Origin of the sequence: Laspinema olomoucense D3b (genome assembly GCF_025370785.1) — a bacterium.
GTDB lineage: Bacteria > Cyanobacteriota > Cyanobacteriia > Cyanobacteriales > Laspinemataceae > Laspinema > Laspinema olomoucense.
Window position 1 is genome coordinate 216,414 of the sequence record NZ_JAMXFA010000002.1, and the last position, 57,671, is coordinate 274,084.

A 57,671-nucleotide genomic window follows, 5' to 3' on the forward strand; every position below is an offset into this window, starting at 1 on the left:
GGACCAAGGACCAAGGACCAAGGACCAAGGACCAAGGACCAAGGACCAAGGACCAAGGACCAAGGACCAAGGACCAAGGACCAACAACCAAGGACCAACAACCAAGGACCAAGAACCAACAACCAAGGACCAAGGACCAAGGACCAATGACCAATGACCAATGACCTAATTTTCCATCCTTAACGAGCGTTATGAACCATCAAAAACTGCCACAAAAACAGGGACTCTATGACCCTCAGTTTGAACACGATGCCTGCGGTGTTGGCTTTATTGTTCATCAAAAAGGTCAAAAATCGCACTCTATCGTTGAACAGGCCCTGACCATTCTCCTCAATCTGGACCACCGGGGTGCTTGTGGTTGCGAAAATAATACCGGGGATGGTGCCGGAATCTTACTCCAAGTCCCTGATGCGTTTCTGAAAAAAGTTGCAGCAGCAGAAAACATCGGACTGCCGGATGCCGGTGAATATGGCGTGGGCAACATTTTTTGCTCTCAGGACCCTGCTATTCGCCAGCAAGGTAGGCAGCTATTTGAAAAAATTGTCGCGGAGGAAGGGCAGAAGGTTTTAGGATGGCGGGATGTGCCAACGGATAACTCCTCTTTGGGGAATACGGCAAAATCCAGCGAACCCTTTATTTCCCAAGTGTTCATCCAACGTAGTGCTAATATCGCCGATGATTTGGCGTTCGATCGCAAGCTGTATGTTATCCGCAAACGGGCAGAACGGGAAATCCACGCCAGTGAACTAGACTCGTTCTGGTATGTTTGTAGTCTCTCCTGCCGCACCCTGGTTTATAAAGGGATGTTAATGCCGGTACAGGTGGGAGACTATTTCCCTGAGCTCCATGATGAGACAATGGTAAGTGCTTTGGCCCTGGTGCATTCCCGCTTCAGTACCAACACGTTTCCCAGTTGGGAACGGTCTCACCCCTATCGCTACATTGCCCATAATGGGGAAATCAATACCTTGCGCGGCAATATCAACTGGATGCACGCCCGGGAGTCCCTGTTTGAGTCGGAACTGTTTGGGGAGGACCTCAAAAAGCTGTATCCCGTGATTGACTTAGAAGGCAGCGATTCGGCGATTTTCGATAATGCTTTGGAAATGCTGTTCCTGTCTGGGCGTTCCTTGCCTCATGCGGTGATGATGATGATTCCCGAACCCTGGACCGCCCATGAGTCCATGAGTCCGGAGAAAAAGGCGTTCTACAAGTACCATTCTTGCTTAATGGAACCCTGGGACGGTCCGGCCTCGATCGCCTTTACTGATGGCACAATGATGGGGGCAGTGCTCGATCGCAATGGTTTACGTCCCTCTCGCTATTACGTCACTAAGGATGATTTAGTGATTATGGCCTCGGAAGCTGGGGTTTTACCGATTGAACCGGAACGCGTTGCTTATAAAGGTCGCCTGCAACCGGGTCGGATGTTCCTCGTAGATATGAAACAGGGTCGGATTATTTCTGATGAAGAAATCAAAACCCAAATTGTCAGTGAACATCCCTATCAACAGTGGATTGATGAGAATTTAGTTGCCCTTTCTCAACTGAAAGATGGTCCTGAATGGGGAGAAATTGACCCGGTGCCGTTGATTCAACGACAAATGGCGTTCGGGTACACTTTTGAGGAATTGCGCCTGTTGATGACGCCAATGGCGACCAATGGGGTGGAGGCAGTCGGGTCAATGGGAACGGATACGCCGTTGGCGGTGTTAAGCGATCGCCCGAAATTGCTGTATGACTATTTCCAACAACTGTTTGCACAAGTTACAAATCCCCCGATTGACTCGATTCGGGAGGAAATTGTTACTTCGGCAGAAACCACCATTGGTTCGGAACGAAATCTCCTCAAACCTACGCCGAAAAGCTGCAATTTAATTGAGTTAAAAACTCCAGTTCTCACCGATGAAGACTTGGCAAAACTCAAGGCAGTAATGGGCGAGTTTAAATCTACAACCATCCCGATGTTATTTGACCCGACTACTGGGGTGAAGGGATTGGAAGCGGCCCTGGAAGCAATTTTTGCTCAGGCAAGTGAGGCAGTCACCTCGGGTACCACTATCCTCATTCTCAGCGATCGCGGGATGAACAAGGACAAGACAGCAATTCCCGCATTATTAGCAGTTGCCGGACTGCATCACCATCTGATTCGCCAAGGCACTCGCACCCAGGTGGGATTAGTCCTGGAATCTGGCGAACCTCGGGAAGTTCATCACTTCGCCGCCTTGATTGGGTATGGTTGTGGGGCGATTAATCCTTATCTCGCCTTTGAAACCATTGATGACATGATTCGCGAGAAATTACTCGTGAATGTGGAGTATAAAACCGCTGTCAAAAATTACATCAAAGCGGTGACGAAAGGGGTGGTGAAAATTGCCTCGAAGATTGGGATTTCGACGATTCAAAGCTATCGCGGTGCCCAGATTTTTGAGGCGATCGGGTTGAATCAGTCGGTGATTAGTCGGTATTTTACCTGGACTGCTTCCCGAATTGAAGGGGTGGATTTAGAGGCGATCGCCAATGAAACCATCATGCGTCATTCTCACGCCTTCCCCGATCGCGATGCCAATGGTCACACCCTGGATGTGGGCGGTGAATACCAGTGGCGCAAAGACGGTGAAGCGCACTTACTGAGTCCGGAAATCATTCATGCCTTGCAACAAGCAGTGCGTGAGGGCAATTACGAACTCTACAAGAAATATGCGGCGAAAGTGAATGAACAAAATCAGAAGTTCTTCACCTTACGCGGATTGCTGGAGTTTAAAGCACAAAACCCAATTCCTTTAGAAGAAGTAGAACCGATTGAGAACATCATGAAACGGTTCAAAACCGGCGCGATGAGTTATGGTTCAATTTCTAAAGAGGCCCATGAAGCATTGGCGATCGCCATGAACCGAGTCGGTGGCAAATCCAACACCGGCGAAGGTGGGGAAGACCCGGACCGTTATACTTGGACCAACGAACGGGGCGACTCCAAAAATAGTGCGATTAAGCAGGTTGCTTCCGGACGGTTTGGCGTCACCAGCTTATACCTGTCTCAGGCGAAGGAAATCCAAATCAAAATGGCACAAGGTGCTAAACCCGGGGAAGGGGGACAATTACCGGGACTGAAAGTCTATCCCTGGATTGCCAAAGTGCGCCACTCCACCCCGGGAGTCGGGTTGATTTCGCCCCCGCCTCACCATGATATCTACTCCATCGAAGACTTGGCGGAGTTGATTCATGACCTCAAAAATGCCAACCGCAACGCCCGAGTTAACGTGAAGTTAGTCTCGGAAGTCGGTGTGGGAACCATCGCGGCAGGGGTTGCCAAAGCACACGCCGATGTGGTGCTTGTCTCCGGATTTGATGGCGGTACAGGTGCATCCCCCCAAACCTCCATTAAACACGCCGGTTTACCCTGGGAGTTAGGGTTGGCGGAAACCCATCAAACCCTGGTTTTAAACAATCTGCGGAGTCGGATTGTGGTAGAAACCGATGGACAGATGAAGACAGGACGAGACGTGGCGATCGCTGCCTTACTTGGTGCCGAAGAATACGGATTTTCCACCGCACCTTTGGTCACCTTGGGCTGTATTATGATGCGCGTCTGCCATAAAAACACCTGTCCCGTGGGGATTGCCACCCAAGATCCACAACTGCGCGCCAAATTCATGGGAGACCCAGAATATGCGGTCAATTTCATGAAATTTATCGCCCAAGAATTGCGGGAAATCATGGCCCAGCTTGGGTTTCGGACCCTGAATGAAATGGTGGGACGGACGGACTTACTGGAACCGAAAAAGGCCGTAGATCACTGGAAAGCGAAAGGAATTGACCTTTCTAACATTCTATATCAACCGCAAGTCGGTCCGGAAGTGGGTCGGTATTGCCAGATGGCACAGGACCACGGATTAGAGAAATCCCTGGATATGACAGTGTTGCTGGATCTGTGCAAAGATGCGATCGACAAGGGCGAAAAAGTCAAAGCAACCCTGCCGATTACCAATATTAACCGAGTCGTTGGCACAATTCTCGGCAACGAAATCACCAAGAAACATTGGGATGGATTGCCAGATGGCACAATTCACCTGCATTTCCAAGGAAGTGCGGGACAAAGTTTCGGGGCCTTTGTACCCAAAGGAGTCACCCTAGAACTGGAAGGCGACGGCAACGATTACATCGGCAAAGGACTCAGTGGCGGTAAAATTATCGTCTATCCGTCCAAGAAATCGACCTTAGTCCCCCATGAGAACATTATCGCCGGAAACGTAGCACTTTATGGTGCAACCAGTGGGGAACTGTATCTGTCGGGGATTGCCGGGGAACGATTCGCCGTCCGCAACTCCGGGGTTCATGCCGTTGTCGAAGGCGTCGGGGACCACGGATGTGAGTATATGACTGGCGGTAAAGTCGTCGTCATCGGACCTGCCGGACGGAACTTTGCAGCAGGGATGAGTGGCGGAGTTGCCTACATCCTGGATGAAGCAGGAGATTTCGCCACCCGGTGTAATACCCAGATGGCGGATATGGAGAAGTTGGAAGAACCGAGTGAAATTGCGATCGTCCGGGAGATGATCCAGAAACACGCGGATTATACCAACAGTCCCAAAGCGGCAGCAGTGTTGGCAAACTGGGAGGAAATGGTGCCCAAGTTTGTCAAGGTAATGCCACGGGATTACAAGCGGGTGTTGCAAGCGCTGGAAAGTGCATTAGCGTCGGGTTTAAGCGGCGATGATGCCTTGGATGCGGCTTTTGAACAGAATGCCCGAGATGTTGCCCGGATTGGGGGTAGTTAGGAGATAATTGGAGGGTGGGCAGTTGCCTGCCCTCTTTTGATTTGGGGAGGGATGAACCACGGATTACACAGATTTTCACGGAGAGATGAATTGAGGGATTTTATTGGAGTTGCTCTTATGTAATCGTAAAACTGATATGCCTCAACTTGATATCATTCATAACGCTGTCAAAAATTCTCTGATTAAAGCGGGTTGGACGATTACGGATGATCCCTATATTATCCAATATCGGAGTACCAAACTTTATGCGGACCTGGGCGCTGAAAGACCGATCGCCGCAGAACGCGAGCAGGAAAAAATCGTTGTAGAAGTAAAAAGTTTTGTGAGTGCGTCCCAGTTCCAGGATTTAAAGGAGGCGTTGGGTCAGTACGATATCTATCGGTATCTTTTAGAAGAAAGTAAAATAGACAGAAAACTTTATGTGGCTATCAGCGCCCTAATTTACAAGACGTTCTTTCAACGAGATGTGATTCAGTTGATTATCAAGAAGCATCAACTTCCTATGATTATCGTAGATACGGAATTAGAGGAAATACTGCAATGGATAGAATGAGTGAATATCCCCAATTAATTGAGGGGATTTTAACGGAATATATTGAGTTATGCAATCGCAGCCCAAACCCCAGTTTTGAAAGTTTTTTAATTGCAGATAAAGTCAATCATCATTATATCTGGATGAATCTGGGGTGGGAAAAAGGCGATCGCATTAATGAAATGACGGTTTATATTAGAATTCGCGACGGTAAATTTTGGATTGAAGAGGACTGGACTGAAGAGGGAATTGCTAATGAATTAATTCGTTTGGGAGTCCCGAAACAAGATATCGTGTTGGCGTTCCAAGAACCTAAAATGCGGCAGCATACAGAGTTTGCTTGGACCTAAATTTCCTCGTTTCCAGGCTCTGCCTGGGAATGCCAAATTGGAGGCTCTGCCTCCTCTTCTCATCCAGAATTTTATTCAAAAAAAACAGATTATTGGTCAAAAATGGCAACACTATACAGTAAAATAAAGGAGACCTTACATTCAAGCTGGAGAGGACAGGTCAATGCTGTTTGCCTCCGGTGACAATATTAATTATAGGAACTTCTTAAATGAGTAAAAACATCCGGCTGTTTTCTAACTATATCCAACGGGAAAACCAGACGACAAACTACTGTTTGCTGATTCTGAAGCTGCTTTACGAAGAAAATCCTAAATTTTTATCTGAAGTTTTGAGCACATTGTTGGGTGAACGCTTATCGGGAGCAGTTGGGGTCAAGTTTAGCCAACAAAACCGAGGTACAAAAAGCGTTCCCGATGGCACAATTAGTCAAGAGGCTTTTTCAATTGTTATCGAAACTAAACGGGATAATCGGTTTAATTTAGAGCAGTTAAGCCGCCATCTTGAGTCTATGAAAGAACAGCCGGGAATTAAGGTATTGATGGCTTTGGGTAACTTTGAATGGGAAGAACCCAACCCAGAAGCGTTTCAGGATATCGATCGCCTTGCAGAAGAAATGGGGGTGGCATTTGCACCAGTTAGCTTTGAGCAGTTCCTGCAAGCGTTGAAACTCAGCTATTTACCCAAAAATCTGGTGGATGCGATCGCAGATTTGGAAGAATATATGAATGAAGAAAATCTACTCCCCTCTTGGAAATATCATCTGGATGTCGTAAATTGTCGCGTCTCCTTCGATGATGTCCTTCAGCATCAAATTTACGTTTGTCCCGCCACTGACGGGAGTTACAATCATCGCCGCAGTCTTTACTTTGGGATGTACCGCAACAAGAGAGTTGAGCAAATTGGCAAGATTGAGGCGGTTGTGGATTTAGAGTCTGAAGAGACTTCTTCGATTAAATGGAAAAAAAATATCGATAAACCTGATTTAGAGTTAGTGGAAACAGCAAGAAGTCGTCGCAGTCAAATCGATAACTCCTGGTATCCGGCACGAGTGTTTATTTTGGCAGATTTACATTCCACTGATTTTGTGAAAACAAGTCCAGGGGGAATGCAAAGTAGTAAACAATACTTCGATATTAGTCACTTAAATGTCATGAATGCGGAGGATTTAGCTCGTAAATTGATGGGGAAAACTTGGGAGAATTATTGATGATTTGATACAATGGATGTGCTGCTGTTATGATGGGGAGTGGTTGATTAGGAGGCAGAGCCTCCAATTTGGCATTCCCAGGCAGAGCCTGGGAACGAGTAAAGGAGTAAATTAGAGGCAGGATGGACGACAGGCGATCGCCTTAAAAAGGATGTGGGGAGATCGGCCCTTGGTCAAGATAAACTGAGGGTCTGAGGTTAAGCTAAAATAATGATTTACGACCCAATTTTAAGTCAACATGATCCATTATATTGGAGAAAACTATGCAAGTTAAACTGAAACAAATCAAAGTTTCACCGGGTGGACAACTCCTGATGACTGATGTTAGTTGGCCCATGTACGAACAACTGTTAGAGGAGTATGCTGGAAAACCCGGTGTGCGGATTAATTATAGTCAGGGGTTTTTAGAAATTATGGTGCCATTGCCGGAACATGAGGCCAATAAAGGGATGATTGGCGATTTAGTTAAAATTTTGATGGAGGAACAAGATTTAGATTTTTGGAGTTTAGGCTCTACGACATTTAAAAATGAGGTGATGCAACAAGGGGTAGAAGCCGATGACTGCTTCTACATTGAAAATGAGGCAGCTATTCGGGTTAAAAAGCGGATTGATTTAACGGTAGACCCGCCGCCAGATTTAGCGATTGAAATTGATATTACTGCTCGGACTCGGTTTAATAATTATGAAGCATTAGGGGTGGGAGAACTTTGGCGGTTTGACGGCACGAAGCTGGAAATTAATGTATTGCAAGGAGGGCAATATGTTCAGGTGAGTGAAAGTCCTCATTTCCCTGGGTTGCCTTTGAGTGAGGTGGTTCCTCACTATTTAGAGCAAAGTAAAGTTGAAGGGAGAAATAAAGCAATTAAGGCGTTTCGCGCTTGGGTGAGGGAGAGAATTGAGGGAAGCTAGGAAGGAAGAAATAAGTTATACTAAGATTTTGAATTGGGGAGACTCATGAACTGGATTAGAAGAGTTCAACTGCGATCGCCCCCCTGCCTCAAAGCTCAGAATTTGGCGATAAACCCAATCCATCTGCGCCTCAACCCTGTTGGATGATGCCCTCGGGAGGGGCAGAATGTTGGAAAATGATAACATTTGGAATCCCGGGAGAGTTGCAGGGGGGAAGGGGAGAGAATCCGCTTGGGATGAGGATTGGCTGGATTTTTCCCCGGGGAATCTATAGGGCCTTGCTTAACAATTCGATATTCACTTTCAATAACGGCAATGATAAAATACGGCAAACCTGTAGAATCAAACGGCTTGTCAGCGATCGCTGCTCCAGTTTTGACCGTCTGCATTATCCCGCCATTTCACCCGAACCCTGACCGAATCTTGAACAGAGGACACGAACAATGGGAAAACCCACTGGCTTTCTTGAATTCCTGCGCGAATTACCGTCTGAACTAAACCCGCTCGATCGCATCGGCAACTGGGATGAGTTCCACCTACACATGGAGGAGGACAAGCTACGCACCCAGGCGGCGCGGTGTATGGATTGCGGGACCCCCTTCTGTCATACCGGCACTTTAATTAGTGGGATGGCAAGCGGTTGTCCGGTGAATAACCTGATCCCGGAATGGAATGACCTGGTGTATCGGGGTCTGTGGCATGAAGCGCTCGATCGCCTCCATAAAACGAACAATTTCCCAGAATTTACGGGTCGAGTCTGTCCCGCGCCTTGTGAAGGGTCCTGCGTCCTGGGCATCACGAACCCCCCGGTGACGATTAAAAATATTGAAAATACCATCGCCGATAAGGGATGGGATGAGGGGTGGATTACCCCGGAACCCCCGGAAAAACGCACGGGTAAAAAAGTGGCTGTCATCGGTTCGGGTCCTGCGGGATTGGCGGCAGCAGCGCAGTTGAACCGCGTGGGACATGAGGTTGCCGTGTATGAGAGGGCCGATCGCCCCGGTGGGTTGCTCATGTATGGCATTCCTAACATGAAGCTGGATAAGGAACAAGTTGTCTTACGCCGGATTAAACTCCTGGAAGATGAAGGGGTAAAATTTGTCTGTAATACAGAAGTGGGCAAAGATATCACTGCCCAACAACTGATGCAGGAGTATGATGCGGTGATTCTCTGTACCGGCGCAACCAAACCCCGGGATTTACCCATTGAAGGGCGCGATTTACAGGGGATTTACTTCGCGATGGACTTCCTCACCGGCAATACTAAAGCGGTTTTAGACCGACACAAAAACGGCAGTTTTATTTCCGCTGAAGGCAAAGATGTGGTAATTATCGGTGGCGGTGACACGGGGACCGACTGTGTGGGAACCTCGGTGCGTCATGGATGCAACAGTGTGGTGCAGTTGGAAATTCTGCCGAAACCCCCCGAAACTCGGGCATCTAACAATCCTTGGCCCGAATGGCCGAAGGTGTATAAGTTAGATTATGGTCAGGAAGAGGCAGCCGCAAAATTTGGGGCTGACCCTCGGGTTTATACCACGACGGCGACGAAGTTTGAGGGCGATGATAAAGGCCGGGTGAAGGCGGTACATACGGTGGTGGTAGAATGGCTCAAGGATGAGCAAGGTCGCTATACACCGAAGCCAGTTCCGGGTACGGAAAAGGTAGTTCCCACCCAGTTGGTGCTGTTGGCGATGGGATTCTTGGGCCCAGAACAGCCGCTGTTGGATTCCTTGGGATTGGAACGGGATGCGCGCAGCAATGTCAAGGCGGAACATGAGAACTATACAACCAGTCTTCCCGGGGTGTTTGCGGCAGGAGATTGCCGCAGGGGTCAGAGTCTGGTGGTTTGGGCGATTAATGAAGGTCGCGGGGTGGCACGGGAGTGCGATCGCTACCTGATGGGAAATACGGATTTACCCTAAGTCGGGAACACCTTGTGCCGCCGAACCGAACTGCGATCGCCAGTTCAGTATCGGCGGCATCCCCACCCGGATTTGGGGGGGAGAAGTGAGGGCAGTCGCCTCTAATCTGCTAAATTTGCCTTAGTAACTATCCTCGCCGGGAACTTCGTCTTCGGTCTCAACGGCTTTAGTTGTGGCCAGATCCAACGAGGCATCGTGAATCGCTTGCCATAAAGAAATTAACTCAGTCCCGCTGAGGTCGCTATTTTTATACTCCTTTACCGCCTCTTCTACTTCCTTTTGAGTATGCAGATGTGGCACGGTTTGGTTATCAGATGACATAAAACAACCTCTACTGATCAAACGGACGACATTGGATTGAGGGATGGGTTGTGAATCAATGAGTAATTCTTCACAGCTCATCGGCAATCCGGTTTCAAGGAAAGGTGCATAGGCATGAACGCCTAAAATCCCTAAATCCTAGCACCCCATTCCAACTGGAATACCCCTCAATTACAGGGATAAAGTTAGGCGTGAATGGAGACTGACTGATTTGACTTTATTGTAATCACATTTCCTGTAAAAAAGGATTAACTGTTACATTTTTTCGCAATGGGGGATAAAAATTACATAAAAGTTTAAGAATTACAAACCCCGAACTTTAACTTTTAATGCTGCGATCGCCCAGGCAATCTCTTGAGCTATCCTCAACCGTTGCCGGTAATTTATAGCACAGATGCACTTGGGCGATCGCTTCGTGCCAATGGTCTTCAAATCAATAGCTGAGTAAAAAACCAGCCTGTTTTCCCACTTCTTGTCCTTTAGCTAAATTAGCCCAAATCGCCCCGCGCTGTCCAGGGGCCAACAGGGGATAGAGAATCTGAGCGCAAGTGAGGCCAACTTGGAGAGGGGGCTGACATTAAAGGGGTTGAGCCGATTTTTTGTGAGATGGGTGACCTACTCGCGCCGGAAAGTGCCGGGAGGATACTGTAACAATTGTTCCACCTTAATCTCGGGATAGTATCCCGTTACCCCAGCAAAGGTGGGAGCCCGATTCCCATTAGCTTTGGCACCCAAAGCATCCGCCTGGAATAGAGCCAAATCACCTAATTTCCCAGATTTCTGGTAGAGTTGAAAGGCGCGATCGAGCGGTTTAACGTGAATGCCCAGAGCGGGAAAACATCGAGATAGACTGCCGCCATTCTAATTCAGATTAGCCAGGGACTGCCACCGCTGTTCAGCGGGAAATCCCCAAAAGACGAAGCGACGGAAATTATACTTTTTGTAAAGTGGAGCAAAAGCGCGGTCACCCCTGGAGTAAAATTGGTCTCAAACAAAACCACCGGCCCTATATCCAGACCACTCGCATGAGGAGAAGCTGAACCCGGAATCCCATGAGATAGCAACTGATACAAATCCTCAGAGTCATGAAAATAATTCTAGTTGAAGATGATGAACCCGCCAGTGCCGCGCTTTCCGTTGCCTTGAGAAAGCAAAACTATAGCGTAGAAGCGGCAGCCGATGGGGAAACGGCCCTGGAACTGGCAACGATGTTGGAATGCGACCTAATTTTACTCGACTTAGTAATTCCCAAACTGGATGGAATCAGCTTGTGCCGGAAACTGCGGGAACAAGGCTATCAAAAACCCATCCTGCTGCTGACGGCGAAGGATTCTCCCCAGGATATTGTCACCGGGTTGGATGCGGGGGCGGATGATTATGTAGTCAAACCCTATAATCTCTCGGAACTGATGGCGCGGATTCGGGCCTTGCTACGCCGGGGGGCGGCCCCAGTGACCGAGACCCTAACTTGGTTAGACTTGTGCTTGAACCCAGTCTCTGGGGAAGTCACCTGGAATGGGCAATCTTTGGGGGTGACAGCGACGGAATATAAGCTCTTGGAACTATTTTTGAGAAATCCGCAACGGGTGTTTAGTCGCAGCGCCATTATCGATCGCCTCTGGTCCTTTGATGATTCCCCCACGGAAAATGCGGTTACCGTTCATATTAAAGACCTGCGGCAGAAATTCAAAGCGATCGGCCTTGACAAAGATCCCATTGAAACCGTGTACGGGCTCGGGTATCGACTCAAACCCGCCACGGAGCAAAATCCCGAGACCCCCGAAGGTGAAACAGCCCGAAAGCAGAAGACTCCTACCCCGGCCAAAAAATTACAAGCGATCGCCTCCATCGGCCAAATTCTGGAAAAATATCGACCCCGGTTAAACGAACAAATTGCCCTATTAAGGCAAGCCTACAACGCTCTAGCTGCGGGAAAACTCACCGATAAACTCCAGCAACAAGCCATCCAGGAAGCCCATAAACTGGCCGGGTCCTTGGGTCCCTTCGGATATTTAGAAGGCTCCAACCTGGCGCGGAAAATTGAATACCTGCTGATGTCATCAACCCCCCTAGGGACTTCCGAAACGGACCAGTTAGAGCAACTAACCCGAGGGTTAAGCGAAGAACTGACCAAACCCCCCACCGAGAGCAGCCTAGAAGTCCCCTCCCCGGCCAAAGCACGGACCCTGCTGGTCGTTGATCCCGATCGCGCGATCGCCACTGCCCTCAACGCCCAAGCTGCTAACTTAGGAATAGGGGTAGAAAGCGCCTTCACCCTCACCTCCGCGCGTCAAGCGATCGCCCGGACAACCCCGGACCTGATTCTCCTGGATATCGCCTGTCCCGAAACCAGCACCTCCCCCGGGGAAAAAGCCGGACTGCGATGGTTGCAGGAAGTCGCCCACCAATTTCCCACCCTACCGATTCTAGTTTTTAGCACCCTGGATAACCTCGCCGATCGCGTCGCCGTTTCGCGCTGTGGAGGACGGGGATTTTTGCTCAAACCTGCCTCCAGCGACCAAATTTTAAAAGCGATCGCCCAAGTCCTGCCGCCCACAGCCACCCCAGAAGCCAAGGTCCTGATCGTCGATGACGACGGAGCAGCCCTCGCCGTGATGAAAGAACTCCTGCAACCCTGGGGACTCGAAGTCACCACCCTAGACAATCCTGAAAAATTTTGGGAGATTTTGACCGCTGTTGCCCCACACCTGCTGATTTTGGATCTAGAAATGCCAAAATTTAATGGCATTGACCTCTGTCAAGTCGTTCGACAAGATCCAAACTGGGGGGACCTGCCGATTTTAGTCGTCACCGCTCACACCGATGCTCAATCCCTGCGCCAGGTATTTGCCGTAGGGGCCGATGATTTTATTGGCAAACCGATTGTAGGGCCCGAATTAGTCACGCGCATTACCAGCCGGATCGAACGCGATCGCTTTCGGCAACAACTGGAAGCTCTCAAACACAAAACAAAAGAACAGCAGCCATGAAGGGCATTTCCGACTGGGATAAAAGCCAAGCACAACTGATTGCCGAACTCCAAGAACTTCGCCAGGAAGTTCATCGCCTGGGCGGGGAGACCCTCATGCCGCAGGAATCCCTAGCCTCAATCCCCTTATCGGCTCATGAAAATCGGGTTCGGAATATCCTAAATCTCGCCCCCCTTCCCCTGATGATCCATACCCAAAATGGGGAAATCATCCAAATCAACAAAGCCTGGACCGATCTCACCGGATATCATCATAGTGATATTCCCACCATCGCCGACTGGGCTCGGCAAGCTCATCCCGACTGCTCCCAAGAAGTGCAAACTGCCATTGCCGAGCTCTACGATTTGCAGGAACAGATCATCTGCACTGCAGAATACACCATCACCACCAAAACTGGGCAACACCGGACCTGGCAGTTTACCTGTGCCACCCTGGGAACCCTCGCCGATGGGCGGCGAGTTGCCATTAGTATGGCAACGGATATTACCGATCGCAAACAAACCGAAGCTTTGCTGCAACAAACCAATCTGGAACTCGAAACCCGAGTCGCCGAACGGACCGCACAACTCAGGGCCCTCACCGATCGCCTGCAACAGGAACTGAGCGAACGTCAGCAGACTGAGCAACTCCTGCAACAACAAGCCCAGTTGTTAGAGTTAGCTCACGATACCATCCTTACCCGAGACCTCAACGGTCGAATCACCTTCTGGAACCGGGGTGCAGAACGAATGTATGCCATTTCCAAATCCGAGGCGATCGGGCAAATGTATGACCAAATCCTCGCCTCCCAATTTCCCCAACCCCGGGCTGAAATCGAAGCCGAACTCCTGAGTGTGGGATACTGGGAAGGGGAAATTACCCATACCCCACCCCACGGCACCCCCTTGATCGTGGCTTCGCGCTGGGTCTTGCAGTATAATGAATTTCAAGAACCCCTGCAAGTTCTGGAAATTAACAACAATATTACCCGTCGCCAACAAGCCGAAGCGGACCTGCGCGAAAGTGAGTTTCGCTTCCGTCAGTTGGCGGAAAATATCCGAGAGATCTTCTGGAGTGCAGATCTCAAGCGCCAAGAATTGCTCTATATCAATCCAGCTTATGAGACAATGTGGGGTCGCAGTTGTGAAACACTGTATCACAATCCCTACGACTGGCTGGATGCAATTCATCCCGAAGACCGTCCCCGCGTCGAACAGGGGATGAGTCAAAAATATTTAAACGGGGAATATGACCAAGAGTATCGGATCTTGCGCCCCGATGGTTCCCTGCGCTGGATTCACTCTCGCGCTTTTCCCATTCGGGATCAGGCCGGAAAATTAGTGAAAGTGGCGGGACTGGCAACGGATATCACCGATCGCAAAACCGCAGAACGAGCGCTCCAAGCTTCCCAAGCGCGATTAGCTGGGCTGGTGGAAATTGCCCCAGATGGCATCATTTCCGTGGATGCTCACCAACGAATTACTTTATTTAATCAAGGTGCCGAACGCATTTTTGGCTATGATGCAGCCCAGGTTCTAGGTCAACCCCTGGACCTGCTAATGCCGAGGGACAATGAATGCAATCACCGTTTCTTCGTGGAGTATTTTAGCAAAACCTCGGGTCAAACTTCCTCCAGGGGAGACCGGACTGAAATCATTGCCCTTCGTTCTGATGGGACGGAGTTTCCCGCCGAAGCTTCGATTTCTAAGTTGGAGATTGATGGGGAACAAATTTTTACGGCAATTTTGCGAGATATTAGCGATCGCAAACGCACCGAAGCGGCTTTATCGCAACTGGCGGCGATCGTTGAGGATTCTGAGGATGCAATTTTGAGCAAAACCCTGGAGGGGATAGTGGTGAGTTGGAATGCCAGTGCCCAAAGGTTATTTGGCTACTCTCCAGCCGAGGCGATCGGTCAGTCGATCTTCTCCCTGATCGTACCACCCGATCGCCACCAAGAGGAAACCACTCTGCTGCAGAAAATTGCCGAGGGTGAATCGGTGCAACAGTTTGAAACTGTGCGGATGCGAAAGAATGATACTCCGATTCATGTGGCCTTGACGATTTCTCCGGTGAAAGATGGCCAGGGAAAGATTATCGGGATTTCCACGATCACCCGGGACATTAGCGATCGCCATCAAATTGAGCGGATGAAAAATGAATTTATCTCAATTGTTTCTCACGAAATTCGCACACCTCTCACTTCGATTCGCGGGGCGATCGGCCTTTTGGCCAGTGGGATTTATCAAAATAAGCCTGATCGCGTCCAGCGAATGCTAGAAATTGCCCTCACCGACAGCGATCGCTTGGTGCGTCTGGTTAATGATATCCTGGATTTAGAACGTCTGGAGTCCGGTCGTCTGGAATTAGTGAAGAACCGCTGTGATGCGGCCAAGGCGATCGCCCAAGCGGTAGAAGGTGTTCAGGCGATCGCCGACAAGGAAGGAGTCCGCTTCTCCTTACCCCCCGTTACCGCCACCGTCTGGGCCTCTCCCGATGCCCTTCAGCAAGTTTTGACTAATTTGCTCAGTAATGCCATTAAATTTTCTCCCCCTCAAAGTATCATTACCCTCACCGTTCAACCCCAATGGCAAGGGGTTCTATTCGCCGTCCGAGATTCCGGTCGAGGAATTCCACCGGATAAACTAGAGATGATTTTTAACCCCTTCCAGCAGGTAGATGCCTCCGACTCCCGGCAAAAAGGGGGAACAGGTTTAGGATTGACCATTTGTCAGCGCATCATCCATCAACATGGAGGCCGCTTATGGGTCGAAAGTACCCTCGGTCAGGGAAGTACCTTTTACTTTACCCTACCCGATCCTCCCAGTTGAAGGGAGAATCCGGTCTGACCCGTCCAAGTTTTTGACCTGAAGTTTCTTTATCGTTTCTTCATGTTGATGGGATAATTTAAACATTAATAGACAACGCTTAGGTTGATTGAAAGCACTTGAGGCCCACAATCTTTGTCTATGAAATTCTTAACTTCAATGCTCATCCTCTATTCCCAAAACCTTATTTATATCCGGTTTGCTCGCTCCCCTACACTGACCTAACCTCCTTTCCCCCCAAACCACCTCTCCGAATGCCCTCTCCTAAAAGGAGAGGGAGAATAATCCATTTTTTTAGGGCTGTACGGGGGAGAAGAGGAAGAAAGAAATTTTTAGGGTAATCCAACCGAGTTGATATTAAATAGACCTCTTGCAAAAAAAAGGATTGATCCCCCTTTCCCCCCCTTTAAAATGCCAATCGGCTTTAAAGAATTTTGCCAGAAGTCTAATAATTGAATTTAAAGCAAGGCGGTTAAAATCGATCGCAATATTGGCCGGTTTTGAGCGGTTAGAAAGGGACCCGGGGAAGGACTGGGATAGAGGGCGTAGAACCCGGGTTTTTTGACCAAATTTCTGCACTCTTTGCCCTTCTGTCACCGATCTGAATTCCTTTGAGCGAGGGCCGACTCCGAGGAGGTCCCGTCACAGCAGGTAGGGTGATTGATAAATTCCCCTTAACAGGGTGATTTAAAACGCTTATACTCACCGGCTCAACGGTGAATGAATTCCGGGGAGGGGCGATCCTCTGCGCTTTAAGAACCTGGGTTTTTGTCTACAAATGATGACTTTCAAAGGGCAAACCCGGATTAAACTCAGGGTTAGTGATCCCGGCATCAACTTAGGTTGATAAAATTCAGTCATTGACAAATTCTCCAGGATCATAGAGAATCTTTCCGGGAAGGGGGAAGGCACTCTAGTCCATTCCCTAGGCTGCATTAGGATTAGGATATAATACCCAAAGAAAATGTTTCAGGGGTAACACAGTAAATAGAAAAGAATGGGGAAAACCCAAAGGGTTTTATCCAATTCCATCCAGTTGGAAAATGTCGCCCCTCGTCGCCCCGTTTAAACCCGGTTGAGTGCCATTTCCCTAATGTTTATGTGACTTAGAGGTGGCTATGAATGATAAACTAATCTTAGTGGTGGATGATGAAATTACCGTTCGAGAGGTAGTGCAAATCTGCTTAGAAGACCTCGGGGGATGGCGAGTGTTATTAGCGCCCTCGGCTCAACATGGCTTAAAGCTGGCTGCCACGGAGCAACCCGATGCGATCGTGCTGGATATTTCTATGCCAGGAATGGATGGCTTTGCTTTTCTGGAGCGCCTCAAAGGAAACCCCTTATCCAGGTCAATTCCGGTCGTTTTATTGACAGCCAAAGCACTTTGGTTTACACAGCATCAGCTTGAGCAGTTAAAAGTCGCCGGTGCTATTTCTAAACCCTTCAATTCTCTCACCCTATCCCAGACGATCTCTACCATGCTGGGCTGGGAATAGGCGGATCAGGGTGATCTTCTTCTGGGGAGTTACCAAGACGGTCTTTATAATTTCTTTACTTTTTTGGGATAGCCTCTTCAGTTGTCTCTTCCCGAGGGTAACCCTTCAGAGGGTTACAGAGTCCTGACCTGCTAAAACTCCCCGGGTCCTGACCTCATCTGCACAAACTTCAGCGGGTTATTTACTCATAGGCCGCAAATCCAGAGTTTTGTAGGGGCTTTGTTGCCCGTTAGGGGAAGTCAGGTTGGGCAACTTCTTTTATTCAGGAAGGAACACTCATGGTTATAATTAAGATACCCATATTATGCTTCATCTGTGTAAGCAAACCCCAGGTAACTTATGACCAACAAAAAATTATACGTTTAGAATCTTACTCTGTCAAGAACAAGATATCCAGCCCAATCGGTGCGGATTTCTAAGCCGATTCCGTTGCTAACTCAATTCAGGGAGGCAGTCGCCTTCATTGTTTCACCCCATGCCCTCGGGGAAGAAACAATGCAGGGGATAGTAATAACTCCGTCGGGAAACAGGAGGCTTGACTTTCCTGTAGAGAGGCGGAATTTATCCCTGGGGACCGTTGTATGATATTTCCTCCGGTTAATATACCCGTGATTCATCCAGGGACTTGAATGAATCAGGGGAGAGTTGCTTAAGAACTTGTGCAAGCCAACTTCGTAAAGGACTGGGGCTTTTCATGGGGAAATAACCCTATCTGTGGGTGGGGTAGTAGATGAAAAGTACCTTCTATCCCTACTTTAGTTAAGGGCGCAGTCCAGTTTCAGAACAAGGCTCCACGGTGGAGGGAACATTAAACGGCCCTAACTCCGAGTCAATGCTCGGGGGGGGAACCCGATTAGCTCAGTGCGATCGCCCAAATTGTTGGATCAGTACAGTATGAGATTTTATAGCCCAAAAACCGGGTTTGACCGTCCCCCTGTCTGGAGTCTGAATGACTAAAGCAGGGGTCAAGAAACCCCAGGGTCTTCCTTCTACTGTACCGACCTCATCCAAGCGATCGCCGGTGGAATTTGCTCAGAACTCAATCAATTTTTTTTGCTGGACATCGAGGTTTAATGATTACCCTTTCAGACGTTCGTTTAACCCAAAAACTTTACGAAAGCAGTAATTCTGAAGTCTATCGCGGCTATCTTACAGCTTCGGGACAAGCCGTGATTTTGAAAATGCTGAGAAAGGCTTATTTTTCCCCAGAACGATTGGGGTGGTTTTGGCGGGAATATGAAGTAACGCGATCGCTCAATTTAGCCGGAATCCCACGAGTTTATGAGTTCAGCAGCGAGGGAAGTAGCCCCTTTTTTCTCATAGAAGATTTTGGGGCTGAATCCTTAAATCGGTTAAAAATTGCCGGAAAACTGGAACTGAAAGATTTTTTTAACTTGGCCATTGCCATCACTGAAATTCTCTCACAAATTCACGAGCATAACATCATTCATAAAGACATTAACCCCAGTAACATTGTCTTAAATCCCCAGACTGGACAAGTCAAAATTATTGATTTTGGGATTTCAGCAGTGTTATCCCAGGAAAATCCGAGTTTTCAAAATGCCAATCGTCTCGAAGGCACTTTATCCTATATGTCCCCGGAACAAACCGGGCGCATGAATCGCTGCATTGACTATCGCACCGATTTTTATTCCCTGGGGGTCACCTTTTACTATCTCTTAAGCGGCATCTTACCTTTCCAGAGTGAGGATCCGATGGAATGGGTTCATAGTCATATTGCCAAACCGCCGATTTCTCTGAAGACTATTCTACCCCAAATACCCGCCACTGTGTCCAACTTAATTGCCAAATTAATGGCCAAAAATGCTGAAGATCGCTATCAATCGGGAGGGGGATTGAAGGCGGATTTAGAAGAATGTCTGCGCCAGCTTCAGACTAACAAAACGATTAAAACCTTTTCCCTGGGACAGCAGGACCGTTCAAACCGATTTCAATTACCCCAACAGTTGTATGGGCGGGAAGCTCAAATTCAGACCTTATTGGAAGCCTTTGAGCGCACTGCCGAGGGGAATCGGGAACTGATTCTTGTGGCGGGATATGCGGGGGTTGGTAAATCCGCTTTAGTTCGAGAAGTTCATAAACCGATCGCCGGTAAACGGGGTAACTTTATTGCGGGAAAATTTGACCAATACCAAAGAAATATTCCTTATTTAGGGCTGATTCAAGCCTTCAATGAGTTTTGTAATTTTATTTTAGGGGAACCGGAAGCTGTCTTTGAACAATGGCGCAGTCGCATTTTAGCCGCCCTAGGTCATACAGGGCAGGTTTTAATTGAGATGATTCCGAATTTAGAAAAAATTATCGGACCTCAACCTCCTGTGGGGGATTTGGGGGGACAAGAAGCCCAAAATCGGCTGCATTGGGTGGTTCAAAACTTTTTAAAAGCCCTGTGCGATCGCGAACATCCACTGGTGATTTTTCTCGATGATCTCCAGTGGTCAGATCTGGCTTCTTTAACCCTGTTGGAGGCGATTTTAAGCGATCGCGATTTGCAATTTTTGTTGGTGATTGGGGCCTATCGGGATAACGAAGTCGATGGAACTCATCCTTTGATGATGACGAAGGCACATTTGGAAACAGAATTCCCCAACTTAATTACAATCGCCCTGGACAATCTGACTTCTTCTGATGTGGCGGACTTAATAGCAGCCACATTGCATTCCCCTCAATCCTTGGTGCAACCCTTAGCCGAGTTAGTCTCTGAAAAAACTGGGGGTAATGCATTTTTTACCTTAGAATTTTTGAATTCCCTTTATCAGGAAAGGTTGATTTTTTTAAGCAGCGATCGCCAAAATTGGACCTGGAATTTAGCCGAAATAGAAGCCCGAGAGATTACGGATAATGTAGTAGTTTTAATGGCGAGTCAACTGGTTAAATTTAGCCCGGAAACCCAAACCATCTTACAGCTTGCCGCTTGTATTGGCAGTCCCTTTGATTTGGAAACCTTAAGCCGAATTGCGCGATCGCAGCCGGAAGTCGTATTAAACCAGTTATTTGCAGCCCTGCAAAGTGGATTGGTGATTCCCTTAAATGAAAATTATAAACTGTTGCCGTTGCTTCCCAAAATTGACAGCGAGAAAATTAAGTTTAAATTTTTGCATGACCGGGTTCAACAAGCGGCCTACTCTTTAATTCCCGAAGCCCAACGGCCCGCGAGACACTTAGAAATAGGTCGCTTGCTACAGGATAACGTGAATCCGTTGCAACTCTCCCTGGATGACCCATCCGCTTCCTTACCGGAAACCCTATTTATTAGGGTTAATCATCTCAATCAGGGCAGCGAGTTGATGACGGACAAAACGGAGAGAATAGACCTAGCTTACCTCAATTTATGGGCCGGTAAAAAAGCCAAATTAGGCAGCGCTTATAGTCTGGCTACCCAGTATTTCAAGTCCGGTTTGAGCCTATTACCGCCCCAGAGTTGGCAGACCCATTATGACCTGACCCTCCAGCTTCATCTGGAAGCCGTAGAAGCGGAATATTTAACCACTCATTATCCTGAAGTTGAAGCCCTGGCAGCGGTGGTCCTCAACCAGGGCCGAACTCTTTTAGAACGGGTCAAGGTTTATCAAATTTTGATTCAACTGTATAGTGCAATTAACCAGCTTCAAAAAGCCGTTGATACCAGTTTAATAGTTTTGCAAATGTTGGGGGTTCCCCTGGCTGAATCCGGATCAATTCAGTGGGATCTGGCGGAATTATCCCGTCTTCCTTTGATGGAAGAACCGGATAAATTAGCGGCGATGCAGATTTTAATGAGCGTCTGGGGGACGGCTATCATTGTGACGCCGGAATGGGTCTCCAGAATGGCCTTGACGATGGTTAAGCTTTCCCTGGAATATGGAAATTCGCCCTTGGCTGCCTTTGCTTATGCCTATTATGGGTTTAATCTTTGTGGTACAGGAGAGATAGAACGAGGGTATCAGTTAGGGCAGATTGCTTTGGAATTATTAAAGCAGTTTGAGAGTGCGGAAAGTCGCTGTAAAGTTCATCATATTTTTAATGGTTTTATCCGACATTGGAAAGAACCCCTCCCAGCGGCGATCGCCGGTTTAAGGGCTACAGTGCGTCTCGGTTTGGAAACTGGGGATTTAGAATATACCTGTTATGCAACCATGCAATATAGTTGTTATTCATTGCTGAGTGGGGAACCCTTAGAAAAGGTCATCCAAAAACACCAAGAATCTTTGCAAATTATCGAAAAGCACCGGCAGGATATTCAACGCTACTATACTAAAATTTGGTTGCAGTTGGCGTTAAATCTCCAGGGAAATGCCGGGGAAGTGGGGCGTTTAAATGGGGAAGTTTTTGATGATAACCAAGACTTGCAATTTTTAAGGCAAAATAATAGTGATACGTCTTTATTTTGCTTCCATCTGGCCCAAGGGATGCTCAGTTATTATTTAAAAGACGGGCCAAAAGCGGTGGAGAGTCTGACTATCGCCGCCCAATATGAAGCGGCGATCGCCTCCTTGATGCCCTTGGGTCAACTGCCCTTTTATGATTCCCTGGCCCGATTAGCATTATATTCGTCCCTGGAAGAACCTCAGCAACAGGACTTCCTTCGCCGAGTGGAAACCCATCAAATTCGCCTCCTAGAATGGGCGAACTCGGGACCGATGACCTATCAACATAAATATGATTTAGTCGAAGCCGAAAAAGCCCGGATTCTCGGTCAGAATTGGCAAGCGGCGGAATTATATGAGCGGGCCATTGTCGGGGCTAGGGAGCATCATTTTATCCAGGAAGAAGCTTTAGCTTATGAGTTGGCCGGGGAGTTCTATTATCACCGGGGAATGAGCCAAATTGCTGAACTGTACATCCAACAAGCTTATGCCCTTTATCAACAATGGCAAGGAGGCGCAAAAGTTCAACAATTAAGCGTTCAATATTCCCAATGGTTGGACAAACCCCAAAAGGAGAGGGGATCAGAGAATCTGGCGGAAACTCAGTCAGAAACTATTCACTCCACCAGCAGTAAAGCCGAAGTGGTGTTGGATTTAGTCAGTGTTTTAAAATCCTCAGCTGCCCTGACGCGGGAAATAGAAATCGAAAAGCTGCTGGGGGCATTAATGAAAATTCTGATTGAAAATGCCGGGGCACAAAAAGGCTATTTAATCGGAGAAGAAAACGGGGAATGGATTGTTCAAGCTGCCATTGATGAAAAACTGGTAACGAGTCAACCGGGAATCCCCTTGAAGGCGGTAGGAGAGGGTACGGAGGATCAGGACTGGCTATCCGCTGCGATCGTCCGCTATGTGATCCGCACGCGGGAGACTGTGGCTCTAAACGATGCTACAGTGGAGGGGCCATTTCAAGGAGATCGCTATATTCGCGCCCAGCAACCCAAGTCCATCCTCTGTATGCCCATTTTAGACCGGGCTAAACTCAGTGGGATTATCTATCTGGAGAATAATCTCATTTCCGGAGCATTTCCCCGCGATCGCCTGGAAGTTTTAAAATTTTTATCGGTCCAGGCGGCAATCTCTTTGGAAAATGCCAAACTCTATACTTCCCTGCGCCAAAGTGAAAGCAAATTTAATCAATTTTTAGAAGCGCTTCCCATTGGAATTGCGGCCCTAGATCCCGCCGGAAAATATCATTATATGAATCGGGCGGGACAGCAATTGCTAGGACCAATCCCGCCGCCCCTCTCCCTAGAAGAACTCTCCACGGTTTATCAGGTTTATCTCTCCGGTAGCGATCGCCTGTATCCCCAGGAAGAACTCCCGGGCATCCGGGCGCTGCAAGGGGAAGCGGTGATGGCAGAAGATTTAGAAATTGAACGCGCAGGGGGAAGGATTCCGATCCAGGTGTATTCCACGCCTATTTTTGATGAAAGCGGCCAGGTTATTTATGCGATTAATGCCTTTACCGATATTAGCGATCGCAAACAAGCCGAGAAACTCAGAGCCGACTATAACCACAGCTTAGAATTGCAAGTAGCGGAACGCACTGAGGCATTACGCGAAAGCGAAGAACGGTTTAGAAACTCCTTTGAAAGTGCGGCAGTAGGAATGTGTTTGGTTGCTTTGAATGGGCAGTTATTAGATGTCAATACCGCCGTTTGTCAAATGTTAGGGTATTCTAAATCAGAATTATTAACCCTCACCATTCAAGATATTACCTATGTCGAAGACCTCGAAAGTGACTTGAGTCACCTGGAGGAACTGGTACAAGGGGAAATTTATTATTACCATCTGGAAAAACGCTACCAGCATAAAACTGGGAAAATTATCTGGGGATTATTGAGCGTTTCCCTCGTGCGCGATCGCGACAAACAGCCCCTTTATACCATCAAGCAAATTCAAAATATTACCCTGAGAAAACAACTGGAACTCAACCTCCAGCAAAAAACGGAAGAAATTGATCGCTTCTTTACCCTGGCCTTAGATTTACTCTGCATTGGTGATGTGGAAGGCTACTTACGTCGAGTGAGTTTGGGCTGGGAAAAAGCCCTCGGCTACACCGTCGCCGAATTAGAAAAAATGCGAATTTATGAGTTAATCCATCCCGATGACCTCAACCAAACCGACACCGAGATGAATAAACTTTTGGATGGACAAGATGTGATCAACTTTGTCAATCGCTATCGCCATAAAAACGGCTCTTATCGATGGATAGAATGGCGCTCATTTCCCGTGGGTCATCTCATTTATGCAACCGCCCGAGATATCACCGAATCCAGAGAAGCGCAAGAGAAACTGCGCCACAGCGAAGCCAATTTAGCCAAAGCTCAGGAAATTGCTCATATTGGCAGCTGGGAATTTGATCCGGTGAATCAAAGCACCCTGTGGTCTGAAGAACTCTATCGGATTTATGGATTAGAACCTAGTCCGATCCCACCCTCCCTCGAACCTATTCACCCCCGGATTCATCCCCAAACTCCCTGGTTGGAACAGCGGGAAATTCAAGACAAATTGAGGTGCGGTGAATCCTGGGAATTGAACCAGCAGGTTGAGCGCCCCACTGGGGAAATTCGAGAAATAGAAGTGCGCGGCGAACCCGTTTTTGATAGGGCAGGAACATTGGTAAAGTGGATTGGCACCGTCCATGATATTACCGATCGCCAGCGAATTGAAGCCAAACTCCGTCAGAGTGAGGCGGCATTGCGCGAAGCACAACGAATCGCCCATATTGGCAGATGGGAACTGGACCTCAAGAGCGAGCAACTCACGGCCTCAGAGGAATGGTTCCAGATGTTTGGGGTCGATCCAGCTTACCCGGAATCGGCCTATCAGGCGCATTTTAATGCCATTCATCCCGAGGATCGAGTCCAACTGCAAGAGAATCTCAAGGAGGCTGTACTTAAGGGAATTTCCTATAAAATCGACCTGCGGATTATCCAGGGCGATCGCATCTGCCGATACTTAGAAGCGCGAGGGGAAGCGGTTCGAGATGACAGGGGACAGGTTATCCACCTGCGGGGAACCGTACTCGATATTACCGAAGGTAAGCGCACGGTCCTGGCCCTGAGCGAAAGTGAAGAACGATTTCGCACTGCCTTTGACTATGCCGGGATTGGTATGGCGATCGTCGGACTCGATGGCCGATGGTTGAAAGTTAACCGGGCAGTCTGTGAGATTATCGGCTATGGCGAGGATGAACTGTTAAACCTAAACTTTCAAGCCATTACCCATCCCAAGGATTTAGATTTGGACTTGAACTATGCAACCCAACTGCTGCGGGGTGAAATCCGGTCTTATCAATTAGAAAAACGCTACATTCACAAACAGGGGCATTTTGTCTGGGTACTGCTGACGGGTTCCTTGGTTCGCACCACTGAGGGGGAACCGTTACATTTTATCGCCCAAATCCAGGATGTGAGCCTCCAGAAGCAGGCGGAACAAATTCTGCGATCGCAGATGCAACGAGAGCAGGTATTGAGCCAATTTGTACAAAGTATTCGCAATTCTTTGGACTTGACCACGATCTCATTTAGTGCAGCCCATGAAAGCGGACGGCTATTAGGGGCCGATATGGTGAAAATTCTGCAATATTTCCCCGATGAGGCGTTGTGGCGGAATATGGCGGAATATCGTCCCTTTGATACCCTCCCCAGTACCCTGGATCTGGATATTCCTGATGTCGGAAACCCTTTCACCGAGACCCTTAAAGCCTTAAAACCCGTGGCTTTATCCGGCTGGGAACCGCATCCCAATGATCCCCGGGTGGAGTTGCTCGGCAGCTTTGGCGGTCACTGGCTGATTTTACCCTTACAAATGGGTGCGGGGGTCTGGGGAGCCTTATGTTTGGCGCGGAATTTAAGGGAATCGCCTTGGGATAGTACGGAGATGGAATTGTTAGGAGCAATTGCCAATCAACTGGCGATCGCCATCAACCAAGCGGAACTGTACCAACAGGTGGAAAAAGCCCGCGAAGCTGCTGATCGGGCTAATCAAGCCAAAAGTGCTTTCCTAGCGAGTATGAGTCATGAATTGCGATCGCCTCTGAATGCCATTCTCGGGTTTGCTCAACTGCTCCTGTCCAATGCATCTTTATCGCCGGATCTCAAAGAAAATGTGGCAATTATTCACCGCAGTGGGGAGCATTTGCTAACGTTAATTAATGATATTTTGGATTTGGCAAAAATTGAGGCCGGACGGACTACAATTGTAGAAACTAATTTTAATCTTTCTCACCTCCTTACCGATTTACAATCCATGTTTAAGCTCAAAGCCCATAGCAAAGGATTGGACTTCGTTGTCGAACGATCCCCGGAGGTCCCGGAATACATCCAGGCCGATGAGATTAAATTGCGGCAAGTGCTGATTAACCTAATCGGGAATGCGATTAAGTTTACCCAGACGGGTCGGATCGGTGTCACCATGCGGGGGGTAACCGGGGAAGGGCCATCGAGTTGCCCCAACCCCGATACCGGGGAACATCAAACCCTGAACCTCCGGTGTGAAGTGTCGGATACCGGACCGGGGATCGCTCCGGACGAGTTAGACCATCTGTTTCAAGCTTTTGTGCAAACGAGAACGGGACTGGAAGCCCGAGAGGGAACCGGCTTAGGGTTATCGATTTCTCGCAAGTTTGTGGAGTTGATGGGCGGCTCTATTCAGGTGCGATCGCAGGTTGGGGAAGGGAGCACTTTTAGCTTTGAGATCCCTGCCACGGTGGCAGCCCCGAGTGAGTCCAAACCGATCGCCCCGCCACGTCGGGCCGTGGCCCTAGAACCGAACCAACTCCAATACCGGATTTTGATCGCCGACGATCGCCGGGATAATCGCACCTTTGTGATTAAATGCCTGAAGCCTCTGGGATTTGACCTCTTAGAGAGTAGCAACGGTCAGGAGACGGTTGCCCTTTGGGAAGAATGGGAACCCCACTTAATTTTTATGGATCTAAGAATGCCGGTGATGGATGGCTATGAGGCCACTCAACAGATTAAAGGGTCTATGAAAGGCCAAGCCACGGTGATCGTGGCTTTAACCGCCAGCTATCGTGAGCAGGAAAATGCCGTTGGGCTTTCCTCGGGATTTGATGCATTTATCCGCAAACCATTTCGGGATACGGAACTGTTTGACTGCTTGACTCAACAGTTAGGGGTGCGGTTTGTGTATGAAGACCCGGGCGAATCAGCGGCCCAAACAGTGGCCCTTCCCCCAGTCCCTTTAACCGAAAGTGATTGGAGTGACGTTCCCCGGGATTGGTTGAATTCTTTCAACCTTGCCACGAAATCCTGTGATGTAGAATTAATGGTGTCCCTGTTGGATGACATTCGCGATCGCCATGAATCTTTTGCGAATACCTTAACCAACTGGACCCAAAATTTTGAGTTTGACCAAATCTTAACGGTGATCAAATCGGTGTTAGAGTAAACCTCTTGCCCCATTCTCTCAAGCCCCATTCCTCTGGCCTCCCCCTTCTTAAGGGGCACTGTAGGAGGAACCCAGGGGGACTGGCCGGGGAACCCACGCCATCAATGGGAGGGAGATCCCAGGGCGAGGGGAAGGGATCTCAAGGGAGCGAAAGGGGGATCGAGCTAGATTTTTACAAGAGGTTGAGTGAGCCTAAAGACTGAGGGCAAAGGATTCTCAACCCTAAAGAAGTAGTTTGGGGAGGGGTTAGTAGAAAGGGCCTACTGTAGCTGATCCGGTCCGGATAGAGGACACAGCGGATTCAGGATATCTGCGATCGCTATCAATCCTCCCGGACTTCTCGAACTGCCTAGACCCGGGATTTCGAGTTTCCACCCATTTTCCATCTTGATTGTATCGGCGAGGTATTGACGAATGAAAACAGAGGGAGAGCGGTCTTATAAAGGCGAAGTCTTGGTTGTTGATGACACGGTTGCTAACTTAAAACTGTTAGTGGATTTGCTGTCAGGTCATGGGTATAAAGTCCGCGCCGCACCGAATGGAATTTTAGCACTTCAGGCGGTGGATGTCAATACTCCAGACCTCATTTTACTGGACATCATGATGCCGGAACTGAATGGGTATGATGTCTGTAAAAAGCTCAAATCTCAAGAGCAAACCCGCCATATTCCGATTATTTTTATCAGTGCCTTATATGAAACTTTTGATAAAGTTAGAGGATTCGCCGTGGGCGGGTCGGATTACATTACTAAACCGTTTCAGGAAGCGGAAATCTTAGCCCGGATTGAGCATCAAGTGAAACTGCAAAAATTAGAGGGGGAATTAAGGGAACGCAACTTTCAACTGAGCTGGGAAATTCAGCAACGCAATGCAGCGGAACGGGAAAAAGACAGATTAATTATTTCCTTACAAAAAAGTCAAAGATCATTAGCCACCGCCCAACGAGTTGCCGGGGTTGGGAACTGGGAATTGAACTGGGTGACCCGACATTTAGTGCTTTCCGATGAAATGTTTCGGATTCTGGGGGTCAAATATAAAGTGAAACCCAGCTACGGTGAAGTATTAAAGATGATTCATCCTCGGGACCGCCGCCGGTTTTCCCAAACCTTAAAGCAGGCGATCGCCTCGGGGAGTTCCTATCAAATTGAAGGCCGAATCCAGCGACCGGATGGGGAAATTCGCTATATAGAGGCCAAAGGAGAAGTGATTAGGGACCTGGAGGGCAAACCGAGTCAAATTTTTGGCACGATTTTAGATATTACCACTCGCAAACAGGTCAAAATTCAGTTAGAAAAACAATTAGTCCGCAGCGAACTGCTGCGAGGCATCACGGAAAAAATCCGCTCGGAATTACAGCTAGAGAAACTGCTAGATACTGCCGCCCAAGAAATTAGAGATGCCTTTGGGGTGAGTTGCTGTGAAATTCATACTTACCTGGAATCCCGAATTCCCCCCTTGCAAATTGCTGCTTTCGCCCTTGCTCAGGGGTGCCAATGGAGTCCAGAGTTAGAAATACCCCTGGATAAAACTCCCTACACTGAACAATTTTTAGAAAGCGATCGCTCCGTCGCCATCAATGACCTAGAAACAGACCCCTTATTTCAGCCCCTTTTGGCTCAATACCCACAGTTTCAGGTCAAATCCATGCTGTTAGTGCGAACCTCCTATAAAGGACAACCGAATGGGGCCTTGCTCTTGCATCACTGCGCTTGCCCCCGGGAATGGAGTGGGGGAGAAATCGAGCTGATTGAAACCATTGCCGCTCAAGTGGGCATTGCGATCGCCCAAGCCAATTTTCTGAAGCGGGAAAAACAAGCGCGCGCCAAACTCAACCAAAAAAACCAGCAACTTCAACAAGAAATTAACGCCAGAATTCTCACCGAAACTGCCCTAAAAACCAGTGAAAGCAAATATCGCAACCTGGTAGAAACCTCCCAAGACTTAATTTGGACCATCGATACCAAAGGACGGATTACCTTTGTGAATGCGGCAGTTCGAGATATTTATGGATATAGCCCCTCGGAGGCGCTCGGGCGATCGTTTACGGAGTTGATTCATCCGAGTCGATGGGCTCAGGATCAGCAATTTTTCCGCCAAATCCTCCTAGAAGAACAAGAAATTTCTCAATATGAGACCACTCATATCACCCAAGCCGGAACTCCGATTTACATGATGCTCAATGCGATTCCCTTGCGGGATGAAGGGGGTTTTGTAATCGGGATTACGGGTACTGCCAGCAACATTACTCAGCTTAAACAGACCCAAGCCAAACTCATTGAAACCAACCGGCTGCAACAAGCTATTCTCAACAGTGCCGAACATACCATTATTGCCACAGACCCCCAAGGTACAATTCTCACCTTCAATGCCGCTGCTGAACGATTACTGGGGTATAACGCGCAAGAAGTCACTGCCCAGGCAAATGTGGTGATCCTCCACACTCGGGAAGAACTTCAGGAACGCGCCGACACCTTAACCGCTGAGTTGGGGTATCCCATCGCCCCCGGATTTGATGCGATCGTTGCTAATGCTCGTCATGGGGTCCCGGATATCCGCGAATGGACCTACCTCCGCAAGGATGGTTCTCGCTTCCCCGTATGGCTTTCGATCACCGCCTTACAAGATACGATGGGTCAGATTACCGGATTTCTAGGTATCGGCAGTGATATCACCGATCGCAAACAAGGCGAAGAAGCCCTCAAACAAGCGGCGATCGCAGCCGAAATGGCTAACCATGCCAAAAGTGAATTTCTCGCGAATATGAGCCATGAATTGAGAACCCCACTCAATGCGATCCTCGGCTTTGCTCAGGTGATGGCTGGGGACCCTTCCCTCCAACCGGAACACCAACAACAAATTGAAATTATCAATCGGGCTGGTTCTCACTTACTAGAACTAATTAATGACATTTTAGAAATGTCAAAAATTGAAGCCGGGAGAACAAGTTTAAAATTAGAACCCTTTGATCTGGGGCAGATGCTGCGAGATTTAGAAGATATGTTGCGGTTTAAAGCTCATGAAAAAAATCTCCTCCTCATCACCGAAGTTGCCTCGGATGTTCCCCTCTACATTCGCGCCGATCAACCCAAATTGCGCCAAGTTTTAATTAACATTTTGGGGAACGCAATTAAATTTACCCAAACGGGTTCCATCACCTTGCGCGTTCATCACGGCAGTGGAGATTGTGAATCGCTGAATCAGCGGGATTCCTGTCCCTGCTTTCTCGGGTTTGAAGTCGAAGATACGGGTTCGGGAATTGCACCGGAAGACATGAACCTGATTTTTGAAAGTTTTGGTCAAACAGAAATGGGACGCAAATCCGGTCAAGGAACGGGATTGGGTTTACCCATTAGTCGTCAATTTGTGCGAATGATGGGGGGTGAAATTCAAGTGAGCAGCATCCTGGGAGTGGGTAGTAATTTTACCTTTGCTATTCAGGTTGAACCTGTGCATCCGAGTGAAGTCCCTCAGACTCAATCTAAGGGGTCGGTGATTGGGTTAGCTCCGGATCAACCGACTAAACGCATACTCGTTGTGGACGATATGTTAGAAAGTCGGTTGTTGCTCGTCAAACTCCTCGGTAGTATTGGATTTGAAGTCCACGAAGCTGAAAATGGACAAGAGGCGATCGCTCAATGGTTACAGTGGCAGCCGCATTTAATCTTAATGGATATCCGAATGCCTGTCATGGATGGCTATGAAGCCACCAAACAGATTAAATCCACTCCCCGAAGTCATACAACCGCCATTTTAGCCCTAACTGCCAGTGTGTTTGAGGAGGACCGTTCGGCAGTATTTGCCGCTGGATGCGATGACTTCCTTCGCAAACCTTTAGAAAAAGATGAACTGTTAGAAAAAATCGGATACCATTTGAAGGTGGACTATATTTATGCCGATGAGCTTCACCCCTTTAAAAAACTAAAACAAGAGACTGAAACCGAGGAAATTTCACCGGATTTACTTAAATCTTATTTAGAACAAATGCCAACTCACTGGATAGAACAAATTTATGAGGCTGCTGCTCAATGCAGCGATGACATGATTTTAAGTTTAATCGAAGAAATGCCTCCGGATTTTGAACCAGTAGGTCGGGCCTTAAGTAAATTAGCAGAAAATTTTCAATTTCATCAAATTATGAATTTAACCTACTCGGAGGAGTTATGATTTCCTTTACAGATGACTTTAATAAACCCGTGATTTTAATTGTTGACGACCAACCGGATAATTTACGAGTTTTGTCCTCGATGCTGGTCATCAAAGGGTATAACGTCCGCAAAGCATTAAACGGACAAATGGCTTTATCAACTTGCAAAAAATTTGTCCCGGATTTAATTTTATTAGATATCATGATGCCCGATTTAAGCGGGTATGAAGTGTGTGAATCCCTCCAGGCAAACCCTCTTACCTGCCAAGTTCCGGTCATTTTCCTCAGCGCACTTGATGATATCACCGCAAAAGTTAAAGCCTTTAGTTCCGGAGGAGCGGACTACATCACCAAGCCTTTTCAAACTGAAGAAGTCCTAGCGCGAATCCATAAACAACTGACCATCGAGCGTCTGCAACGCCAACTGAACCAAAAAAATCAGGAGTTACAAACCCTGAATGAGGAATTAAAAAGATCCAACACGGAATTAGAGCAATTTGCCGGGGTCGCTTCCCATGATTTACAATCTCCCTTACAACTAATTATGGGCTATGCAGATATGTTACTCTGGAAATATGATAGCTTACTCGATGAAAAGGGCGAACATTATCTGAGTGAAATTTCTAAAGCCAGTCAGCGGATGAATCAACTGATTCAGGATTTATTGTCCTATTCTCGGGTCCGAGTGGGTAATGTTGAACTTGAACCCATTGATTGCGAAATCGTTTTATCCGAAGCCTTAGCCAATTTACAAGACGATATCAACGGCAGTGGCGCTTGTATCACCCACGAGCCCCTCCCCATCGTCCTTGGCGATCGCACCCAACTGATCCAGCTTTTTCAAAATATCCTGAGTAATGCCATTAAGTTTCGCCGTCCCCTTTTGACTCCGGAAATTAACATTTCTTTCACCGTCAAACCTGATAATTTTGCGGAATTTAAAATCCAGGATAATGGCATTGGCATTGCTGAAGAAGATTATCCTCTAGTTTTTGAAATCTTCAAACGAATCCATGCTTATAATAAATATCCCGGTACCGGAATCGGCATGAGTCTGTGCAAAAAGATTGTAGAAGGACATGGGGGAAAAATCTGGCTAGACTCTCAACTCAATAGGGGGACCACTTTTTTCTTTACCCTCATCCTCCCGAGTCGGAATCAACCCTAAAACGTCAAATCTTTATCAAAGTTCGTCATAACCAATTCAGGGGTTATCCCGGATTGTTCGTCATAACAAACTCAGTGGTTCTCTTTCCCTCCCTCTAAGTTTTCCATCTCTACCCTCAACAGGGAAGCCCCACCGGATAGTTCAACCCGTTGCCGAACATCCTCCTTATACTTACCCAATAGAATGCGCCATAACATTCGACCCAAACAGAAAGATGCACGCCAGGAGAACACTGCATCCCGGAGTTGTATCTCACTGCGTTCAAACCAAAAATGACCCATTAATCCTGTCAACTGAGTGAGGGGTAACCCCAACAAAATCCAGGAATTCTGAAACCATACCGCCGCAAAGAGTATCCCGTAAAAAATCAAAATTCCTACAACGTGCAATGCCACATTCATGGGATGCTGATGTTTGAGCAGAAAAATATCCCAATACTCCGTAAAGGGAACATTGTCCAGGCGATCGCCCCTATACTCTCTCACCTTTTGTCCCTGAGTCCCATTCATCTGATCCATCACTCCCTTCCTGCCACCGACGGAAACAACACCGTCCCCAGGGGTTCAGAACCCAGACGAGAACTCACTTGACCCTGAGACACCACGGGAACGCCCTTGATATAGACTGAGTGGATAATCTGATCCGAACCCCGCTTCACCATCCGAGGTTCCCCATCTAAAATCGGGTCTAATATTTCCACTTGAGGGGCGATCGCCTCCTGCAACCCCAGAGGATTCAGTAACACCAAATCCGCTTTCGCACCCACCTTCAACACCCCCGCATCCAGGCGAAACCACTGCGCCGGTTCTCCCGTCACCCGATGAATCGCCGCTTCTGGAGTCATAAAATTCGTCGTTACCGCTTGTTTCAACAACGATAAAGCCCCATCATAATAGCCCAAATTCCGAACATGAGCACCAGCATCGGTAAACCCGGGCAAAATATCCGGATGTTTCATCATTGCTAACCGGGGTTCGAGGCGATCGTTTGCACCCGTCGCCACCCAGCGCAAATCCGTATCATAACGCTGCAACAAATCCATAAATAAATCCACCGGGTCCTGCTGCATTTTCTCCGCGATCGCTGCAAAACTCAACCCCTGCCAACTCGGTTCAGGACAGCTCAAAATTTCCATCAATTTCAAGTCTCGATGAAAGGATTTGCGCCATCCATTCAACCAGTCTTTACGAAACTGATTCCGAAAGGTTTCTGATGCCCATAATTCCTGTCGTTCCTCTCGGGAATCACAACTATTCAGTTGTGCCCCCGTAGAGAATTCTTCAAATAAAGGAGTCACCGGACCATCAGAATAAATCGTAAACGGTTCCGTCAGAGTTTGAAAGCGCACATTCCCGCGCAATAGGCGATTCCAAATCCATAAAAGGGGAGAAAAAACCCGCCACAAATTGCGATTATGTACCGCATCCAATGCTGAAAGAACCGTCAACCGTAAAGGAGGTTGACCAATGCCCGAACCCAGGGCAATAATATCCAAAAAAGAAGCCAAGCGCTGTAAATTGGGAGTGACTTGAAATACCCTGTCCCGTTGCCGACACAGATTAGCCAAGCAAGCATATTCCGGTAGTTTAGCGTGTTGAGAGGGGATAGTACAACCCCGCCATTCTCCACTCATACGATGCCAGGGAAACATATCAATAGAAATACCAATAAATCCCGCTTCTAAAGCAGATTCAGCGATTAGTTCCATCTGGTTGAGTTCCCCTGGCGTAGGGTCAACCGTCAGACTCCGTTCCAATCCCATCACATGAGCGCGAACCGCACTATGTCCTAACATCGGCGCAACATTAGGACCGAGGGGTAACTGTTGTAAATGGTGCAGATATTCCCCGGGAGTTTGCCAAGAAACCGACTGGTTTAACCATTTAGCAATCAATCGATGGGAGAGGGTTTCCACGCGCTGAAAAATATCCGCCAACATTTGCGCTTCCCCTACGGCAACAGATAAACTGCAATTGCCAATCACCACACTGGTGACCCCATGCCGAACCGATTCACTCAATCCCGGGGCAATTTCTAGCTCTAAATCGTAGTGGGTATGAATGTCAATAAATCCCGGTGTGACCCAGAACCCCGAAGCATCCACAACCTGAGCCGCTTCTAGCGAGAGATGAGGAGAAATTGCGACAATTTGACCTTGTTTGATGCCAATATCTCCCGTAAATGCAGGGGAACCTAAGCCATCAAAAATTAATCCATTTTTAATTAAAAAATTTAGCATATTTTTAGAATAATTGTAATAAAAAATGCCTCATTTTGAGAAACAAATAAAGAGCTTAGTGACCTGAAATTAGGAGGAGCAGTTTTGAGGAATAATCTAGTTTGTTGCCCACTCTATATCCCTCTAAATCCCCCTTCTTAAAGTTAGGGCTGTTTCATTCTAAAATTTTCCTGGCACCGTAAGTGTTCTAGCCAAAGGGTTTTCGGCCTTATTTCTTGCTTTTAGGTTAAAAGTTAGGAAATAACGTCTGTATCACCCGCCCGATAAAGCTTACGAATAAGCAAAAAAATAATTTGGCCTTGAGAATGAAACAGCCCTACTCCAGAGGAGGGGAATAAGCTCCAAAATTCCCCTCCCTTGGAGGGGTGCCCCGCAGGGGCCGGGTGGTAAATTCTAGCTAGTAATCAAGTATTGAGCTATGCACCCTACTCAAAAGTATATGTCTCTTCCCAATCAAGAAACCACCCCGTCCCTTCGGGACACCCCTCCAAGGGAGGGGAATAAGGCTGTATCCCCGGCCAGATAAAGCGATTGAACAATGCAAAAATGAATTGGGCTGGGAGAATGAAACAGCCCTACCATCTTAAGGGGGACTGGGGGGATTTCCACAAGTCTCAGCCTTTCCCAATATTTATGCTCTTAAAGAGAGGGATTCAGATTCTATTATCTCATGTACCGTCGTAACAGAAACATTAACAACGCCCCCACCAAAACACCGGCCACCGATGTTCCCACTGCTATCAAATTTCCCCGTTTTTCGGTATAATTTAAAACGGGATTATCTAAGAAATTAGCCGAAAAATGAAGGGATTGAATCGTCCAGGTATTCTGCACTTTTTGGAGTACAGCAGTCCATCGCAGGGGCATGGTTTCTTCATTTCCATCTCGGAAATAGAATGTAGAGAGGGCCTCTCCGGAAGCGACTTCTATTTCGGGAGATAAAAAAGTTCGGATGGTTTCCCCCTCCAAACTCATGTTCAGCCTTTCAATGGGTCCGTTAAATTGTTCATTCCAATAGGTTTCAAATTCTCTCACGGTATGGAATACCTGGTTATCCACCGTGGTAATGGTGAAAGACGGATGTAAATAGGGTTCAATGCTTGTAAAATCCCGGTTATTTAAGGCATCCAGAGCAATCTGTCGGGTTTGGAGAATCCTTTGGAGTTCCTGTTCATTCACTTGTTGTCCCCAGGCTGATTCAGGCATTGTGAAGGCGATGGAAAGGGCCAGTAATGCAGTCCAAAAAAGCAGGCTAACTCGGAATTTGCGTGGCTGTTGTGGGGTTTTCATTGGGTTTTGTATTTTAAGTGAGTAATGGTTATCTTGGGTGGTCCAGTCAAGGGTAGAGGTGCACCTAGGGAATTGAAATTTGATATAAATTAACACAAAAAAAAGACAATGAGAATGAAGATAATCAGGAAGTTTACTCGTCCTGATTGTCTTCATTCTCAATGGCTACAGAAAATCTGGTTGGGTGGGATTAGCTAGAGACTAGACATGACCTCATGGGCGATCGCTAAGGTGCGATCGATATCTTCATCGGTATGAGCTAAAGAGGTAAATCCGGCCTCAAATTGAGAAGGCGCTAAATAAACTCCCCGTTCTAACATTCCGCGATGGAAGCGGGCAAATTTGCTCAAGTCGGATTTTTTGGCATCTTCATAATTATGCACAGGTCCGGGATTGAAAAATAGGCCAAACATGGCGCTAATTTGACCGCCACAGGCTTCATGTCCCGTTTCTTTGGCAATTTTCAGCAATCCCTGACTCAACTTTTGGGTAATCTTATCCAGATACTCATAAGTTCCGGGTTTGTTGAGCAATTCCAGGGTTTTAATTCCTGCCGTCATGGCTAAGGGATTCCCTGAAAGGGTCCCGGCTTGATACATCGGACCAGCGGGGGCTACCATTTCCATGATGTCGCGGCGTCCACCATAAGCCCCTACCGGCAATCCACCGCCAATCACTTTACCCAAGGTGGTTAAGTCGGGGGTGACGCCGAATTTTTCCTGTGCGCCGCCATAGGCAATCCGGAACCCCGTCATGACTTCATCAAACACCAGTAACGCGCCATGTTCTTGGGTGAGGACCCGCAATCCTTCCAGGAATCCACCATCCGGGGGAATAAATCCCGCATTGCCGACAACGGGTTCTAAAATCACCCCAGCAATCTCCCCAGGATTTTGCTCAAATAAAGCTTTAACAGCTTCCAAGTCGTTGTAGGGTGCGGTGAGGGTATTGGCCGTGGTAGATTTAGGAACACCGGGAGAGTCCGGCAGTCCCAAGGTAGCAACGCCGGAACCGGCTTTCACCAGAAACATATCGGCGTGTCCGTGATAACAGCCTTCAAATTTGATTAATTTCTCCCGTCCGGTGAAGGCACGCATCAGGCGCAAAACCGCCATACAAGCTTCGGTTCCGGAGTTGACAAATCTCACCATTTCTATGCAGGGAACGGCATCAATTACCATTTCGGCGAGGACATTCTCTTGGTAACAGGGTGCACCAAAGCTGGTACCTTTATTTAAGGCATCATGGAGGGCCGCAATCACTTCGGGGTGAGCGTGTCCACAGATGGCGGGTCCCCAAGTTCCCACATAGTCGATGTAGTGGTTTCCGTCTACGTCCCAAACATACGCGCCTTCGACTCTATCAAAAACGATGGGTTGTCCCCCGACGGATTTGAAGGCACGCACGGGAGAACTGACCCCTCCGGGCATCAGTTTTTGGGCGGCTGCGAAAATTTCTTCGGATTTTGTGGTATTGAAGGTGGTTGTAACCAAAGGGTCTCCTTTGCCAGAGGCTTAACGGTTGACTTTGTTTAGAATACGGCTTTTGGGTGGGAAGTGTTTAAGAGGAGCGTCCAAGTTATAATGTTTAATCCTACCCCGATCGCAGTCCCGAGGGCTAGTGCACTGGTAGAGTGGTTAGAAACGGGGTTTTTTGACAGAATCTTTACTGGCTTTGCACCGAAGCAAGGGCGCTGAAACCTGTTTTCTTGTTCCTTTGATCTCCTTCCAACCCAGAAACCTGAGTACCCAGTGTTAACAGAGTTTTAGAGACAGCGACTATGCGGGTTTTAGTGACGATTCCTCATGTTTTTAATCCCGAAGGAGGGGGCGGTTATGCATCGTTAAGCCCCGACTCCCAGCCTAGGATTCAAGCGCTGACCCAGTGCCTTGAATCGTTACATGGCACTTATAATAGTCGATCGCAGTTCTATTTTCAGTACAACCACCAGTTATATACCCTCCCGGCAAATGTGGAAACTTCTGTGGAACTGTCGATTATCATCTGCACTACTCAGGGGTTACATCTGCTGGAGAAATTGCCGGTGACTGGGGATTCCTATACCCATCAATCCTTTGCCTGTCATCCGATGCTGTTGGGGTTTGAATGTCAGGGGGTGTTAAAACAAAATTTAGGTGGCTATGATTATTATTGCTATTTGGAAGATGATATTATTTTAAGTGACCCGGATTTTTTCCAAAAGTTATCCTGGTTTACTGCCTATATTGGCAATCATGCCGTCTTGCAACCCAATCGATTTGAATGGGTGAAAAAACAGCCGGTTAAAAAGTTTTACATTGACCCGGAGTTGGAATTTAAAACAGGTAGAAAAGATAATTTTGCTCACTATTTTAGTGATAACCTAGTGCTAACAGGTAAAGTTCTGGGTCAACCCATTACTGTTAAGCGGGCAGAAAATCCCCATTCGGGCTGTTTTTTTCTGAATCAGCCTCAAATGGAACAGTGGGCGAATCAACCGTACTTTTTGGACCGGGATTCGCGCTTTTTTGGACCCTTAGAAAGTGCAGCCACTTTGGGAATTGCCCGGACTTTTCGAGTTTATAAGCCTGCGCCGCAAAATGCAAATTTTTTAGAAGTTCAGCATTACGGTGAGGGTTGGAGTCAGAAAATCAAAGATGTTAAGTTTACATAACCGTTATGTCAGAGACTGAAATGGTAAGCAGTAAAACGGCGATTCCTGTGGATCGGATTCGCTATAATGAACAGGGTCTAGTTCCGGCGATCGCCCAGGATTATCTGGATGGAACCGTGTTGATGATGGCTTGGATGAATGCGGAATCGTTGCAAAAAACTCTGGAAACTGGGGAATGCTGGTATTGGAGTCGATCGCGCCAAGAATTGTGGCACAAAGGGGCAACATCGGGACATCTCCAAAAGGTGCGATCGCTGCGCTATGACTGCGATAGTGATTGTCTATTAATCGGCATTGAACAAATTGGTGATATTGCCTGCCATACCGGGGAACGCAGTTGTTTTCATCAAATTGAGGGCCAAATTGCTGCACCTCCGGCAGATATGCTATCCCAGGTATTTGAGGTAATTTGCGATCGCCGGGATAATCCCTCGGAAGAGTCCTATACTGCTCGATTAATCGCCGGTGGGGATAATAAAATTCTCAAGAAAATTGGGGAAGAAGCAGCGGAAGTGGTGATGGCTTGTAAAGATGATGATGCCGATGCGATCGCGGGGGAAGTCGCGGATTTATTCTATCACTCTATGGTTGCCTTAGCCAAACATAATGTCGATTTACGAGAGGTTTATCGCAAGTTGCAACAGCGTCGGCGATAAGAAACACGTGCAGTCGTTACTACGAACTAAGTAAGATAAAGAATCCCTTTTTGTAGTAACGACTTGCGGTAGTTCTCGGATTGATTAAATTTGCACTTCACTCAGCCGTTTTCTTTGAACCAACATCCGATCAAGAACCTGTAAAATCCCGATTACTGCCACCACACTAAGCACCAATCCGGGCCATAATCCATCAGAGAGGGGACGGGGTAAATCTAACACAAATCCCCCTAAAATAGGGCCGATAAAATAACCGATGGCCCAACATTGAGAGTTCAGAGATAAATAGACGCCTCGGAGAGAAACCGGGGCCATTTCGGCGACTAAAGAGGAGGCAGCGGGATTGTAAACCACGATCGCGATCGCCAGGATTCCGAGGGCGATCGTTGCCGTCACTAACGGTGAAGTGGCGATCGTTCCGGTGATGGCAATAAAAATAAATCCCCCTGCCCATAAAATGCCAGAAATTGCCAAGACTTTGGAATGTCGCCAGTGTTTGAAGACTCGGGAAACGGGCAATTGCATCAAGATACAGAGGGCTAAATGCCAGGTAAATAATCCACTAATTGTTCCAGCGGAAAATCCCCTGCCGGTGTCTTCAGATTTTACAAAATCAGTGAGATATAGAGGTAGAGTGGTTTGAATTTGGGCGATATAGGTAGTAAAGATAATATTTACTAAGGCATACACCATTAAGGTGCGATCGCGCAAGGCACTCATCCATCCTTGTAGGGGCGGTTTAGAAGGAATCTCCTGCCGATGAGGTTCCTTAATCGCCATCCAAATTAACACAAAAAATAAGACAAATGAGGCGGCATCAATGATAAAAAGTAACCGATATTCACCAGTTACCGAAATCAAAAAACCGCCAAAAATTACCCCCAATTGTAATCCTAAACTATCTCCAAGTCGGGCCATTGCGTATGCTTCATTGCGTTGCCCTCCGGTGGTTAAATCGGCCACGACGGACTCGGTAGCAGGCCAATATAAGCCGATACCAAAGCCCATGAGAATATTCCCTAAAACCAGGATTTCAAAGCCATTGGCTAGGGCTAAAACTGCCGAGGCGATCGCGGAAATAATCGCCGCCCCCAGTAAGGTGCGTTTGCGGCCCCAATGGGGTGAATCCAAACAGGAACCACAGACAATCCGCCCCACAATTCCGGCGATCGAACCGATGCCTAAAGCAAACCCCACCGCAGTTTTAGTGAGTCCCACTTCATTGACGAAAAATATCGGGGCATAAAACAACGTAAATCCACTGCCAATTCCCGACAACAACCGACCAGAAATTAAAACCCAAACTTGCAGGGGAAGTTTGGGCAACCAATCCAACAGACGGTTAAATAAACGTTTCATACAGAAGTCTAAAAAAAAGGTGATACAATTCTTTAATCGACGATTTCCTGATGGTGATCGCCGAGTAATCTTTTAATTTTTCTTTCAGTTTAACCGATTATCCTTTGAACTAAATCTACAAAAATGTCGATTGACAAAAAAGAACTGATTACTAAAATAGCCCAACGCATTCAGAAAGAACCGGATGCGATCGAGGAAATATTAGACGCAACCCTAGCAGAAATTTATGAATCCCTCAAACAAGGGGAAAGCGTTTCCCTCAAGAACTTTGGGACGTTTTACATTCGTCCGGAAGGAGAAACCAGCGTTTTTAAATTCAACCCGTCTCAACGCTTAAGAAAACTCTTTGGTTGGGCTTCTACCTATCGCGGAGAACTTTAAAGCCCAATTTATCAACATTGTTTCTCGTGTCATGGCTGAAGCCGTGACACGGGCATTTTGCGGCTCTGCCGCCTAATTGAGGTGTAGATACAGGAGGCAGAGCCTCCAATAAGCATGACTCGGCAGAGCCAAGTCACGAGAGATTAACTGTTTTCTGGTTGTTCTACAGTTTCCACTTTGATAGTTTTGCGTCGGTCCTCTAACCATTGTTGCAAAATCAAAGCCGCCGCTTTGCGGTCAATTAACCCTTTATTGCGAGAGGGAGAAACATTTTGTTCAATCATCATTTGCTCGGCATAATAGGAAGTGAGGCGCTCATCTACAAACTCTACTGGTAAATTGAGTGCTGCCGAGAGGCGTTTGCTAAATTTCTGAACTTGGCGCGCTTGAAAGCCGATAGAACCATCCATTGAATAAGGCAATCCTACCACTAACAGCGATACCCCCCGTTCTTCAATAATCGCCTGAAGTTGGCTGAGAGTATCGGCAAAAGATTTCCCTTCAATGGTGGTAATTCCTGTAGCAATTAAACCTGTCCCATCGCAACCGGCGACGCCAATCCGTTTGCGACCAATATCTAATCCAAGTGCTGAGATTTTTTGTGCCATTCCCTCATTAAACCTGACAGACTTGAGCGTTCACTCATGGGGTGCATCTCACTGTTGCGAGTGTTGAGCCAGCCCCTACCCCGACTCAGCCTTCACCACCCCGTCAGGCTTCGCCTGCCACCCCTCCAGAGGAGGGGAATGGGGAAAATTCCCCTCCTCTGGAGGGGTGCCCGTAGGGCGGGGTGGTGGTTGCCTAACTCAGATGCACCCCACTCATCCTCATGAACGGCCAAGGGTTAGCCGTCGAGTCATTAGCCAGATTCTGACTAATGACCCAGACTCTAACTCAGGGTATCATCATCCAAGGTCATATCCAATTGCTCATTGGGGAGCAAGGCACCAATATCCTCAAGCGAGGATTGGGAGGGTTCTGGTTTCCCCCCAGCGGAAGGAGAGGGCGGTTTGGATAGCCAAGACATCCGGCTGGGAATGGGTTTGCGAGTGCCTTGTAAGCCTTGCAGGACCTCGGATAATTGCAATTCCAGAGAAACGGGCTTAGATTCACGCAGCTTGTGCCATACCGATCGCGACATCAGCAAGCTGTGGGAAATCCGCTGTGCACCGACTTGCTGCAAATATTCTTCCCGTTCTGGCTGATAGTCCGCAGAGGCTAACAGCAGGGATTGGGGCGGTAATTCTTGGACAATCCGGGCCATTTGAGCCAGCAGTTCAGGATATAACCAGGTGTAAGCCGGATGCACCGTCAGTTCGGCTACATGGGGTTGAGACCCATTGCGACTGAGGCGGACTTGAAAATAGCCGATCGCCGCTTTGCGTTGGGGTTCAAAAACATACCCGCTGACGGTTTCGGTTTTATGCAGCCATTGGCGGACACCTTGAATGACAGCACCCACCAAGCTGGTATGAAAATCCTGGATATGGCGATCGAACACTTGACGCACCAAAGGCGGCATCGCCGCAGTATCCAATTGATACAGCAGTTGAGCATCGGCATTACTCACCGGCATCAAATTAGGCAAATCCGGTTCCCGTTGGGCCAACTGTTCCAACAATTCCGAGGCGATCGCCCAATAGGTCATCTGCGCCAACGGCTGAAACCCATTATGCCGATACAGCGCCAGTTCATCTTTTTCATTCACATCCACTTCTAGCAGCCACATCCGCGCTTCCCAGATGGACTCTAAGCAATGGCGGATCAGTTGGGACCCAATCCCCAATTTTTCCGAACTCGGAGGGACTACTATTCGGTCAACACGCCAAGTGCTGCGGGTATGGTTAAACGGGGAAATCTGAATCGCACCCCGAATTTTGCGATCGTCTTGGGCGACCCGAACGCACAACCGATTTTGGAGTGGATTAGGAAACACACTCAGCAACTTCAGGGGCCAATACCAGCGGCGAACCGTATCAATTTGAGTCCCAATATCCAGGGACCCATTGTCAATAGAACTGCTGGGACTGCCCGCCTCAATTTCAGTTGCGTTAGCGAGTTCTGCTACCGCTTCTAGGTCGCGGTATTGCAGAGGGCGGATCGTCAGTGTTTGATTTTGGGGCAGGTGTGAGGTCATTTTGGAGGGACTGTTTATTCAACATTACTTGACAGCACCGTGCAAAAAGCTTTCCGGGCTTCGCAACCCTCGTGGAACAGCACAGGTGGCTATCTTTCACCCTGCCCGATCGCCCCCCTCACGGAGGAAGGCAGAAGATCGGCGCTGTTCCTTCCTCCGTTATAATCCATCGCTGTTTTAGGATTAAGATTTCCGGCCCGGACGAATCAACACCACAGGGGTTTGCTCATCGGCATTCCCGGCAGGATTGCTCCGTAAGGATTGCTCTAAAATCTCAGTAGAAAGCTCGGAGGAGGCTGCTAATATCTTAACCGCTTTTAAATCGTTCACGTCTACGATAGCAGCAGATAATCCCGTCTGTTGTTTGATGGTATCGACAACTTGCTGGGGATTATCGGGACCGAGGACAATAAATTGATCGTAGGGAGGCAGAGTCCCGGTGACGTCATCAATCAGTCTTGCCTGTTCTCCGGCTAATTGGTAAAAGACCCCTGGTTTCCCAAAGACTTTGGCGATCGCCCCAATGAAAAAGGCCAAAGCCACCCGCACAGGTCCCTCGATATCCACCAAGGTTTGCAATCCGCAGGCGGTAGCTAAACTAGAGGTAGGCAGGAAGTAATAACAGAGGCGTTTTGCCACAAATCCGGGTTTAACGGTACTGGGATGATGCCAGCGGTCCTGCATAATTGCTACAGGGGTTTCCCCAATGGTCACGATATCCCCAGGTTGAGCATGAGGCATCACATACCGCTTAACGATATCAACGGGATCATCCAAGTTCGTCAATAAATGAGTCTTGATGGGTAAAATTTCCGCATTGGCTTCGGGAATCTTGCGCCAGTTGGTAGATTCCGAGGGGTCTGGATATTTTAAGGGTACGACCAGATGGCGGGTTTTGGGAATCCGGCCCTCGGGTCCGTAGGTGACATAAGTGATGGCAATCCAGGCAGCTTTTAGGCGATCGAGGTTCGGTCCCTGAATATCAATCGCCACTTTCATGCGAGTTTTTTTGCCAATTTTGACAATATAGCCAAACCAGTAGTTATCATCCCGAGCTTTTTCGTCCGGGTGCATGGGAATCACTTCTGTGCGGGTGGTGATTCCTTCTAGGCTACTGCCGGAGAGGAGTTTGACCTCCGTATGAACTTCCGGCACCATAATTTCTAGGGTGGAGGTGCGGTTAATCAGTTCCAGTTCCCCAATCAGTTGACGCCGTTCGGGAGATAACACTTCTTCGTGCCATTCTCCTGGGGTCAAATCTAGTTGATTTCCAGGTCTTCTGCGGTATTGGGATTCGATGGCAGCGGCAGCGGTTCCTAGGACCAATGCTGCCGCGCCGAGTGTGATTCCGATGGTGGTTGCGATCGCCACAAGTTTCCCCCTGTTCTCAAAATGTACAAAAATCGCGCAGGTAGCTGACTCCACCTCAAGCAGGCAGCCGGTCCATTCCGGGCAATCCCATGCTGAAGTAAGCTAAAAAATGTTTACCACGGATATTTCCCTCGCGATCGGCTTAATTCCGGATCCGCCACCGACGCCCCACCCCTTCCCAGACAAAACCGCAATAATTTCCCGACAAGGCATCAATTTTACTCAATTTCTCTACATTTAGCGTTTTTTCTCTCGACTTGTCCTATATTTAGGATGCAGCAACTCTTATGCTGGAAATCTGCCCCCTACCGGACCTCATCCCCTTGAAATGTCATAACCCTATTTTTCCTAAACATTTGTAAACTAATATGAAGCGTTTTCTGAATATCAGAATATTTTAGATTCCAATGAAGCAACTTGTAACTGCTGAACGTCTGTGCCTGATTAGCCATACCCTATCAATGGCCTTTGGACTTGCCGGACTGCTGCTGGTATTACCCAATCCCGAATTCATCGTCAATCTGTCCGAATTCGGCCAGAAAGTATTCCAATGGAGCATGGCTGGAGGGGGAGTCTCCTATATCATCTTAGGGGCTGCGGCAGTCGCCCTTTATGCTTATAGAGTATTGGGAACGCGATTGTGGTTAACCTTCATGGTTCCTGCGGTGGTTCTATCCCTCGGGAGTGAACTACTCGGGACCAGTACCGGGTTCCCCTTCGGACACTATCAATATTTGAGTGGTTTAGGCTATAAAGTTGCCGGGTTAGTCCCCTTTACCATTCCCCTGTCCTGGTTTTATATGGGACTCGTCTGCTACGTCTTAGCCCGTGCGGGATTAGAATCGATTCAACTACCAAACTGGGTTAGACAAATTGGGGCGATCGCACTGGGAGCACTCCTACTCACCGCCTGGGACTTCGTACTCGACCCCGCCATGAGTCAAACCCAATTCCCCTTCTGGCAATTCCAAGAAGAAGGAGCCTTTTTCGGAATGCCTTACCGCAACCTCACTGGGTGGATGGGAACCGGCGCAATCTTCATGAGTGTTGCTGCTTTCTTTTGGGGTAAAGCACCACTTAGATTATCCCGTTCACAGTTAGGATTACCGTTAATCACCTACATTGTTAACTTTGCCTTTGGTGCAGTGATCACCTTAGTTGCATTAGATTCCCGCTTCGTGATTCCCACCTTACTCAGCATGGTTCTGGGAGTAGTTCCGGCAGTGGTGTTATGGTGGATTGCCTCTCCTTTGGAAGCAGCAGAAACCGAGATGGCGATCGAGCCCCTTCCAGCAAACACCCTCTCTCAAGTCTCCCTACCCCCCGTAGAAGTCGCCGCCAAATAACCCTCCATTGCTTGTAAAATTAAAGGTGTGTTATGGTCCGACCATAGCGCACCTTTTTTAGTCCAGTGATAGGGGTAGATTGACCGAAGATTTGGCAGGCTGTTCTATGAGTGAAAATTTACATCAAATGACCCATGCTGAACTCAAACAATACCTGTCTCAACATCGAAATGAAGAAGAGGCATTCCGGGAAGCGTTGCAAGTGTTAATCAGTCGGCGTAATTCTGAAACAGTTCGCTACCCTTATCCTTTCGATTTAGCCAATCCTGAACGTGAAATCACCGCTATTTTGAAAGCCAAAATCAATTTAACTGATTCATAAATGATTAACGCAAGAGATGAGAGAGCGTCGTTCCAACAACAGTAAGACCAACTAGCTTTCTTGACTAACACATGACAAACGACCAATGACCCTTGTCTATAATTTATGTTTAAAACCATAGCCATTGAAAATTTTAGAGGATTCCAATCCTTTAAACTAGAAAACCTGGGTAGAATCAATTTATTAGTTGGGGAAAATAACAGCGGTAAAACCTCTATTTTAGAAGCGGTTGAGGTGCTCTGCTCTCGGGGGACGGTCGAGACCCTGATCAAAGTGATGAACAGAAGAGGGGAATATTTAGAGGGGGAAGAGGATGGCTTGAATCAGCGGGAACGGGTTTTTGAAATTCGCCATCTATTTTATGGACATGAAATTGAACCCAATCGGGTTTTTTCAATTTCTGGAACTACGGAAGATAGTACGGAAACCTTGTCAGGATTAGTTCGATTCAAAAATGGCCCAAGGGACCCTGAACCTCCTGGTGGCTATCAAGCCTATCCTCTTAATGATTTGGCGTTATTAGATAAGTTGGCGTTATTAATAGATGAAGGGAATGAACTAGAGTTTCAACTTAAATGGCATCGGGCACAAGAAAGCGAACAACGCAAAATTAGTTTATTATTTTCTGGGGGACTTCCTGTTAATTCTATTCACTATGAGACCAGCAGACTGAGTGATTCAGGACCCCCAAAAAGCCGACTTCAATTTGTAAATTCATCATCTTTAACCAAAGAAAAGATGATTGACTTATTTGAAAAAATTGTATTAAATCCTGAAGAAAAGCTGGTACAGGAAGCCCTCCAAATTGTTGAACCCAGAATTGAACGCATTGCGTCGGTGAGGTCTCGAATTAATAGAAATTCAGACTCACGGGGGGGATTTGTGGTGCGTCTTTCAGATAGCGATCGCCGGATACCGATTGGGAGTATGGGAGATGGCATTTGGCGGATTTTAGGCATTGCCTTAGCAACTATCTGTGCAGAAGGGGGTGTTTTATTAATTGATGAAATCGATACAGGACTTCACTTTACGGCGCTTTCTAAAATGTGGGAAATGATTTGGAAAACCGCGATTCGATTGAATGTTCAGGTTTTCGCCACCACCCATAATAGTGATTGTTGGATGAGTCTCGCCACAATTGCCAATCAGGAATCATCCGCTAAACATGGAATTAGAATTCACCGCATAGAACGGGGTAAAAATACCAGTGTAGTCTTTACAGACCGGGAAATTGTAGTTGCAGCAGAACGAGGATTTGAGGTTCGTTAGGTATGGCAACAATTCACCAAAATCTGCTGCTTGTTGAAGGGGAGCAAGATAAGCGGGTTATTCCCTACCTTATCGAAGCTAATGGCATCGATTGGGGGACGACTAAAAATCCAATTGTTAAAATTGAAGCTTACGATGGGTGGCAACAATTAATCAATCCAGATGAAATTTCCACGGCGTTGAAAAGTTCCGGTTTAGAGGCTTTAGGCATCATGGTCGATGCCGATGATAATCCAGCAGGACGGTGGCAGAGTATCCGCAACACTTGTCGGGAAATTATCCCGGGTCTACCTGATGAACTTCCAGAATCTGGATTAATTCATATCTTGCCTGATGAGAAGAAGTTTGGGGTCTGGATTATGCCGGATAACAAAATGCAAGGGATGTTAGAAACTTTTTTATCCTATTTGATTCCCGAACAGAGTGAACCCTTGTGGGACTATGCTCAAGGAGTGGTCAAAGAAGCTCAAACAAAAGGTGCTCCATTAATTGAGTCTCATCTTGATAAAGCTAATATTTATACCTGGTTGGCATGGCAACATCCCCCCGGACGACAATTACATAATGCCATTATGGAGCGAATTCTTAATCCCACCCATCCAAGGTCTACTGTATTTATTAATTGGTTTAAAAATTTATATAATCTGTAAGGGATGAATTTAATCAATCTCTCAGCGATAATCGGCAAATTGCAGTAAAGTGATACCCTGTAAGGATTGTTCGAGATATCCCGATCGCTGGTAACTCTCGATCGCTTCCCTTTTACCTGAATTGCCTCTATACCATATTTTGTCTGATTTGTCACTCTCTATTTTATCGACCATTCTGTTACTGTTGCAGTTGCCTGCGGCGGCGATTCTGCTTTCTCGGCTGATTAAAGGGGCGTTTCGGCAGCCTCCGATTGAACCGACTACACCGACTCAGGAGATGTATGGTGCAGTGAGTGTGGTGGTCCCGACTTTAAATGAACGCGATCGCCTCTCCCCCTGTCTGGCTGGATTAACTCGGCAAAGTTATGAAGTGCGGGAAATTATCATTGTGGATAGCAACTCCACCGATGGCACTCAAGATTTAGTCAAGGCGGCGGCAGAAACGGACCCCCGGATTCGCTTGGTGACTGATGACCCCTTGCCGCCGGATTGGGTGGGCCGTCCTTGGGCCTTGAATTATGGATTTCTGTCCAGTTCCTCCGGGAGTCGCTGGTTTTTAGGCATCGATGCGGATACTCAACCTCACCCGGGTTTGGTGGCGGCAGTGGTGCAGGCGGCAGAGGCAAAAGGGTATGATTTGGTCTCTTTCTCCCCGCAGTTTATTCTCAAAGAGGCGGGGGAAATGGTGCTACAACCGGCGCTATTAATGACCCTGGTCTATCGCTTTGGTCCCACGAATACCGAGGCGAGTTCGGCAGAACGGGTGATGGCAAATGGTCAATGTTTCCTCTGTCGGCGATCGGTGTTGGCGGCAGTGGAGGGTTATCAGAGCGCCCGTCAGTCGTTTTGTGATGACGTGACTTTGGCCCGAAATATTGCCCAAGCTGGGTTTAAGGTCGGGTTTATGGATGGGGCGAAGGTGATTAAGGTGCGGATGTATGAGGGGGCGGCAGAAACTTGGCGCGAGTGGGGGCGGAGTTTGGACCTCAAGGATGCAGCGTCATGGGGGCAAACTTGGGGAGATGTTTGGTTTTTGCTGGCGGTGCAAGGGTTGCCGCTGTTGGTAGTGTTGGGATATCTGTTATTCGGGTTGGAAGGGTCGCGGTTGCTGTTGGGGTTAAATTTATTTTTGTTGGGGATTCGGTTTGCTTTGAATTTGGCGATCGCCCCTTCTTATGACCGGACCCAGGCCCCAAAAATGGCGGCCTGGTTGTTTTGGCTGTCTCCTCTGGCTGACCCTCTGGCAGTGTTGAGAATTATTCTGTCCGCGATTCACACCCCGACTCAGTGGCGTGGACGACAGTATGGACCCCAATAGCAGGAATTCCACTGCGGAACAAGCAGCCCCCTGCTTCCTTTGCATCACTTGATTGGAAGCCATGAGAGGGGTTCCCCGAAGGCTGGGCCTTCAGGGTGAACTTTGATTGAGGATATGGCATGAGCGCATGATCAAACGTAAAGAAAGAACATGAGGTTTGACCCTGGACTCTAAAGCCGGAACAAAGGACTCCGGACAGTAGAGTAATGACTGAGAAACCAATCACGAATCGTTGATTCGGAGTTATTCTCCGGCCCCATCATCCTCAGCGGATCCGTTAAATAAATCGATTCGTTCTAGTTGCCAGAGAATTTGGTTTCCTTCTCGTCGCACCCGGGAGACGATCCAGTTACGCCAAGGCCAGTTATCACCGCGACTGGTGACGGCGCTGGCATTGACATCCATGAGGTCGGCTAGTTCGGAACTCGTGATCAGATAGCCTTTGGTGGCGATGCGATCGGCGATTTCCAAGGTTTGCATCAGATATTGGAGTTGAGTGACCCTCACCTCACGGGGTAAGTTGTCAAGGGATTCAGTAGTGGAATGGGCAGTTGTGTCCATATAAGCCAACTCCGAGGTCAGAAGGTCAGAACTTTGGGTTCATTCTAGCGCCTTTACTAGCTTGGGTAAATCTACCTGTCCCCAGGGGGAAAGTTTTGTTATGAAATCTTGATTTGAACAGGAATTTTAATGGGAGTGATAAGGGAAGCAAATATAAGGCTTCCTGGCTGATGGAACGGCCTCAACCCATGCTCTGTCCAAGGTAAAATTGCTGTTGTTTTTATATCGGTCTTGTCCAATGCGGGCAAGGGTGAACCCAAAAGCAAATTTTGCTTTTGGACGTAGATAAAGCATAGGTCTGAGATTGTGGGTCGGATTTTTTGGGGTAATGCGATCGCTTTGAACCCACTTAGAAAGATTCCATAGTCGTTAAGTTACGAACTTATGAAAGAGAACAACTTGGGGAGCCTCTGAGAGGAGAGTTGGCCGGTTTTAGAGGAATTGAGTCTTGATTTGCTTGTCCGGTTGAGCCCTTCTGATAACGGCTCACAATGGGCCATTGTAGAGGTTGAGGCGACCTAGGAAATCTGGGGGATGCGGATACTTTCTGAAAACACCGATGAAATTGCCCCCTTGAACGCTCATAATAATCTCGGTGCTTTGAGGATAATTCTTGCCGTATGCCGAGAACCCCAGATTATATAGGCGTTTCCCTCCTGATCGAGGGTGGACACAAGGAACAGGTGCGTTTTTCCACGATCCAAGAGTTCCAGAAATGGTATCAAGGGGTATTGGTCCCCAACTCCGACGGAAAAGAGTTTATCAACGTGCCGATCAAAACAGCTCAAGGAGAGTATATGGTCGTGCGACCCGCTACGATTTTGGGCATTCGGGTGGAACCTGTGTTTCTGTCAAGTGTCGATCGCAGCTTTGCCGAAGAATAAAGACCCGGGAACTACGAGTCTTTAGGATGCAGAGTCGGGTTGGGCGACTGCTGGCCGGTAAACTCAGCAGTAGCCCCGAACCTTGCCCCCTTAGTCTGTGGTGAGGGGGCGATCGCTGTGGGTTTGACCTCACCCCTGGAGACTGGGGTAAGCGATCGCCCCCAACCCGGGCTAAATTGACCCCGGATCCTAATCCCTTGCCAGAAACCCTAACAGATGTGATATCCTGGTGGTCAATCTCTAACTCAAAATCCAATCTTAGGGTTTTTCCTGCTCAAAAAGCCCATCCCCTCCGCCGGTTTGAAGGTTGCCCTCAACTCGACTCAAATCAACTTCCCACATTTAAAACCGGCTGTGAGGATAGAAGGTTGGCCCCTGAGTGCCTAAAAACAGAATTGAGCCAAAAGTTGTCCCGGGAATAGCTGGATATCGCTATTTTATGCGGTGCGATCGCCCCTTTGAAAGCTTGCCCCTTCTCAGGACACCCCATATCATCCTCATTTGACGATCGGGCCAAATCACCGAAAGCTCGTTCGCTCTTATCACACAAGCCTATGGAAATGCCTTTTGATATTACCCTGCTGATTGTCTTAACAGTTATTGCAGGGATCGGAGCTCAAGTTCTGGCGGACTACCTGAAAATTCCAGGTATCGTCTTTCTGCTGCTGTTCGGCATTCTCTTGGGTCCTGATGGCTTCGGCTTACTGCATCCGAGCCTCCTCGGAGATGGACTCGAAGTCATTGTTAGCCTTTCCGTCGCCTTAATCTTGTTCGAGGGAGGTCTGAACCTCGAACTGAAAGAACTCGATAAAGTCTCCGGTAGTCTGCGGAACCTCGTCACCATTGGCACCCTGATTACCCTGATTGGGGGAGGCATTGCCGCTCATGCGTTCAGTGAATTTCCCTGGTCCATCTCCTTTTTATATGCTGCCTTAGTGGTCGTCACTGGACCCACCGTCATCGGACCCTTACTCAAACAGGTCCAGGTGGAGCGTTCCGTGGCCGCATTGCTCGAAGGCGAAGGGGTACTCATCGATCCAGTAGGGGCAATTCTGGCCGTCTTAGTCCTAGATGTGATTTTAAATGGCGATGCCGACCCAGTCCGGCTGATTGCCGGGTTGTCCCTTCGTCTGGGGATTGGCAGTGCGATCGGGGCCTTGGGCGGTTGGACTCTGGGCTATTTCCTGAAACGTGCTCAGTTTCTCTCCGATGACCTGAAAAATCTAGTCGTCCTAGCTGGACTCTGGGGCTTATTTGGCCTAGCTCAAAATATCCGAGGGGAGTCGGGACTCATGGCAACCGTAGTTGCTGGGATTGTCTTACGAGCTTGTGCAGTGCCCGATGAAAGACTGCTGCGCCGGTTTAAAGGTCAGTTGACGATTTTAGCAGTTTCTGTTTTATTCATCCTCTTAGCCGCCGATTTATCCCTGGCTAGTGTGGTCGCCCTCGGTTGGGGGAGTCTCGTTACCGTTGCTGTTTTGATGTTAGTCGTGCGTCCCATTAATGTCTGGCTTTGTACGATTAATAGTGGGCTTAACTGGCGTCAGAAATTGTTTGTGAGCTGGATTGCACCCAAAGGAATTGTCTCCGCCTCGATCGCCTCTTTGTTTGCAATTTTACTCACCGATCGCGGGATTAACGGGGGAGACTCCATCAAAGCCCTTGTCTTCCTAACCATTATTTTGACCGTGGTTTTGCAAGGTCTGACCGCTCGTTCCGTCGCCAAAATCCTGGGTCTGATGTCCACCAAAGCCACAGGTGCCGTGATTGTCGGTTCTAATCCCTTAAGCCGCTTAATTGCCCGACTCTTTAAAGAACGGGGTGAAACCGTGGTCATTCTGGATACCAATCCCGAAGCCTGTCAGGAAGCGGAACGAGAAGATTTACCCGTCTTTTTAAGCTCGGCCCTCGATACGGAAGTGTTAGAAGAAGCGGGACTGGCTTCGATGGGGACTTTCCTGGCGATGACCAGTAATGGAGAGGTCAATCGCGTCTTGGCGCAACGCACCGCTGAGGAGTTTTCCCCGCCTCGGGTTTTAGCCTTGTTTCCCCAAGACCCGCAAGGGAATAAGACGGGAAATAAAACCAATAAAATTCAACACGCTTTTATCCCTGAACTCCAACTCAAGACTTGGAACGACTATCTGAGCGATTCTCAGGTCAAATTGGGAGAAACGGTACTCAAAGAACCTAGCTGTGCCTTTCAACAGGCTCATTTGCAAGCGCTGATTAGTTCCGGAGAGTTAGTTCCGTTGTTAATTGAACGAGAAAAACAGCTTTTGGTGGTCTCGGCAACCGATGCATGGCAACCGGGAGATGTGATTATTTATCTGCTTTATGACCCGAAACCCAAGCTGTTGAAGCGACTTTCCGGGTCGAGTCAGTCTCGCCTGACTTTGGAAAAATTGCCCACGGTGGAGGAAGTACCCATTTCGTCCCTGGCGTTGGAAGAAACCCTGGAAAAGGTTTCAGCGGAGTAAATTGGCAGTTGCTCTATTATCCCACTCCATACCGGCGCGACTGCCTTACGCTGAATTCCCCTATTTTGTCGCTCTAAGCTGAATTTAATTGAATGCTGCTAACAGGCGGTAACTTTGATTATCAATCAAAATAAACAGTCCTAAGGTAATTAAAATAAACGGTGTTAATTGGAGACCATATCGGGTTAAAACAAGGGCGATCGCCCGGTGGCGGCTCAAATAGTAGGCAATGGCACTCCAAACTCCCACCAATACATAAAAAATTACCAGAATTACGGCTAAATCTATGGGACGATTGCTGGCAAATATCGGAACATAAATTCCAATATTATCCCCACCATTGACGACGGTGAGGGCGGCCACATTGTAAATTTGACTGTTGGATAAATAGGTGAGCCATCTAGGCCACCGGCTGGGTTTTTGGAGAGGGGGCTCACCGGGAGTGATGATTCCTTGGACTTGGGGTTCATCATCGGACTGACGAACGAGTAACTGCTTGATGCCGATTGCGATCGGAATGAATCCCAATAGCCCGATCCCAGGGGGCGGTAAAAATAAACCCCCAAATAAACCGGGGAGACAGGCTAAAATTAAAATGGTAAATCCTAAATAATTCCCAATCACAATATCTCGGGGATGAAAGCCTCGATTGTTGGTTTGGGAAAATAACAACATGGAGAGGGTGATATCGTCAATATTGGTGGCGGCAAAGCTGGTGATACCCGTAACCACAGCGGTCAAGATAGAACTCATAAGCTTAGCGATCGCAACGCCTCCATAAAATTCTTGAATCGATTATATAGCGGTTCCCCCAGTTATTAGTTCAGAAACCCCTATAAGTTCAACGTCCCGGCTTGCTGTTGTTCCCTTCTGAGTAGCACTGGCTACTGTTATTCCCATCTAACCTTCTTTTGGAGTGGGTTGGCGAAGCGTGAACCCCCGGCTACGGATTGGCGGCAACTTCTCCTTGTAATGCCGCTAAAATTGGAGTATCCAAAATATTCAATTGCACCAAGGCAATAATTACAACGGTGTAAGCGGTTGAAAAAATTAACCCCGTGATTAAATCTTTTTTAAAGTTTCGCTTTTCGGAGCCTTTAGGCAGAATATCCACCACTCCAAATTGCATCATTAATATGCCAATAATATTCGATAGCCAATAGCCGACAATCGTTCCGGCCATCAAATAATCGGGCCAAACTAAACTACAAAAATATCCAAACCCATAGGCAACGGGCAGATTAAATACTAGATCATTCCACCAGCAAACCGGGGACAATAAATATCCCACACTTAAGCAAAAAAGTCCTCTAATTTTTGAGAAGGACAGTTTGAACGTCTCCGGGTTTGAACTAAGTTCCTCCCAGAACGTCTGGACCCAACTTTTAATTTTTTCATGTTCCCCTCAATTTGGAGCAATTTGCCGTATTTTTAAGCAAGGGCACTCAGTTTTGTCCGCGACTCTCTACTGGAGTCCCCTAATCCACCAACTATTCTAAATAGGAGACCCACTGGGGTAAGATTTCGGGCGACCCGTACCAGTTCAAAGGCGATCGCGGAGAATGCATCACCCCATCTAAAACAATATTTTCCGCCCCTACCAGATGCGCTGCTTCAATCGGGGTAATCCCATCGCCCCAAGTTTCCCCGATGCCACAGGTAATCCGATAGCTATTATGTGCTAACCATTGTCCCCGCTTGCGTGCGCCATAAACGGCCTTTCCCGCCAAGCAGACATAACGCACATGAGGGTAAAAAGCACCGGGATAAGAGGTATTGACAAAATCCAAATTTTTGAGGGTCCACCTTTCCTGGCTGATATGGGGACTGCCTAGGGTAATTAAGGTACTCACGAAGGGATTTGCATACCATAATTGAGCGGATTCGTCAATATCCCCATGAATGATATAGGGTTTTTCTCCCAAGTAAATCCGGGCAATCCATCCCCCGGCAGAATGGGCGACTAAGTTAACTTTCTGAGCGTTAAACTCCTGTAAGGCTTGCTGAACCGTGGCATGGAGTTGGCTGAGAATGGGGGCGATCGAACGGCCGCCAATGGTGGGGACCCAATCCCGCTTTCGCAGGGGGACTAAGAGGGCGGGAAACCCCTGTGCGTTGAGTAAGCGTTCAAACTCCCGATATTCCGATGCAGCAGCGAAAAAACCCGGTAAAATGACGGTCGGTAAGGGCATGGTGGATGGGGGATGGCACGAGATTGACGGAGATTTAAAGATTAGATTGTACCGGCAAATCTGGATGGCCGGAAAATTAACGGGCAGAATAAACCCATAGGGTAAGGAAAACGAGGGCTAAGAAACAGGATGATGCCATTGGGGACGTTATATGGAATTGGGGTAGGACCCGGAGACCCGGAACTGATTACGCTGAAGGGTTTAAAGCGGTTGCAAGCTGCGCCTGTGGTGGCTTTTCCCGTGGGAAGCAGTGGTAAACCGGGGATGGCGGCAGGGATTATCGCCCAATGGATTCATGCCGATCAGGTGCAATTGCCTTTAGAGTTTGCCTTTGTGCGAGATGAGGCGTTGCTGAATCAGGCATGGCAGCAAGCGAGCGATCGCGTTTGGGACTGTTTGAAATTGGGACAGGATGTGGCTTTTGTTTCGGAAGGGGATATTAATTTTTATAGTACCTTTACTTATTTAGCCCAGACCCTGCAACGCCAGCACCCCGAGGTTCAGGTGCAGTCAGTCCCGGGAATTTGTTCGCCTTTAGCGGCAGCGGCAGAACTGGGAATCCCTTTAACCATAGGGTCTCAACGGTTGGCGGTTTTGCCCGCCTTATATCGGGTCGAAGAGTTGGAAAAGGCGCTAGACTGGGCGGATGTGGTGGTATTGATGAAAGTCAGTTCGGTGTACGATCGCGTTTGGGACCTGTTGCAGGACCGGGGATTGCTCGATCGCACCCAAATTATAGAACGAGTCACCGGAGCCGAGCAAAAAATTCATCGCCAACTGCGCGATCGCCGCGATTTGAAACTCCCTTATTTCTCCTTGGCTATTATCCAAGTTGCACCCCCTAGTTTCCCTCCAGAATCACTCTGCAACTTTTAAATCGAAATCAGGATCTGTATCAATCAAGTGTTCACCCCTTCTGGCAATTTCTATTGTCTTGCCGCACACGAATGTCAGCCATCAGTGCTATCATATCCGGGTTGATGGGGGCATCGAATGTCTGAATTAACGCGGCAGGCGGTGTGAAACTGCTGCATCACAATCGCAGTCTGCCCGTCTAGACCTAAGCTTACCTGCCATGTCTTATTCTTTGCCGAAAAACTCCCTGATTGACCTCTTATCCCAGCCAACCGTGGTGGCAATTTTAGCCTCTGTGGGCATCCACGGACTGCTTGGTATAAGCTGGGACCGCTTGCCCTTGAAGGGTGAGACGGAACCTAATCCCTGGACGACGGTAGATTTGGTCAACCTGACTCCGGAAGAAGTCAGCCGCCTCCCCGATTTGTCATCGCCACAAGCTACCGGGTCCGGCAGTCTGAACTCGTCTTCGGAGCCAGTAGCGGGGTTGCCAGAATTAGGACCTCTGCCCCCTTCCCCCGGCAAATTGGGGCTTGAACCCCTGACTTTACCACCGGGGAACCCGTTATATGATCTGCCATTAGATCTTCCCCCTGCACCCTCTTTGAGGGATCTCAAAACCCCCCTGCCCTCCTTGCAGGATTATCAATCCCCCACGGAGTTACGGGAGGGTTTAAGAAATGGTCAGTCTTCGGGGTCGTCGAATAGTATGGCGATCGAGCAGTTACTGGCATTAGAAAGATTAGAACGCGCCCAAATTGAGCGAGAAATTGAGCAACGAGAACGGCAACAAAGACAGAGTGCTGAACAAAATCGGCTGATACCGCCACCGCCACCACAAGAATTCCGGTTGCAAGATGTTCCGCCCCCTCCCCAGGGGAGTTTCCCGGCTTCAGGGAATCAGCAAAGGCCCTTCAGTGGCATGAACGAAGCGGTGGATGCCTCGGAATTCGCCGATATTCCTATCCCTGAAAATGTCCCAGGGCCAGAGGCGATCGCTCGTGCAGAGAATGGCAATCCCACCCCACCGCCCGGATTTAGCCCATCAGGTACATTACCCGGTGATGTAAACCCGGGGATGGGACCGGCTCCCACGGGCCCTCAATCGCAGCAGATTGGACGTGCAGTGGATTTGCAGACTGCACCGAGAAACAGTCAACAAGATGGGATTGAGGAGGGCGCTCAAGCTGTGGGTCCCTCCAATGCTCCCACGCCGAGCGATCGCCC

At 48.1% G+C, this 57,671-nt stretch carries 41 protein-coding genes (1 of these 41 only partly in view); 25 read left to right on the forward strand and 16 right to left on the reverse strand.

What is annotated here, in order from left to right; translation table 11 throughout:
- Window positions 1–191: 191 nt before the first annotated feature.
- The 5 genes from gltB to NG792_RS02155 all read left to right on the forward strand — a co-directional run bounded on the left by gltB (window position 192) and on the right by NG792_RS02155 (window position 7,779).
- Complete coding sequence (gene gltB / locus NG792_RS02135) at window positions 192–4,778, forward strand: glutamate synthase large subunit (RefSeq protein WP_261234336.1); 4,587 nt, start codon at window positions 192–194, stop codon at window positions 4,776–4,778.
- Window positions 4,779–4,914: 136 nt separating this feature from the next.
- Complete coding sequence (locus NG792_RS02140) at window positions 4,915–5,331, forward strand: XisH family protein (RefSeq protein WP_261201968.1); 417 nt, start codon at window positions 4,915–4,917, stop codon at window positions 5,329–5,331.
- A complete protein-coding gene (locus NG792_RS02145) occupies window positions 5,319–5,660 on the forward strand; it encodes a XisI protein (RefSeq protein WP_261234337.1) in 342 nt (113 codons plus the stop codon). Before NG792_RS02140 ends, NG792_RS02145 begins: the two co-directional genes overlap by 13 nt.
- 209 nt (window positions 5,661–5,869) lie before the next feature.
- Window positions 5,870–6,868 (forward strand): hypothetical protein, encoded by a 999-nt coding sequence (locus NG792_RS02150; protein WP_261234338.1) that lies wholly within the window; start codon window positions 5,870–5,872, stop codon window positions 6,866–6,868.
- Between the two features lie 263 nt (window positions 6,869–7,131).
- Complete coding sequence (locus NG792_RS02155; RefSeq protein WP_261234339.1) at window positions 7,132–7,779, forward strand: Uma2 family endonuclease; 648 nt, start codon at window positions 7,132–7,134, stop codon at window positions 7,777–7,779.
- 95 nt (window positions 7,780–7,874) lie between these two features.
- Here the strand turns inward: NG792_RS02155 and NG792_RS02160 are convergent, their stop codons facing one another.
- Complete coding sequence (locus NG792_RS02160; protein WP_261234340.1) at window positions 7,875–8,168, reverse strand: hypothetical protein; 294 nt, start codon at window positions 8,166–8,168, stop codon at window positions 7,875–7,877.
- 54 nt (window positions 8,169–8,222) lie between these two features.
- On the opposite strand from NG792_RS02160, the gene NG792_RS02165 reads away from it, so the two are divergent.
- Window positions 8,223–9,707: a glutamate synthase subunit beta gene (locus tag NG792_RS02165; protein ID WP_261234341.1), complete on the forward strand. Its 1,485-nt coding sequence runs from the start codon at window positions 8,223–8,225 to the stop codon at window positions 9,705–9,707.
- A gap of 120 nt (window positions 9,708–9,827) precedes the next feature.
- Here NG792_RS02165 and NG792_RS02170 read toward each other — a convergent pair whose 3' ends face one another.
- From NG792_RS02170 to NG792_RS02180, 3 genes are all read right to left on the reverse strand, one after another.
- Window positions 9,828–10,028, reverse strand: a complete 201-nt coding sequence (locus NG792_RS02170; RefSeq protein ID WP_261200264.1) for a hypothetical protein — start codon at window positions 10,026–10,028, stop codon at window positions 9,828–9,830.
- A gap of 303 nt (window positions 10,029–10,331) precedes the next feature.
- Window positions 10,332–10,460 carry a hypothetical protein gene (locus NG792_RS02175; RefSeq protein ID WP_261234342.1) on the reverse strand — a complete coding sequence of 43 codons (129 nt, stop codon included), beginning with the start codon at window positions 10,458–10,460 and terminating at the stop codon, window positions 10,332–10,334.
- Between the two features lie 183 nt (window positions 10,461–10,643).
- Complete coding sequence (locus NG792_RS02180; protein WP_261200262.1) at window positions 10,644–10,787, reverse strand: hypothetical protein; 144 nt, start codon at window positions 10,785–10,787, stop codon at window positions 10,644–10,646.
- A 326-nt stretch (window positions 10,788–11,113) separates the two neighbouring features.
- Here NG792_RS02180 and NG792_RS02185 point away from each other — a divergent pair, with 326 nt between their 5' ends.
- The 6 genes from NG792_RS02185 (at window position 11,114) to NG792_RS02210 (ending at window position 32,481) form a co-directional block, all read left to right on the forward strand.
- Window positions 11,114–13,018: a response regulator gene (locus NG792_RS02185; RefSeq protein ID WP_261200261.1), complete on the forward strand. Its 1,905-nt coding sequence runs from the start codon at window positions 11,114–11,116 to the stop codon at window positions 13,016–13,018.
- On the forward strand, window positions 13,015–15,828 hold the full coding sequence (locus NG792_RS02190) for a PAS domain-containing sensor histidine kinase (RefSeq protein WP_261234343.1): 2,814 nt from the start codon (window positions 13,015–13,017) through the stop codon (window positions 15,826–15,828). The genes NG792_RS02185 and NG792_RS02190 overlap by 4 nt, the downstream gene beginning before the upstream one ends.
- Window positions 15,829–16,943: 1,115 nt before the next feature.
- Window positions 16,944–17,321, forward strand: a complete 378-nt coding sequence (locus NG792_RS02195) for a response regulator (RefSeq protein ID WP_261234344.1) — start codon at window positions 16,944–16,946, stop codon at window positions 17,319–17,321.
- Between the two features lie 1,073 nt (window positions 17,322–18,394).
- Entirely contained in the window at window positions 18,395–27,169 is an 8,775-nt protein-coding gene (locus NG792_RS02200) for a PAS domain S-box protein (protein WP_261234345.1), read from the forward strand.
- 414 nt (window positions 27,170–27,583) lie between these two features.
- On the forward strand, window positions 27,584–31,333 hold the full coding sequence (locus NG792_RS02205; protein WP_261234346.1) for a PAS domain S-box protein: 3,750 nt from the start codon (window positions 27,584–27,586) through the stop codon (window positions 31,331–31,333).
- Complete coding sequence (locus tag NG792_RS02210; protein ID WP_261234347.1) at window positions 31,330–32,481, forward strand: response regulator; 1,152 nt, start codon at window positions 31,330–31,332, stop codon at window positions 32,479–32,481. The genes NG792_RS02205 and NG792_RS02210 overlap by 4 nt, the downstream gene beginning before the upstream one ends.
- A 71-nt stretch (window positions 32,482–32,552) precedes the next feature.
- Here NG792_RS02210 and NG792_RS02215 read toward each other — a convergent pair whose 3' ends face one another.
- The 4 genes from NG792_RS02215 to hemL all read right to left on the reverse strand — a co-directional run bounded on the left by NG792_RS02215 (window position 32,553) and on the right by hemL (window position 37,503).
- Window positions 32,553–32,999, reverse strand: a complete 447-nt coding sequence (locus NG792_RS02215; protein WP_261200255.1) for a DUF962 domain-containing protein — start codon at window positions 32,997–32,999, stop codon at window positions 32,553–32,555.
- Window positions 32,999–34,720, reverse strand: coding sequence for an N-acyl-D-amino-acid deacylase family protein (locus tag NG792_RS02220; protein WP_261234348.1), 1,722 nt, complete (start codon window positions 34,718–34,720; stop codon window positions 32,999–33,001). Before NG792_RS02220 ends, NG792_RS02215 begins: the two co-directional genes overlap by 1 nt.
- A 663-nt stretch (window positions 34,721–35,383) precedes the next feature.
- On the reverse strand, window positions 35,384–36,010 hold the full coding sequence (locus NG792_RS02225; RefSeq protein WP_261234349.1) for a YybH family protein: 627 nt from the start codon (window positions 36,008–36,010) through the stop codon (window positions 35,384–35,386).
- Between the two features lie 194 nt (window positions 36,011–36,204).
- A complete protein-coding gene (gene hemL / locus NG792_RS02230; protein WP_261234350.1) occupies window positions 36,205–37,503 on the reverse strand; it encodes a glutamate-1-semialdehyde 2,1-aminomutase in 1,299 nt (432 codons plus the stop codon).
- A gap of 287 nt (window positions 37,504–37,790) precedes the next feature.
- Here hemL and NG792_RS02235 point away from each other — a divergent pair, with 287 nt between their 5' ends.
- Together NG792_RS02235 and hisIE are read left to right on the forward strand one after the other, a co-directional pair.
- On the forward strand, window positions 37,791–38,663 hold the full coding sequence (locus NG792_RS02235; protein WP_261234351.1) for a calcium-binding protein: 873 nt from the start codon (window positions 37,791–37,793) through the stop codon (window positions 38,661–38,663).
- Between the two features lie 5 nt (window positions 38,664–38,668).
- Window positions 38,669–39,319, forward strand: coding sequence for a bifunctional phosphoribosyl-AMP cyclohydrolase/phosphoribosyl-ATP diphosphatase HisIE (gene hisIE / locus NG792_RS02240; protein WP_261234352.1), 651 nt, complete (start codon window positions 38,669–38,671; stop codon window positions 39,317–39,319).
- A gap of 84 nt (window positions 39,320–39,403) precedes the next feature.
- Here hisIE and NG792_RS02245 read toward each other — a convergent pair whose 3' ends face one another.
- Window positions 39,404–40,678 (reverse strand): MFS transporter, encoded by a 1,275-nt coding sequence (locus NG792_RS02245; protein ID WP_261234353.1) that lies wholly within the window; start codon window positions 40,676–40,678, stop codon window positions 39,404–39,406.
- 123 nt (window positions 40,679–40,801) lie between these two features.
- On the opposite strand from NG792_RS02245, the gene NG792_RS02250 reads away from it, so the two are divergent.
- Complete coding sequence (locus NG792_RS02250) at window positions 40,802–41,059, forward strand: HU family DNA-binding protein (RefSeq protein WP_261234354.1); 258 nt, start codon at window positions 40,802–40,804, stop codon at window positions 41,057–41,059.
- A 143-nt stretch (window positions 41,060–41,202) separates the two neighbouring features.
- Here NG792_RS02250 and ruvX read toward each other — a convergent pair whose 3' ends face one another.
- The 3 genes from ruvX to NG792_RS02265 form a co-directional block, all read right to left on the reverse strand.
- On the reverse strand, window positions 41,203–41,667 hold the full coding sequence (gene ruvX, locus NG792_RS02255) for a Holliday junction resolvase RuvX (protein ID WP_261234355.1): 465 nt from the start codon (window positions 41,665–41,667) through the stop codon (window positions 41,203–41,205).
- Window positions 41,668–41,948: 281 nt separating this feature from the next.
- The gene (locus NG792_RS02260; RefSeq protein ID WP_261234356.1) at window positions 41,949–43,196 is read right to left on the reverse strand and encodes a GNAT family N-acetyltransferase; all 1,248 of its coding nucleotides are present in this window, start codon (window positions 43,194–43,196) and stop codon (window positions 41,949–41,951) included.
- Between the two features lie 183 nt (window positions 43,197–43,379).
- On the reverse strand, window positions 43,380–44,567 hold the full coding sequence (locus NG792_RS02265) for a F420-0:Gamma-glutamyl ligase (RefSeq protein WP_435387553.1): 1,188 nt from the start codon (window positions 44,565–44,567) through the stop codon (window positions 43,380–43,382).
- A gap of 109 nt (window positions 44,568–44,676) precedes the next feature.
- Here NG792_RS02265 and NG792_RS02270 point away from each other — a divergent pair, with 109 nt between their 5' ends.
- The 6 genes from NG792_RS02270 (at window position 44,677) to cruG (ending at window position 49,472) form a co-directional block, all read left to right on the forward strand.
- Window positions 44,677–44,808 carry a hypothetical protein gene (locus NG792_RS02270; RefSeq protein ID WP_261200245.1) on the forward strand — a complete coding sequence of 44 codons (132 nt, stop codon included), beginning with the start codon at window positions 44,677–44,679 and terminating at the stop codon, window positions 44,806–44,808.
- Window positions 44,809–44,974: 166 nt separating this feature from the next.
- A complete protein-coding gene (cruF, locus tag NG792_RS02275) occupies window positions 44,975–45,913 on the forward strand; it encodes a gamma-carotene 1'-hydroxylase CruF (RefSeq protein WP_261234357.1) in 939 nt (312 codons plus the stop codon).
- A gap of 106 nt (window positions 45,914–46,019) precedes the next feature.
- Window positions 46,020–46,235: a DUF6887 family protein gene (locus NG792_RS02280; protein WP_261234358.1), complete on the forward strand. Its 216-nt coding sequence runs from the start codon at window positions 46,020–46,022 to the stop codon at window positions 46,233–46,235.
- A gap of 105 nt (window positions 46,236–46,340) precedes the next feature.
- The gene (locus tag NG792_RS02285) at window positions 46,341–47,504 is read left to right on the forward strand and encodes an AAA family ATPase (RefSeq protein WP_261234359.1); all 1,164 of its coding nucleotides are present in this window, start codon (window positions 46,341–46,343) and stop codon (window positions 47,502–47,504) included.
- A 2-nt stretch (window positions 47,505–47,506) separates the two neighbouring features.
- Window positions 47,507–48,154: a DUF3226 domain-containing protein gene (locus NG792_RS02290; RefSeq protein WP_261200241.1), complete on the forward strand. Its 648-nt coding sequence runs from the start codon at window positions 47,507–47,509 to the stop codon at window positions 48,152–48,154.
- A gap of 139 nt (window positions 48,155–48,293) precedes the next feature.
- On the forward strand, window positions 48,294–49,472 hold the full coding sequence (gene cruG / locus NG792_RS02295) for a 2'-O-glycosyltransferase CruG (protein WP_261234360.1): 1,179 nt from the start codon (window positions 48,294–48,296) through the stop codon (window positions 49,470–49,472).
- Between the two features lie 243 nt (window positions 49,473–49,715).
- Here the strand turns inward: cruG and NG792_RS02300 are convergent, their stop codons facing one another.
- Window positions 49,716–50,033: a hypothetical protein gene (locus tag NG792_RS02300; RefSeq protein ID WP_317618833.1), complete on the reverse strand. Its 318-nt coding sequence runs from the start codon at window positions 50,031–50,033 to the stop codon at window positions 49,716–49,718.
- A 620-nt stretch (window positions 50,034–50,653) separates the two neighbouring features.
- Between NG792_RS02300 and NG792_RS02305 the strand changes: the two genes are divergently transcribed.
- Both NG792_RS02305 and NG792_RS02310 read left to right on the forward strand, forming a co-directional pair.
- Entirely contained in the window at window positions 50,654–50,917 is a 264-nt protein-coding gene (locus tag NG792_RS02305; RefSeq protein ID WP_261200239.1) for a hypothetical protein, read from the forward strand.
- A gap of 554 nt (window positions 50,918–51,471) precedes the next feature.
- Complete coding sequence (locus NG792_RS02310) at window positions 51,472–53,397, forward strand: cation:proton antiporter (RefSeq protein WP_261234361.1); 1,926 nt, start codon at window positions 51,472–51,474, stop codon at window positions 53,395–53,397.
- Between the two features lie 84 nt (window positions 53,398–53,481).
- Here the strand turns inward: NG792_RS02310 and NG792_RS02315 are convergent, their stop codons facing one another.
- The 3 genes from NG792_RS02315 to NG792_RS02325 form a co-directional block, all read right to left on the reverse strand.
- Window positions 53,482–54,150 carry a cadmium resistance transporter gene (locus NG792_RS02315; RefSeq protein WP_261234362.1) on the reverse strand — a complete coding sequence of 223 codons (669 nt, stop codon included), beginning with the start codon at window positions 54,148–54,150 and terminating at the stop codon, window positions 53,482–53,484.
- Between the two features lie 190 nt (window positions 54,151–54,340).
- Window positions 54,341–54,787 (reverse strand): DUF7980 family protein, encoded by a 447-nt coding sequence (locus NG792_RS02320; protein ID WP_494337299.1) that lies wholly within the window; start codon window positions 54,785–54,787, stop codon window positions 54,341–54,343.
- A gap of 100 nt (window positions 54,788–54,887) precedes the next feature.
- Entirely contained in the window at window positions 54,888–55,589 is a 702-nt protein-coding gene (locus tag NG792_RS02325) for an esterase/lipase family protein (RefSeq protein ID WP_261234364.1), read from the reverse strand.
- A gap of 129 nt (window positions 55,590–55,718) precedes the next feature.
- Here NG792_RS02325 and NG792_RS02330 point away from each other — a divergent pair, with 129 nt between their 5' ends.
- Window positions 55,719–56,465 (forward strand): precorrin-2 C(20)-methyltransferase, encoded by a 747-nt coding sequence (locus NG792_RS02330; protein ID WP_317619200.1) that lies wholly within the window; start codon window positions 55,719–55,721, stop codon window positions 56,463–56,465.
- Between the two features lie 199 nt (window positions 56,466–56,664).
- Window positions 56,665–57,671 carry the start of an energy transducer TonB gene (locus NG792_RS02335; protein WP_261234365.1) on the forward strand. It continues 1,144 nt past the right edge of the window, so the window shows 1,007 of its 2,151 coding nt (coding positions 1–1,007); it begins with the start codon at window positions 56,665–56,667; its stop codon lies off the right edge, out of view.

Bases quoted from the DNA above. Each gene is read 5' to 3' on its own strand.
- gltB (WP_261234336.1), top strand. From the start codon at position 192: ATGAACCATCAAAAACTGCCACAAAAACAGGGACTCTATGACCCTCAG.
- NG792_RS02140 (WP_261201968.1), top strand. From the start codon at position 4,915: ATGCCTCAACTTGATATCATTCATAACGCTGTCAAAAATTCTCTGATT.
- NG792_RS02145 (WP_261234337.1), top strand. From the start codon at position 5,319: ATGGATAGAATGAGTGAATATCCCCAATTAATTGAGGGGATTTTAACG.
- NG792_RS02150 (WP_261234338.1), top strand. From the start codon at position 5,870: ATGAGTAAAAACATCCGGCTGTTTTCTAACTATATCCAACGGGAAAAC.
- NG792_RS02155 (WP_261234339.1), top strand. From the start codon at position 7,132: ATGCAAGTTAAACTGAAACAAATCAAAGTTTCACCGGGTGGACAACTC.
- NG792_RS02160 (WP_261234340.1), bottom strand. From the start codon at position 8,168: ATGCAGACGGTCAAAACTGGAGCAGCGATCGCTGACAAGCCGTTTGAT.
- NG792_RS02165 (WP_261234341.1), top strand. From the start codon at position 8,223: ATGGGAAAACCCACTGGCTTTCTTGAATTCCTGCGCGAATTACCGTCT.
- NG792_RS02170 (WP_261200264.1), bottom strand. From the start codon at position 10,028: ATGTCATCTGATAACCAAACCGTGCCACATCTGCATACTCAAAAGGAA.
- NG792_RS02185 (WP_261200261.1), top strand. From the start codon at position 11,114: ATGAAAATAATTCTAGTTGAAGATGATGAACCCGCCAGTGCCGCGCTT.
- NG792_RS02190 (WP_261234343.1), top strand. From the start codon at position 13,015: ATGAAGGGCATTTCCGACTGGGATAAAAGCCAAGCACAACTGATTGCC.
- NG792_RS02195 (WP_261234344.1), top strand. From the start codon at position 16,944: ATGAATGATAAACTAATCTTAGTGGTGGATGATGAAATTACCGTTCGA.
- NG792_RS02200 (WP_261234345.1), top strand. From the start codon at position 18,395: ATGATTACCCTTTCAGACGTTCGTTTAACCCAAAAACTTTACGAAAGC.
- NG792_RS02205 (WP_261234346.1), top strand. From the start codon at position 27,584: ATGAAAACAGAGGGAGAGCGGTCTTATAAAGGCGAAGTCTTGGTTGTT.
- NG792_RS02210 (WP_261234347.1), top strand. From the start codon at position 31,330: ATGATTTCCTTTACAGATGACTTTAATAAACCCGTGATTTTAATTGTT.
- NG792_RS02215 (WP_261200255.1), bottom strand. From the start codon at position 32,999: ATGGATCAGATGAATGGGACTCAGGGACAAAAGGTGAGAGAGTATAGG.
- NG792_RS02220 (WP_261234348.1), bottom strand. From the start codon at position 34,720: ATGCTAAATTTTTTAATTAAAAATGGATTAATTTTTGATGGCTTAGGT.
- NG792_RS02225 (WP_261234349.1), bottom strand. From the start codon at position 36,010: ATGAAAACCCCACAACAGCCACGCAAATTCCGAGTTAGCCTGCTTTTT.
- NG792_RS02235 (WP_261234351.1), top strand. From the start codon at position 37,791: ATGCGGGTTTTAGTGACGATTCCTCATGTTTTTAATCCCGAAGGAGGG.
- hisIE (WP_261234352.1), top strand. From the start codon at position 38,669: ATGTCAGAGACTGAAATGGTAAGCAGTAAAACGGCGATTCCTGTGGAT.
- NG792_RS02245 (WP_261234353.1), bottom strand. From the start codon at position 40,678: ATGAAACGTTTATTTAACCGTCTGTTGGATTGGTTGCCCAAACTTCCC.
- NG792_RS02250 (WP_261234354.1), top strand. From the start codon at position 40,802: ATGTCGATTGACAAAAAAGAACTGATTACTAAAATAGCCCAACGCATT.
- ruvX (WP_261234355.1), bottom strand. From the start codon at position 41,667: ATGGCACAAAAAATCTCAGCACTTGGATTAGATATTGGTCGCAAACGG.
- NG792_RS02260 (WP_261234356.1), bottom strand. From the start codon at position 43,196: ATGACCTCACACCTGCCCCAAAATCAAACACTGACGATCCGCCCTCTG.
- NG792_RS02270 (WP_261200245.1), top strand. From the start codon at position 44,677: ATGTTTACCACGGATATTTCCCTCGCGATCGGCTTAATTCCGGATCCG.
- cruF (WP_261234357.1), top strand. From the start codon at position 44,975: ATGAAGCAACTTGTAACTGCTGAACGTCTGTGCCTGATTAGCCATACC.
- NG792_RS02280 (WP_261234358.1), top strand. From the start codon at position 46,020: ATGAGTGAAAATTTACATCAAATGACCCATGCTGAACTCAAACAATAC.
- NG792_RS02285 (WP_261234359.1), top strand. From the start codon at position 46,341: ATGTTTAAAACCATAGCCATTGAAAATTTTAGAGGATTCCAATCCTTT.
- NG792_RS02290 (WP_261200241.1), top strand. From the start codon at position 47,507: ATGGCAACAATTCACCAAAATCTGCTGCTTGTTGAAGGGGAGCAAGAT.
- NG792_RS02300 (WP_317618833.1), bottom strand. From the start codon at position 50,033: ATGGACACAACTGCCCATTCCACTACTGAATCCCTTGACAACTTACCC.
- NG792_RS02305 (WP_261200239.1), top strand. From the start codon at position 50,654: ATGCCGAGAACCCCAGATTATATAGGCGTTTCCCTCCTGATCGAGGGT.
- NG792_RS02310 (WP_261234361.1), top strand. From the start codon at position 51,472: ATGGAAATGCCTTTTGATATTACCCTGCTGATTGTCTTAACAGTTATT.
- NG792_RS02315 (WP_261234362.1), bottom strand. From the start codon at position 54,150: ATGAGTTCTATCTTGACCGCTGTGGTTACGGGTATCACCAGCTTTGCC.
- NG792_RS02325 (WP_261234364.1), bottom strand. From the start codon at position 55,589: ATGCCCTTACCGACCGTCATTTTACCGGGTTTTTTCGCTGCTGCATCG.
- NG792_RS02330 (WP_317619200.1), top strand. From the start codon at position 55,719: ATGATGCCATTGGGGACGTTATATGGAATTGGGGTAGGACCCGGAGAC.